Origin of the sequence: Salibacterium lacus (assembly GCF_042684865.1) — a bacterium.
Taxonomy (GTDB): Bacteria; Bacillota; Bacilli; order Bacillales; family Marinococcaceae; genus Salibacterium; species Salibacterium lacus.
Genome location: NZ_JBHUML010000006.1, coordinates 40,496 through 98,166, shown reverse-complemented (window position 1 = coordinate 98,166; position 57,671 = coordinate 40,496). Strand labels below are relative to the sequence as shown.

The following is a 57,671-nucleotide window of genomic DNA, read 5'->3' as shown; positions in this document are numbered from 1 at the left end:
GTGCAGAAAGGCGGCAGTGCAACCGTTGTGGATGTGCTCGAATACGCCGGCCGCGCCACAACGAAAGGGTTGAACCTGCTGCAGGGACCGGGAAATGACCTGGTATCGGTCACCAACCTCGCCGCAGCGGGCGCCCACATTATTCTGTTTACAACCGGGCGGGGCACCCCGTTCGGCGGACCGGTGCCGACGGTGAAAATTTCAACCAACACCGCGCTTGCCGAGAAGAAGAAGCGCTGGATTGACTTTAACGCCGGGGAATTCGTCGAAGGCAAACCGCTGGAGACACTGACTGATGAATTCATGGACGACATGATCGCCTGGGCCTCCGGAACGAAAGAAACCCGCAACGAAATGTACAACTTCAAGGAAATTGCGATTTTCAAAGACGGCGTGATTTTGTAAGAAAGAAGGGAAATATAGTCGTCTGCTGCATTCCATAACAGGTGCGTCTCTTGAAAGGCCCGGCACCAGGAACTTTTCTAAAGGAGGAAGAACATGGAGAGATTATCCTATGACTATTTGAGAAAACACGACCCTCATCAAGTGCAGCATAACACCGGGCTTCCAGTGAAAGTGCTGCAGATCGGCGAAGGAAATTTCATGCGCGGTTTTTTGGATTGGATGATTGAGCACATGAACCGGCAGGGGCTGTTCAACGGCAGTGTGGCGGCTCTCCAGCCGACCCCGCACGGCCGCAAACTGCCGGATCTGCACGCCCAGGATAATGCCTATACCGTGCAGCTCCGGGGGCGTCTTGACGGCCAAACGATTGACCGCGCCGATGTCGTGACGTCGATTTCGGCCTCCATCAATCCGTATGAAGAATGGGACCGGGCCGTGGCGGCCGCATGTGAGCCGGCGCTTGAAATCCTGACGTCCAATACGACGGAAGCGGGGCTTGTGTATCAGGAAGAAGACTGGAACCGGGAGACCTCGCCGCTTTCTTTTCCGGGAAAAACAACCCAGCTGTTGTATGAACGGTATCTTGCGTTTGATGGCGATCCGGACAAAGGCCTGGTGCTGCTGCCGTGTGAACTGGTGGAGCGTAATGGTGATGTGTTGAAAGACATCGTCCTGCGAAAAATCGAGGACTGGTCGCTCGGGGAGGACTTCCGGCGGTGGGTGATGGAGTGTAATGAATTCTGTCAGACGCTCGTCGACCGGATTGTAACCGGCTACCCCGAAAACATCGAAGAATTTGAGCAGAAGGTCGGGTACGAGGACCGGCTGTTCACCGTGGCTGAGCCGTATCATCTGTTTGTCATCGAAGGCGGGGAGCGGGTGCGGCGGGTTCTTCCGCTTCAGGATGCCGGCCTGAACGCCGTATACGGACCCGTTCAGGATTACGCCGAACTCAAAATCCGTCTGTTGAACGCGCCGCACACGATGATGTTCGCGCCCGCCTTTCTCTACGGCGTGGACACGGTTTACGAATCCATGCAGAACCGCCACATCCGGGCATTTGTAGAGGGGGCAGTGAATCACGCCATCAAGCCGGTCCTGCCGTATAACAAGGAACAAAAAGACCCCTTTGCCCAAGGCGTGCTCGAACGTTTTGAAAACCCGTACCAGCGCCACATGCTCACTGATCTCGGCCAGAATGCGGTGCAGAAATTCGGTACCCGCGTGCAGCCGTTATGGGAGAAGTGGGGAAGCAGTGATCCGGAGAACCAGTATTTCGCCCTTGCGCTGGCAGCCTTGCTTGTGTATTACCAGCCTCAGGAAAAAGGGCAGGAGAAAGTACAAGGGCACGCGCTCGGCCGGAACATGCCGCTGCGCGAATCCGAGGATGTTGTGAATCTGATGTACGACTTGTGGGATGGTTATAACAAGGGTGAACATTCCGCAGCCGGATTGGTACAGTCCTTTTTGGGAGACGAGGCTGACCCGGTCCGCCTCTCGCTTGTCAGCGACTACGTGGACGCACTGCTGAAAAACGGTGCCGTGTCTGTGCTGGAACAGTTTCATCAAGACGTGAAGGAGGAGATTCAATGATTCTTACAACAGAAAAAGGAATCCGTAACACAGTCGAAGAGGCCATTGAAAACCAGGAAATCACCGACATTCATACGCACCTTTTTTCCCCGAACTTCGGTGATATTCTGCTTTGGGACATCGACGAGCTGCTCACCTATCACTATCTCGTCGCTGAAGTCATGCGCTGGACCGACATGGATCCGGCCCTCTTCTGGCGGATGGAGAAAAAAGAACAGGCCGAGCTCATCTGGCAGAAGCTGTTCGTCGAGCGTACCCCGGTCAGCGAAGCGGCCCGCGGCGTGCTGACAACGCTGAAAGAAATGGGCATTGACCCGAAGACAAAGAATCTCGATACGTACCGCGCCGAATTTGCCGGACGCACCGCCGCCGCCCAGGTCGGCGCCGTTATGAAGCAGGCGAACGTTTCCAACATTGTCATGACCAACGATCCGTTTGACGAGCAGGAGCGCGCTATCTGGTTTGAAGGAACCAGGCCGCAGGATGACTTTCACGCCGTGCTCCGGATCGACCCGCTGCTGAACGACTTCCAGAACACGAAAGAAAAGCTGCGGGAATGGGGGTATGACATCCAGGATGAGTGGAACGGCCGCACCATCAAGGAAGTGAACCGGTTCCTAGAAGACTGGATCGACATCATGAACCCGCTCTACATGGCAGTCTCACTCCCGCCGAGCTTCGCCTATCCGGAAGAAAGCGACCGCGGCCGCGTTATCCGCGACTGCATCCTGCCGGTTACGAAAAAACATAACATCCCGTTTGCGCTCATGATCGGCGTAAAAAAACGCGTCAATCCGGATTTGATAGACGCCGGCGACTTTGTCGGAAAAGCCGACATCCGCGCACTCGAGAACCTGCTCGCCGAGAATCAGGAGAATAAATTTCTCGTCACGATGCTGTCGCGCGAAAACCAGCATGAACTCGCCGTGCTCGCACGTAAATTCCGGCATCTGATGATATTTGGCTGCTGGTGGTTCATGAACAACCCCGTCATCGTGAACGAAGTCACGCGCATGCGCCTTGAGCTCCTCAACACGAGCTTCATCCCGCAGCACTCCGACGCCCGCGTGCTCGAACAGGTCGTCTACAAATGGCGCCACACAAAAACCGTGCTCAAAGACGTCCTCACCGAAAAATACGAAGACGTGCGCAGCACCGGCTGGCCTGTCACCAAAGAAGATATCGAAAAAGACATCGCCGCCATGTTCCACGAAAACTTCTGGAACTTCCTCGATAAAGATTTCCGGAAATAAGGGGTGCCCCTGCTTCTACTGGAAGCAGGGGTTTTTTTGGGTGCAATAACGCGCGGAAACTGCAGGTTGTGATGCGGAAATGGGGAGAATCAATCGAGAAACTCCGAGAATCGATCGAGAAAATGCCGATACACGCGAGAATCGATCAAGAAACAAGCGAATCGATCGATAAAACCGGAGAATCGATGCAGAAATTTTCTTTCTCATAGTGCTGCGGCATCGACGCAGGCCTGGGCCGGATCGAGACGGAAATCCCGGGGATCAACGCAGAAAAATGGAGAATCAATAGAGAAAAGTTCAAAAATGGCTAAAATCAATCGAGAAAAACAAGAATCGATTCCATTTTGCGCCGAAGCAATCGATAAAACGCCGCAACCGCTACAAAAGTTCTGCCCTAAAGAGAACAATTGTTCCTTTTCATATTATAATGAATGAAGAAAGTCTATTACAACAGAATAGAGGCGAAAAACAATGTTAAAGCGGCTGCGTCCGGACGATCTCATGGATTTGAAGATTGATTATGCATTTAAACAGCTTTTTGGCGTGGACCGGAACAAAGATCTTACTCTCGAATTTCTGAATGCTGTATTGAATCGGGAGGGAAATGAGACTATACATGACATTTCATTCGAAAACACCGAATTTGCCGGAGATCAGGAAGAAGACAAAAAATCGAGACTTGATATCATAGCGCTGACTGAAAAAGGGGAATATATTAATATTGAAATCCAGTTCACAAATGAGTATGATATGGTCAAACGCTCGTTATATTATTGGTCCCGTCTCTATCTTTCCCGCATAAAGCAGGGGGAGCCGTACCGGAAGCTCCAGCCCGTTATCATGATCAATATACTGAATTTCCCGCTCCCGGAAGAAAAAGCACCCGACTTTCACCATTTCTACGCCATACAAAACCGGCACCATTTCCATCAACTGACCAACCACCTCGAAATGCACTTTATTGAAATACCAACCCTAATCACTCATTGGAGACAAGGAAAACTGGACACCACCCATCACCTGCTTGCCAAATGGCTTCTGCTTCTCGGCATGGTGGACCGCCGCAATCAACAGATGTACGAAGACATTTATCATGAATTGGAGGAGATCGCAATGAGCGATAAATCACTGAAAGGCGCATTTGAACAGTGGGAATACCTCAGTGACAAGATCGAGAACAGAATTGCGTATGAAAGACGCTGGAAACAAATCAAAGACGACCTTGTACGGGAAAAAGAAGCAGAGCTTCGTTTGCAGGAGGCTGAAGAAGAAGCTGAAAAGAAAGGTCACCAAAGGGGTCATCAACAAGGCCATGAAAAGGGACATGAAACAGGACGTGCCGAGGGCCGTGCGGAGGGGCATGCAGAAGGTCGTGCGGAGGGCCGTGTCGAGGGACGTGCCGAAGGGCGTACCGAAGGCCATGCCGAGGGCCATGCATCGGGCCGTGAACAGGGTCATCAGGATATAGCAGAGATCATGCTGAAAAAGGGAATGGAAATCGAAGAAGTCTGCATAATGACCGGTTTAGACGAAAAAACCGTTCGATCAATAAAAGACAACTTATTTTCCTGATCAAACGGCGGAATTTCCGGCAGTTTTGAATGACCCTTGGAATCGATAGAGAAAACAGCTGCTGTCCGTGATATTTTCCACTACATTCAAGCAATGCTTGTTACAATGTTTTCAAAAGGTTCCAAACACGACAATAATCGTGAAAGGAGGAGATTGTACTGAGCAGAAAAACATTACAAGAGGTCCACGAAGAATGGGACAAAGCCAGCGATGAAGAAAGAATTGCGTATGTCAGACGATGGATGCAGATCATGGACGACGCAGCCAAAGATAAAGAATACGAACTCCGCGTCCAGGATGCAGAAAAAGAAGGTATGGAAAAGGGAAAGCACGAGAATAAACAGGCTGTCGCTGCATCGATGGTGGAAGAAGATTTCGATATAGAAACAATCGTCAGGCTAACCGGTTTGGATACGGAAACCGTACACCGGATCAAAGAAAACCAAGAATAATGCTGAAGCTGCCGGTGATGCCGGCAGTTTTTTCATATCCATACCAGGAATCCAATCACAGCACAGCGGAATCGAAGCAGAAATCGAAAGAATTAATGCAGAAATGGGGAGAATCAATCGAGAAATCGGGAGAATCGACCGAGAAACTGCTGCCGTTGATGGACCCGCCGCACCGATTGAAGACTTCTCCAACGGACGCATGAAACCGAGCTTCTTTGGGCATACCAATACACAGCACCATTAATCCCCAAAGGAGGCACGAATTATGACATATGACGAGTGTATTCAGGCCTGTCTGGAGTGCATGGAGGCCTGCAACAACTGTTACAGTGCGTGCCTGCAGGAGCAGGACGTGAACATGATGGCCGAGTGCATCCGGCTGGACCGCGAATGTGCGGACATCTGTGGATATGCCGCACAGTCCATGCAGCAGAACAGCCGGTTTGCCAAGGAAATCTGCGGTGTGTGTGCGATTATCTGTCAGGCGTGCGGCGACGAATGTGCCAAGCACGAACACGACCACTGCCAGCACTGTGCGAAAATGTGCCACCACTGCGCCAATGTATGCCAAGACATGGCATCCTAATCGTGCGGAATGGATTCCATCATCAGGAGAATCAATCGAGAAATGCCGAGAATCGACCGAGAAATGGGGAGAATCAATCGAGAAAAACCCAAGTCCCCTGAGAATCGATCAAGAAACGGGCGGATCAATCGAGAAATCGGGAGAATCGACCGAGAAACTGCTGCCGTTGATGGACCCGCCGCACCGATTGAAGACTTCTCCAACGGACGCATGAAACCGAGCTTCTTTGGGCATACCAATAAACAGCACCATTAATCCCCAAAGGAGGCACGAATTATGACATATGACGAGTGTATTCAGGCCTGTCTGGAGTGCATGGAGGCCTGCAACAACTGTTACAGTGCGTGCCTGCAGGAGCAGGACGTGAACATGATGGCCGAGTGCATCCGGCTGGACCGCGAATGTGCGGACATCTGTGGATATGCCGCACAGTCCATGCAGCAGAACAGCCGGTTTGCCAAGGAAATCTGCGGTGTGTGTGCGATTATCTGTCAGGCGTGCGGCGACGAATGTGCCAAGCACGAACACGACCACTGCCAGCACTGTGCGAAAATGTGCCACCACTGCGCCAATGTATGCCAAGACATGGCATCCTAATCGTGCGGAATGGATTCCATCATCAGGAGAATCAATCGAGAAATGCCGAGAAACAACCGAGAAATGGGGAGAATCAATCGAGAAAAACCCAATTCGCTCGAGAATCAATCAAGAAACGGGCGGATCGATCGAGAAATCGAGAGAATCGAAGCAGAAAATCCCGCTCTTCGCACCGACATTGGATGCTGCCGGGTTGATGCAGTCTCCAGCCGAATCAATCGAGAAACCCGCTCTCCTCTCCCTTTCACCGGCGCTGGCCCTTGCACAATCGAAGCAGAAATCGACCCGAATCCATACAAAAACGGCCCGGGACTGCCTGCCGACCGGCAGCGCATCCGGGCCGTTCATTATAGTCTATGATTCTTTCAAATGCTCACCCAGCTTATACAAAATGCTCGCAAACTGCGCCCGCGTGAGGGTGGTTTCCGGGTGGAAGGTGCCGTCGTCGTATCCGGTCACGATATCCCGCTCCGCGAGCCAGGCGATCGCTGCCGCACCGGTCGTCGCGTTATCAACATCACGGAAGGCAGAGGCCGCATCCTCACCCGAGAAATCAAAGGCGCGTCCGAGCATCGCCGCCATCTGCCCGCGGGTCACTCCGTCATTGGGACGGAAGGTGCCGTCGGAAAAGCCGGAAATCACACCGGCGTCCACGGCGTCCGCAATGTACCCGGAAGCGAAATAATCCCGGCTGACATCAGAAAACGAAGAGGAGGCCGGCTCATCACTCCATCCAATCACGCGTCCAAGCATCGTTACCGCCTGGCCGCGCCGTACCGTCTCACCAGGACGAAAATCACTGCCGCTGCCCTGAATCACGCCGCGTGCCTGCAGCTCCCGGACAGCCTCCGCCGCCCAGTACTCATCATGAATATCCTGAAAATCGGCCGGAGCGCTCACTTCCTCAGGCCACGCAAAACGATCATCTTCAATGACGACCTCGACCGTGCTGCTGCGTCCCGACTCTTCTTCTTCCATCGAGACCGCCGTCACCTCATAGCTGTACGTGCCCGGCGCCACATTCTCATCTTTGAAAAGTTTACCGTTGTCGGTCGTCCCGTAGCTCTCGCCGTCACGGTAAATCCGGTGCTGCATCACCGGCGTCTCCGAGCGGTTCCAGAAGACGTACACATCACGGCTGCCATCGTCATTTTTCACGACTTCGGTCTCCACACCGGCCGGCGCTTCCAGCGGTTCCTCCGGTGTTTCAATCGGATCATCTTCTATCGGATTCTCCTCGATGTCTTCTTCCACCGGCTTCTCCCGGTTCCCCTCACCGAAATCCTCTTTCTCCGGAACATCGGCATCAGAAAGATCCGGAATCTGGAGCAGGCCGTAGCCGTAGCGCTCATCCCGTCCTTCTGCACCGAGATCCACCGCTTCATTCTGCAGCATCTCCCGCAGTTCCGACGCTTCTTTTTCCGGATACGCTTCTTTTAAAAGAGCAAAGGCTCCGGAGACGAACGGAGTCGCCATGGACGTTCCGCTGAGCGGACCGTACGAACGATCTTTATACGTGCTCACAATGTCCTCGCCCGGAGCACTCAGTTCCACCGCTTCGCCGGACGCGGAAAAATAGGCACGTTCGTTCTTTTTGTCCACGGCGCCGACAGCAATGACAGAATCATAGCGCGCCGGGTACTCCACGCGGTCCGTATCTTCCCCTTCGCCCTCGCCGCGGTTGCCGGACGCGGCCGTTACAATGATGCCGTCCTCGTACGCTTCATCAAGCATCTCTTTCATCGAACTCGAATCCGTCAGCGTACCGAAGCTCATGTTAATCACATCCACATCCTGCTCAATCGCCCATTCCAGCCCGCTCAGCACCTGAGACAACGTACCGCTGCCATTCTCATCAAGCACTTTCACCGCGGAAAGCTCCACGTCAGGCGCTACTCCCATGAGGCCCATGCCCGGCTGATAGGCACCGATAATGCCGGCCGCATGACTGCCGTGACCATTGTCATCATTATAGGAATCGGTATAGGACACCGCAGAATACCCGTCCGTCACATCAAGCGAAGGGTGAAACTTACTGATTCCCGTATCCACCACAGCCACTTCCACATCCGCGCCGGTAACATTATCATCCCAGGCAGACGGAGCCTCTGTGCTCTCCAGCCCCCAATTCTCAAGGCCATCAACCGCCTGAACCTCGACCTCCTGATCCGGCTCGACATAAGCGACACCATCCTCTGACGAAAGCCGGGCCGCTTCACGATCCGTGAGCAACGCCTCCCCGGCATCAATCCGTTCCCACATCTCACCGGTTTTCCCGCCTGCATCCTCAATAAGAGAAGGAGCCAGGCTTTCCTCAAAACCTACCAAATATGTATGCTCCTCCATCTCCTCAGCAGACACACCAGCCGGCCACGCCGCCAACACCACACAGGCCGCCGCAGCCCTTACCATTCTACGTTTCATGCTATCCCCACTTTCGCTCCCAAAAAATAACGACCACTTTCCTCTATCTTAAAGCAACAAACCATAGATTGGTAGATATATAACGAAAACAAGGAAAAATTGGTTTCACATTCCTTAAGAAAAAAATGAAATAGTATGTTTAACAAGCCACTGTACCGGTAATACTTATAACCAGAAAGACATAATAAAGCCCCCATTTATGGAGTGCCTGCTTTTCCGACTCACAGAAGAGCGCTGGAACAAAACACAAAAAGGAAGACGGCAAAGAAAGCCCCCAATGGCCACCCCCACCATTGTTTCATTCCCCCGTCTTCCATAAAAAAAGACCCGCCATTCCCCATGGCGGATCTAACAGATTGTGTCATTAGTGTGTTATTACTGTTCCAGTGCGCTGTCGAGAAAAACGGAGAAGTGGGCACGTGTTGTTTCGCGGCCCGGTTCAAACTCGCCATCCGCGTTTCCAGTTGTAATGCCGGCTCCGGCAAGCGCCTGGATGTGCTTGTGATAACGGTGATTGTCACCGACATCGACGAAAGAACCGTCATAGCTTGTCCCTTCCAAATCAAAAGCGCGGTAGAATACAACCGCCATCTGCTGGCGTGTCATCGGCTCGTCCGGCATAAATTCATTCTGCTGGTTTCCGTTGATGTATCCTGCTTCGCTGACGGCTTTAATCGCTGCAGCGTGGGTGCTGTCGGAAGAGACGTCGTTAAATCCGCTGTCGTTTCCGCTGCGTTCAAGGTCAAGAGCTTTCATCAAAATGGTGGCAGCCTGCTCTCTTGTGATGCTGTCCGAAGGTTCGAACGTGCTGTTCTGGTAGCCGCTGACGATGCCTTCTTTGCCAAGCTTTGTGATGCTGCCGTGCGCCCAGTAGTCTTCACTCACATCGTGATACTCCCCGTCCGGAAGTTTTTCAAGCGTCTCTGACTTTACAGCGGACGCCGTTGCTTTTTCCTCGGGTTGATCGGACAGAACGCGCTTCGCTCCGACATAACGGTCGCCCCAGTAGTACGGGTCATTGATACTTGAAATCATGATGCCATTTGAGCTGGATGCATGAATGAACTGGTTATTTCCAATGTAGATGCCGTTATGCTGAATGCCGGAACCGTGTGTGAAGAAGACGAGATCGCCTGTCTGCAGATTCCCTTTGGATACCGATTTGCCGGTATTATACTGCGCGGCGGCTGTTCTCGGAAGATCTATACCGTTCTTGCCGAATACATAACCCGTAAAGCCGGAGCAGTCGAAACCGGAAGGCGTTGTACCTCCGTAACGGTAAGGTGTTCCCAGGTGTTCTCTTGCTTCCGCTTCAATATCTTCCGGCGATGCTGCGTCAGCCGCCCCAGGCTGCACAGCAAAAGCTGATAGTAGCAGTACAGCACTCAGTACTGCTGCCATTGTTTTTCTGACCAAAATGGCCACCCCTCTCATTATGTATAAATTTTATAGGTTTTTATGTAGTGTTTCGGTTTGGATGTCGTGGTCTGTCTTGAAAACACAATTCATAGTCTAGCATGTAAAAGGTCGTCTTGAGTTTACAGTTCAATAACAACTAAAAGTCATGATGATACAAAATAACCACAAAACCGCCATTCAAAGCCCCTCTCTTTTTCCTGGACAAAACTAAAAACCAATGAAAACCCCCTTATAACAGGCGATATTGATTAGACATGGTGTTGTAACATTGTTGTAATAGAAATGGTTTTGTCACAACATTTTCACATGATTTTCTGCAACTTTTTAATACCTTAAGGTCCAAAGTCCTACATCAGGAATGGGCTTTGCCTTTTGCACGCACCCGCTGTAAAATGAACAAAGAAGCACATCATTAACGAATAACAGGAGACAGTACATATGAAGAAATGGAAAAAAACCGCCGGCGTGGCAGCAGGCTCCGTTCTCCTTCTATTAAGTGCATGCGGCGAACGGGAACTGCCGGAAGAAGTGTACGGCGATGCGATGGAGACGATGCAGAATCTCGACAGCGTCTATTTCACCGAATCCAACACGCTGAACGCGGAAGAAGAAGGAATCAGCACATTTACAAGAGGGGCGCTTCGTTACGGGGACCCGGTAAAGGGGTATATGGAATCCAACATGAACCTCGTGGAGCTTGAGACACCGGTCGAACTGGACGTCCGGGTCGATGGGGAAAACATTCAGACACGCCAGAACGGCGAATGGGAAGAGTCCGAGACAAACACACCGCAGATTCAGTCCATGCTCCGCCCGAACGAAGACCTCCAATTCTTTCTTGAATTTGAAAACGAGTTTCTAATGAAAGAAGTGACAGATGTCGAGGACACACCGGATTATTATGAAGTGTCCTTTAAAGGAACCGATGAACGGCATAAAGCACTCGCCGAGAAGAAACTAAGCTCCCTTGGTGTGATGCCGGAGGGCGGGTTAAGTGAAGAACAGCTGAACGGCATGACACTCGACGGGATTGAAATGACCGCGTTCATAGATAAGGAAACAAGACGGCTGAACGGCTATGATACGAGCTTTACGTTCACGGTCGAACTCGGCGGTGAACTGCGCTCCTTTAATGAACAAACGAACGTCCGGTATGAAGACCATAATAATGTAGAAGGCAATCTCGAAGAATTCATCCAGCAGAAAGTAAAAGAAATCGAACAGCAGCAGATGGAGGAACAGGAATCCGAAAACGGGTCCGGTTCTTCTTCCGATCCTGCATAACAAAGAACCGGTCCGCGTACACATACGAGGGCCGGTTTTATTACGCTTTTTTTAACAATGCAGAAATGTTTTCGTGATGCGCTTGTAAAAATCATGGTTTATAATGGAAGAAAAACGTCAGCAGATGGTAAGTGGGTCTAAAATAAATGCCCGAAACTCCCAATTCTATTAAAATGAGATTACAAACAATATTACAGGGTAGCCTTTTGGAGGAAATTGTTGTAGAATTCTTGTAGATAGCGTCATAAAATGAAGTAGATTAACAGACGCGGCACATTATACTTCCACGTGCAGGAAATGGTCACCTACGAATTGACAGCCTGCGAATTGGTACGTATAATAAATCTTGCAGTTTTTTAGCAAATTTATGAATCCCTAACGGACGGAGGCGCTTTCATCGATGATTCCGATGACCCGATGATAGATCGTCGAGGAACCAGATGACGTGCGATCGTCTCTGAAAGTTAGAAACAAGTATTCTATCAAAACTGAGATAGAGTACTTCATACAAAAGGAGGAAATATTGCATATGGCTTATCAACCTAAGTCTTACCGCAGATTTCTAGCATCTTCCGTATCTGCAGCAGTCGTAGCGTCTGCAGCAGCAGCGGTACCTGCGGATGTACAGCAAGCGGATGCAGCTGAATCTTTCAGTGATGTATCCAACGATTACTGGGCCTCGGAGTCTATTCAGCGTCTAGCTGACGAAGGTATCATCAACGGGTACCCAGATGGTACATACGGCCCGGGAGAGGAAATCAACCGCGGTCAGGTTGCTTCCCTTCTGGTTAAAGCGTTTGACCTTGAAACAAACGAAAACGCTGAATCCAGCTACGATGACCTGAACGACGACAGTTACTTTACTCCGGTTGCCGAAGCAGTAACTGAAGCAGGGTACATCACAGGCCGCGAAGACGGCACAATGTTTGCTCCGGGCATGGAACTGTCACGCGAACAGATGGCTACCATCCTTGTCCGTGCGTTCAACCTTGAACCGAAAGAAGACAGCGACGCAAACGTTGCTGACCTTGATGAAGCAAACGCAAGCCACCAGGAAAACATTCAGATTCTTGCGGACTACGACATCACGTCCACTGAGAACAACATGTTTAATCCGAAAGAAACGGTTAACCGTGCACAGTTTGCAACTTTCCTTGATCGTGCCCTTGAAGTACAGGAGCCGCTTGAAATTGCAAACGTAAGTACTCTTACCGGTGACGGCCACGTACTTTCTGTTGAATTTACTAGACCGTACCGTGAAGACATCGACGCTTCTGATGTCCGTATCGCTGAAAGCGACAGTGGCGAGCGTAAAGGTGTTGAAAGTGTAAGACTAGCTCCGGATGGCCTTTCCGCAGAAGTTACACTTTATGACGACACAAGCGACAACGCGCCGGATGAAATCCCAGAAGGCGTCCAGCACGACATTCAAGTCGGCGACCTCGAAACAACGTTCACTCGTGATTCGTTCCTTAACGATGACGACAACGCACGCGTTACATCTGTTAACGACGATGATCGTGAATTTACGGTTACCTACAATGAAGATAACGGAGACGGCGACGAAACATCCGTTACGCTTGATGTTCCGGAAGACAGCGACTTCAACTTCCAGCAGGCGCTTGGTCATGAAATCAGTGTTTGGTATGATGGCGACAATAACCTCACCAATTATGAACTGATTCAACATGAAGATACCGTGAACACTGCTATCGAAGTAACTGCCAACGATGAAATCGAAACCGTTGACGGCGGCGACGCTCACGACCTCGCTGACGATGTAACATTCATTGTTAACGACGGTTCCGATGATGAAATCGTTGCTGAAGGCACAGATGAAGTGGAAGAAGAAGGCCTTGTTAATGAAGAGTATGACTACTCCAAAGTCATCTTTAATGACAATGGTGATGTTGAGCGCGTTTATGCGTATAACTTCAATGAAGATCCTATCCTCACGGAATCTGTTGACGGCAGCCTTGTTATTGGTAAAGACAACAATGAACTGGATCTTGAAGACTACAGAGTTGTTAAAGACGGACAGCAGATTGCTGCTGAAGACGTGCAGGAAGGCGATGTTGTTTACTTTAACGAAGACGCCTACGATGGTGACGGCTTTGCAGTAGTCAGCACAAACACCATGACCGGTGAAATTGACAGCATCTTTGATGATTCCTTTGATGTAGATGGCACCAACTACAGTTACGAAAACGATGCAATTGGCAACGTTCAGTATCTTGACGACGAAGGCGAATTCGCTAATCTCGATGAAGATGCAGCTGAAGAACTGCAAGCTGCTGGCGAAGTAACACTTTACACTAACTTCAAAGGTGACCTTGTATACGTTACAGGTGACGTTGAAGATGTTGAACAGAGTTATGACGCTTTCTACCTGCAAGGACAGCCAACTTCATACGTAAGCAGCAGTGGCGACGACATGGTTGAACTCGAAGGTGTTAATGCGGAAGGCAATTCCTACCTTTATGAATTTGCACCTGACTCCTTGGAAGAAATCACTGTTCAAACCAGCGATGGCGAAGTAGTCTATGAAACAGACGAAAACTATCCTGAAACAGAAACAGAAATTGATGAATTTGCACTTGCTACTGGAAGTGCTGATAATCCATCATTGATTGATCAAAATTCAGGTCCAATTAGCGAAGACACGTTCCTTGTCGCTCTTGATGGCGATGGAAATATCATTAATGATGAAGCCATCACACCGCTTTCCGCCTACGTAAGTGATATCGGTAGCTCCGACTACACCAATAATCTTATTAATGTTGGCGAAGATGAAAACGGCAATGTACAGAATCTAGAATTCTTCGACAATGTAGAAACACTTGAAGAAGAAATTGATGAAGATTCCGACTACGCAAACGGCAATCTCCTTGAAGATGACACATTGGTTTACGACGTATCGGATGCAGATGAAGAATATACTGATCCGGACGAAGATGATGTAAGCATCACAACATGGGGTGACCTTAAAGAAAACGGCGTTGATGTTAGTGCCGATTCAGCTGCTGTTTACTCCGATGAAGACGACCGTGCGACACATCTCGTAACGTATGAAGATGTTATCAGTGATGGTGAAGAGTACACAGCTGTCATCAAGGACATCCAAACTTCCGATGGTGATGTTGTACGTGCCGACGTTTTGGTTAATGGCGAAGAAGTTAGCTACGACGTAAACGACGTTGACTCCAACGTAAGTGAAGGCGACGTTGTTGAAATCGAAGTGAACGATGCCAATGACCTTATCACTGGCTTCAATGATCTTGGTGCTCGTATCGAAACAGGCACTGTTCAAGAAGGTGGCGTAAGCGTTAGTGATAACGAAGTTACTCTCGACAGTGGAGAGACATTTGAACTTGCTAATGACGGCGCAGTATATGACGCATCCGATAACGATGCAGACGACTACTCCGTAGAAAACCTTCGGGATATTGAAGATGGTGACTCCATCACAGTTGCTAAACCATCCGACAACAGCTCCTTCGCTGATGCATTCGTTATCACTGGTGAAGATGACACTGAAACAGGTGGCGGAGACGTTGAAACTGACGGTGAAGTAACTTATATTAACCCTGGTAGCTGGAGCGATTCTTCTGATGTAGTTGTTGAAGTAGAAGATGATGAAGGCAACTTTGTAGAATACTCAAGAGCAGATGGAGATATGAGTTCTTCAGTGGCTAGTTTCCTTTATAATAATCAAGGAGTCATTGATGGTTCTGACATTCAATTCTCATTCAATGATAATGACGACATTAGTGGAGTTTCCGCACTATCACTTAATGAAGACAATGCTTCTGCAAACCTCACAATTCCAGCAAGCGCAGCGTTTGATGGACTGGTAGTCGAAGGTAACGAAAATGAAGTACAAAACGTTACTGTTGAAGCTGACAACGTAACAATCCGTCACACTGTCATGAACGATCTTACAGTTAATGGCGATGACTTCACTTCTGAAGAAAACACTATTAATGGAAATCTAACAGTTAAAGGTAGCGATTCTGAATTCAATACCACAATCAATGGTAATGTTACTGTGGATGGTTCAGCATCTTTCTCCAATGTTGAATTTGCTTCAAGCACAACAATTGATGGCTCTGGTAGCGTGACATTGGATGGTACAGTTGGAGATCTTGATGCTACAAACGTGAACGTTGAAGATAACGATGTTGATTTTGCTGGTGTTGAGGATGAAGACTTCAGTAATGAGTACCAAGGAGAAGTTAATCAAGACACTGTAGATGCTGCATTTAATCAGCTTGACGGCATGGGTACGCAAGAAGTAACAGAAGACACTAATGTTATCACTTTTGCTGAATCAGTTCTTGAAGAAAACAATATTAGTGATGTATCCGTAGCAGTTGATTCTGGAGCAGCAAATTCAGATGGCGAGCTTAATGGTTCTACAGGTGACACTGGTCAGAGCGTAACTTATCAGCTTTCCGCAGGTGATGTTACTCAAACAGCAACTGTTAACTTCGATATTGTTGCAGGTGGAGTAAGTCAAGCATCAAGTGTTACTCTAAATAGCAACGAAGTTGTTACACCGTCAGCCAATGATGTTACAGTTGATATCAGTGGTCTTGCTGATGAAAATAATAACAACATTGATGGTGATTTTGCTGTAGCAATTGAAGAACAAAGTGGAACAATTCCAACACCATCTAGCCAAAGCCCTGTGACTTTCTCAGGTGGAGATGCTACAGGTATTACATTCTCAAATGTAAATTTTGAAAATGTTGAAGATGGCACTTACACATTTGATGTGACTGTTGATGATGTGAAAGTCGGAGAAGTTGATGTTGAAGTAGATGGAACAAATCCTGAAATAACAACTGTGGATCAAAGTACATCGGGTGATCAAGCTATTGCATTTGAATCTTCCGAAGCTATTGATAATGTAAATAACTTTACCTCCGACTCAGGTAATGCAAGCTTAGCATCTTCATTTAGTTCAGGTAATGAAAATGCCACTGTTGAAATTGATACTGCTGTTAGTGACAACGATGAAGTAAACTTCACTGTTATTGATATGGCAGGCAACGAGACAGACTTTGTAGCAACTTGGGATGCTACGGCTAGTGAATGGACTGTTGATGAATCTGCTAACTAATCAAAACGAAACGTTCCTTTATAAGCTAGCAATCTAGTGAAAAAAGGAAAGAAACCTCCCCGAGTGATAAGTGCTCCGCACTCCTCGGGGTTTTTCTTTAACTTTTCTGTTGATATAAAAGGTGAAAGTCCTTTTCCTCCGAAACAGCCTACAATCGCAGGTGCCTGATCCTCCTGCATCCGATGATGCCCTGCCGTGGCAGAAAGGGTGAAGTCAGGTGAAGACGTACTCTCGCAAAGAGAGGCGGGGCTCCTTCAAAGATGGCTATGGCTAATGACGTGAACCCATGATGATCCAAGGAGAGGTAGTGCATACCAGGATAGAATGCTAGCAGGTTGGTATTCATCCCTGTATCTGTAAGGATACGGCGGCGATTGGAACAATTAAGGCTGTTACACCAGTCTTTCTCTTTCTTGAAAAGTGGGGGCCTACGGTCATCAAACAAAGGGATAGACAGAACGGAACGTTTGAAGCTTTATAGGAAGAGATGAGGCAGCATCCATGATGCCTATGAAGTGGCAGCGGGCTTGTAGTAGTGATGATGGCTGGCCGTTTGCATTGCCTTGGTAACAAGGCAAGAGGAGAAAACCAGCCGAAGCGAAGGAACCCAGTCAGTGATTTTTCTTACGATTTATTTCCCTGTAATTGAATACCGGCCATTTTAGAAATGGCCGGTTCTTTTTACACAAACTTGTATGAACAAGATAATATATTATTCATTAATTTGTTCACATGTAGGGATGTCATAAAATGTTTTATTATTTTTCTGATTTTTTCAAATGATGAAAATCGTAAGCGCTATCATTGATGGATCGCTGTGTGCGGTGAAAGCCGCCTGCATGGTGAAGGCTCGATCGAAATCCTTTGTATTAAAGGTATAAGGCGAGAATAGCGTTTCAGCAACCAAGCTTGATATGACAGGAGATATTGGGAATTATGAAACAGATAACCAAGGAAATGTCCTCGAGGATGACCCCACGCATGACCCGGCACTTATTGAACATGAGGGAACGTACTACGCTTTTTCTACTGGAATTGCTCGTAGTGCGGAAAGCCCCGGTGGTATTTATGTTCGAAAGTCCGAGGATACGTTAGCTGGTGATTGGGAGTCTATGGATGAAATTGCTGTACCGGATTGGGTGATGAATTATGACTGGGACGAAGATTCGGCGCCTGGTCACCTTTGGGCCCCGGCCGTGACGAAAAAAAATGGCACGCTCTACCTGTACTACGCGGCTTCTCAATTCGGAACCAACAAATCTGCGATCGGAGTTACAAGTACGGACACCCCGGAGAATGTAGACAGCTGGGAGGATCATGGTATCGTCGTAGAGACAACTCCGGATGAGGATGACTTTAATGCGATTGATGGTTCCCCTGTTCAGGATGCCGATGGACAGTGGTGGTTAACATTTGGTTCCCACTGGGACGGAATCAAGCTGCAGAAACTAAATGATGACATGAAGACTCTTGAAGGAGATAGATACTCGATACAGGATCGCAATACGGATACAAACGCTGTGGAAGCACCAAATATTATTGAACGAAATGGTTACTACTATCTCTTTACGTCCTGGGATACATGCTGCTCCGGAACAGACAGCACCTACAAGATTGCCGTAGGGCGTTCGGAATCGATAACAGGTCCGTATGAAGATAAGGAAGGTGTTCCTCTGAAAGGAGAAGGAGATGTTCAAAACGGCGGCACAGTCATCCTAGACACGGAAGGTAACCAAATTGGACCCGGGGGACAGGATGTGTACTATGACGAAGAGAACGATACGTATTATTTGATTCACCACTACTATGATGGAGATGATAATGGCACAGCCCGCATGCAGATACGTGAACTGGCGTGGACGGAAGACGACTGGCCTGTTGCAAGAGAAAACTAAATAACTTGTAACACATTTGAAGATGGGAGGGGCTGTATCAAAAGGTACAGCTCCTTTTTAATTTCTGTACTACCAGGGCTGGGTTAAAAAGTTACAGGTAATTCAACTGTTTTACTTCATTTTAACCTTTGTTTGTTATTTTTACTGGAAGGGAGATAAAAAAAGAGATTATCATTGACGGATCGCTGTGTGCGGTGAAAGCCGCCTGCATGGTGAAGGCTCGTTATAAAACCAAGAAAAAGATAAGGTATAAGACGAGAATAGCAAAAAAGCACCTGACGTTATGATTGATCCATCCGTGAAAGACGTTTTGACGTTTGAAGAAGATCAAACGTGGCGGACATCTGTGGAAAACATAACATTGTACCAAATAGGTGAAGATGAGGGAATTCAGTATGAAAAAGGAAATATTTCGTATGATCAAGCCACCCCGGGACAGCTGGATTTAGAAGCTCAAGGCAATCCTGAAGCGTCTTCCTGGGAAGAGGTGCATCCGTATCTTGAAGCAGATCAGGAGGAAGACCTGGATCTTCCTGTTCTGTTTATTGTGATAGAGGCATCTGGATACGAAGACGCGGTGGTTTGGATCGAAGGAGAATCCCTTCCGGACTCCGACCCAATGGATCCGGCTTATATTACGGTATCTTCCGAGGACAATCGAATATACTTCGAGAATGAGAACGATCGGATTGGAGTTCTTTCGATATACAAAGAAGAAAATCAATCCGATCGGGACGGTTATATTACTTTTGATGAAAACTCAGAAACGGCCAGTTGGGTCACCAAAGATGAGATTCAGGAAGGCGATGAATTCTGGATAAGTATTACAGAAACAGACAAAGCGGAAAGTGATAAAATAATAGTAACAGCAGAATAGATGCTTCCTTCTATGGTTTTTCTCAAAAAAGTTCATTCTCACAATGACTTACAGCGGTCTCTCTTAGTGGAGGCAATATTTTTTATGTTCTGCCGTGCCTGCTTGTAATTGAAATATTTAATCTAAATAAGATAGGACCATCTATCATAATACACCTCAGTTCCATATCTGGAGCTGGGGTTATTCTTATGTATCGGGGAGGAAGAGAATGACACCTTATGAAAGAGCAAAGCAACACAAGGCAGAATAGCAGCTGGATACTCTGCCGGGGAGCCTGCTGTTTGAGACGATGCTGTATTGGATTCATCCCACGGATAGCAAGAAATCCTTTCAGGTCACCTTTTTTCTTTATCATATAAAATATTCCACCTACACATGATTTTCACATTCTTTTAACAGGGCCTTAATGTTGAAAACGTAGGCTTAGGGATGTAGGTAAATCAAGGGAGGAATTTCATGAAAGCGGGGAAGCAAAGTCGAAAAGTCTTATCATTGATGCTCATTTTGTCCATGCTGCTGATGAACATGTCTTCTGCCTTTCCGGTGAAGAAGGCAGAGGCAGCTGAAGACGAAGCACCAAAGGAAACAGAAGAAACCGGCAATGATGCGACAGAAGAACAAGTTCCAGAAGAAGACGTAAACCCTGATAAGAAGGAGTCTCCATCCGGCAGTGAAAAAGAAAGCAGCGAGGACAGCACGGAACAAGATGCTACAGATACTGAATCCGGTACAAATGAATCGGAAGAAGACAAACCTAAGGAGGATGAACCAAAAGAAAAAGAGGCAGTAGAAGAAGAGAGCGATGATGGTAAAGAGTCATTGCAGCTTCAACAGGAAACAACAGATGTCCCTGTGGACGAGCTGCCGGAATTATTAGTTACAGAAATAATGCCAAATAATGAGGGGGCCGACGACTACGAGTATTTTGAAGTGTACAATAATTCTGATAAAACAGTGAACCTGGATTACTATTCGTTGATCTATCGTTATACGGACGACCCCAGTGCTGATAAAACGATAGCGCTTTCTGCTGCCGAGATCGATCCGGGGGAAACGAAGGTGTTTTGGCCGAATAACTCAGGTGAAACCTTAGACAATTTCAACAGTCAATACGATGTCGATTTGTCTGAAGAAGAGGTGGTGGAATACAGTGGTTCCAACTTTTATAACGGTGGGGAACGGGCGGTTGTCATTGAAACTACTGCTGGGGAAGAGACCATTCAGGCAAGCTATGTAGAAAATGATATCGCCTCCGGACAGAGTGTGATGTTTTCGTATCCTGAATCGGGAACAGCAATGTCATTACATAAACAACAAGCAGAAGCCTCTCCCGGTCAAGTAGAGGAAGCACAAATCCCCGGGGAAAGGGTCTCTCTTTCTTCCAACCAAGAACCATCTGTCAGCCATGAGCCGTTAACAAACATTACTGCCGGCGAAGACTTGAGAGTGGAAGCTGTTGTCGAAGACGAGGATTCTGACCACGTGAAGACAAGTCTATTTTATCGAACGGACGCCGGAAAGGATTATGAATCTGTCCCAATGAATGAAACAGAGAGTACTCATTATGAAGCAGTCATTCCAGGAACAGATTTGCGCTCCGGCACACTGGATTACTATATAACAACTGCTGATCGATATAACCGCGTGCAGACAGACGCAGTCCAAGTGATAATAGAACAAGAAGAAAACAACAGCCAGGACAATCCGCACGTTCTTATTACGGAACTGGCCCCCAACACGGCAGGCGCGGAAGAATATGAATTTTTCGAACTTTACAACAACACGCAGCAGCCGCTTGACTTACAGCAATATGCGTTTAAATACGTTTATACTGATTCCGGCGAAGAGCGTGTGTTCCAGGTTCCACGTACCACCATGGAACCTCAGGAAACGCTTGTCTTTTGGTACAACAATGCCGGCAAAGAATTGCAGGACTTTAACGAAAAATTTAATACCGATCTCACTTCCGATCAATTGGTAGAAGTAACAGACACCGAAGGTCTTCCCGGTTTTGCCAACGGTGGGGACCGCGCTCTTAAGTTAACGGATAAGGATAACGTGGAAGTCGTGTATGCTGATTATCTGGGGGAAGACAACAATAACGATGGAAAAGATATTCAATATGAGTATCCGGTAGATGGAACGAAAATGATCAAACAGGAAACGTTAGCCGATCCAACACCGGGAAAGGTGGATAACACACAGGTTCCTGACACAGCAGTTGATGTCTCAGACTTACCGGAGGATACAGAGGCACCGGTCATCGACCATACACCGGTAGAGTCTGCGGATCCGTTTTCTTCTGTGGAAATTCAAGCCACCGTTGAAGATAATATGAAAATGCCTTCCGTCACGCTTTATTACAAAAATGAGGATACGGAGGAATATGAAGAAGTAACGATGCGTCCGGATGCAGGTGACCTATCAACCTTTTCGGCGGAAATACCAGGAACCGCTGTGGATTCGAACCTTACGTATTACGTGGAAGCCACCGACGGAACAAATACAGCCAGTTTGGATGAATCTATCATGGAGGTGGCTGCAGGGGAAGACCCTGAGAACGTTCCACCGATTCTTGTAACGGAAGTAGTCCCGGACACTACAAATGTTGGTGGCTCGGATGGCTATGAATTTATCGAGATTTACAACAACACCAATCAACCTATTGATTTTTCAGATTATCAAATTCAGTATCGTTACAACAATCTTCCCGACAGAGACACGCATTGGCCGTCTGAGCCTGACGATATGGAGATCAGGCCACAGGAAACCATGGTATTCTGGATGATAAACGGTGCCAACAATGATAAAACGATTGCTGATTTCAACGAAAACTATGGTTCTGAGGTGCCGGAAGACAGCATGGCCAAAATCTATACTCCCGGGATGTCCAATGGCGGGATAAGAAGTCTTCTCGTCGCTACCAATACCGATCATGAACTGGCCATCGCCCACTATAATGAAGAGTCCGGAGATGCTGATGACACCCTTCCGGATAAAGGGATTGTGTACAAGTTTCCAACCGATGGATCCAATGTGATGGATAAGGTGAGTGCCGGGGAGGAGGATGCAACCCCAGGTGCTGTTGAAGATTTCCAAGTTCCTGAAAACCCTGTCGAAGTACCAGACGACACGGAAGCGCCCGTCATTGATAACCGCACCAAAGTCACGGAGGTTCATCCATCCGAAAATATTGACCTGGCAGCAGGTATCAACGACAATACCAAGGTCCGTACGGCGGAATTATTCTACCGCACCAATGACGAGGAAGACTACCAATCGATGCCTCTGCAGGTAGATCCGGACGACGGCCTTTATCACGGGACCATCTATGCTCCGGAATTAATCTCAAATGATACACTGGAGTATTATTTCAAAGCATCTGACGGCACGAATCAAACGGAAAGCGACCCGCACACCATTACCATCCATAACGAACGGGATGAGTCCGCCTTGCGTTTCAATGTAAACGACAATGCTATCCTTTCAGGCACAAAGGTCTTAAAAGGAACGTCTGAAGGAAGCGGCCCGGACGACCTGAGCTTTTTCATAGATGATCAGGAATGGAACGGGGAGACGTTTCGGACCGTTGAGGATACAGCGTATCTGGCGTTTGAGGTGAGCGGCATTAACACCTACTTCCAGAACGCTGTCACCATGGACGGGGAAGTTATTCATATCTTCGATGACTGGATGGCGCAGTGGACGACCATCACGGTTCCGGTGGATCCTGAACTTCTGAGTACGGGGGATAACACCTTTACGCTCCGGGCAGGAAATAAGGCGACGCCTTTTGAAGGAAACCCCGGCGAAAACAGAGATGACTTCGACATGAGAGATGTACGTCTTATCATGGCAGACGGGACCATATTGAAAGATTCTACGTATCATAATCCAGATGAAATTCTCGATATGGGCGACGATGGCACAGATCGTATTGCAGAAGACTTCACGTTCACCATCAGCGGTGCACAGACCCATTCCAAAGGGTTCAACTGGGATACCACGCAGGTCACAGATGGAGCACATTCTGTGAAGGTCCAGGACGGTACCAATGAATTGGAAACAAGCATACGTGTAGACAACACAGCCCCGGCCATTTCAACAAATATAGAAAGAGGGAAAGAATACAAGGGTGGCTTCACGATTGATCCATCGATAACCGACAGTATTGCCGGCGTAGAAACCTCTACTGTTATGCTGGATGAAGAAATTATTTCCCTGCCCTACGAGACATCTTCCGGTGAACTGGCTGCTGGAGAACATGAGCTGACGATCACAGCTGAAGATGCAGCAGGAAACAAGACAACAGAAAACATTCCTTTTTCTACAGCGGACGAACACCCGACCGAGCCTGAAAATGTAGCCCCGCAAATGGATGAGACGTTAGACGGTGACCCGATTTTAAAAGTAAACGTATCAGATCCGATGGGTGATGAATTAAACGTTGGGTTTTACCAAGGATTTCATTACAATCCCGGGGATGCAGCTCATGTGAAATCCTTTCACCATGCCTCTGAAACAGAACCGCCGCAAGAAGCCGCACCAAAGAACGAAGAATCGTTCTCCGATGAAAATATTGCTCAAACGATGGAGAAAGATAACAAGTATATGGTTACGGACTCCACTACCGAATTCCCGTACCACCGCTTTGAAGTCACCGTCGACGAATCTATCGATACAAACGATACGGTGGAAGTAGTGTGGAACGGGAACTCCCTTGAAGGCCGGAAAGTCACAATGTATGCCTGGAACCACACGTCCTCGGATTGGGAAGAAATCGATGAGAACATTGCAGGAGCAGAGGATTTTCAGCTGAAAGGAACGGTTTCGGTGGCTGATTTTGTGAAGGATCAAAAGGTGAACGTCATCGTGCAGGATGAAATTCCAAGCTCCGGCGATTATGATTATACGTTCGCCTGGACATCCGATACGCAGTATTTAGCTGAAAGCTATCCGCACATATTCGACCAACAGACCCAGTGGATTGCTGACAACAAGGAAAACATGAACATTGCGTATACGTTCCATACAGGGGATTTGGTCAATCAAGCGAACAAACCGCAGCAGTGGGACCGGGCTGATGAGTACATGCAGACGCTGGATGATGCGGACATGCCGTACGGAGTGCTTGCGGGAAATCATGATGTGTCCCAAAAAACCAATGATTACACGGAATACTACAAGTATTTCGGCGAAGACCGTTTTGAAGATAAACCCTACTACGGCGGCTCGTACAAAAATAACCGCGGCCACTATGACTTGATGTCCGTGGATGGAAATGATTACATCATGGTTTATCTCGGATGGGGCATTGAAGATGAAGGAATTGAGTGGGTCAATGAGGTGCTCGAGGAACACCCGAACAGAAAAGCGATTCTCAGTTTCCATGAATACCTGCTTGCGACCGGAAGCCGCCATCCGGAAGGAGAAGAATTGTATGAGAAACTTGTCGTTCCCAATGAAAATGTCTTTGCCGTGCTCTCCGGCCACTACCACGAAAGCCAGACATTGATAGATGAACTGGATGACGATGGAGACGGGGAGACAGACCGCAAAGTGTATCAAATGCTTGCTGACTATCAAGCAGGTCCGGAAGGCGGCCAGGGTTACATTCGTTTGCTTCATTTTGATACGGAAAATAACAAGATGATTGTAAACACGTACTCCCCTTATCTTGATGATTACAATTATTATGATCCAGAGGAGTACCCGGAAAAAGATGAAGTCACCGTCGACCTTGATCTTACAGCCGAAGAAAAACGCATTGCCACCGATCACTTTGAGATCAACGTCTACAGCGACAACGAAATTGGGGTTGTTGAAAATGCAGCAAGCGGGAGCACAGCTGAAATGACCTGGGAAGGGTTAGAAGAAGGAGAAACGTACTCCTGGTATGCCAAAGCCACTGATCAATATTCCGGCGAACGCTTTTCAAACATCTGGACGTTTGAGAAAGGAAACGAAGAAGATATGGAAGAACCGCCGTCTAATGAAGATGACAATGACAGTGGCAGCAGTAATGGCGGAAGCGGTGGAAACGATAGCAGCGGAAATGGCAGTGGTGGAAGTTCCCCGTCCAACGAAGATAGTGGTGACAGCGAAGAGGATAAACCAGAAACCGGCGATCTTTATGAGGAAGAGCGCACCACTGATGAAGATGGCGTAGAACAGATCTCCCGCCGCGTGAACGCAGATGAATTAGCCAACCTTTTACAGGAACAGGAAACCACAGATACTATTACGTTCGATATGGAAACGGCTGAAAATGTAAGAGGCGAGGTTTTACTTTCTAATGACGTTCTCGATACAGTACGTGACTACAATCAAGATTCTGTCCTGGAGATAAAGTCCACGGAAGGAACCATCCGGGTGCCTGTTTCGGAATTAGATAGTTCCCAGCTTGAACTCACAGAAGAGGAAATGGAAAGTGTAGAAATCAGTGTATCCGTTAATACATCCGAAGCGGACGAAACCATAAAAACGAACAACTTACCGGCTGTGACATCCGTTGTAGATTACCAAATCACCGCGAGAGTAAATAACAACGAAACAGAAATCGCACATTTTGACCAGTATATGGAACGTGAGATTAACAGCGAAACAGATTTAGATGAAAAACATGCGGTCGTTGTGAAACTGAATGAAGATAATAACAGCTTTACTTCCGTTCCAACTGTCATTGAAGGAAATACGGCAACGTTCCAAAGTCAGTCTCTCAGCAAATACACGGTGCTTGAAAATGAAGTATCCTTCACAGACATTCCAGATGACTACTGGGCCGGCGATTCGTTTGAGAAGCTCGGTTCCCGCTACATTTTCCAGGGTAGGGAAGACGGCACTGTCGCACCAGGCGAAAACATGCGGAGATCCCAGCTTGCCGTATTGATTACTCGTGCCCTCGGGCTCGCTTCTTCAAACGAATACGAAGGAACGTTCACAGATGTAGACAAGGGTGACTGGTTTGCTGGAGAGCTGCAGCCAGCTATTGAACACGGCATTATCCAGGGACGGGCAGATGGTACATTTGCACCAAACGAAACCGTCACCCGTCAGCAGGCGGCATCCATGCTGTCACGAGCCATGGAAGTCACCGGATTTGAGGAAGAAAAGTTAAACACACAGAAAACGATCGATTCTTTCAACGACAAGGAGAGTATCGGCACATGGGCGCAGGATGATGTGAACCGTCTCCTTCAAGCCGGCGTCATCACCGGCCGCGAAGAAGGCTCCATCTTTGACCCCAAATCAGGAGCGACACGGGCTCAAATGGCTGAAATGCTGGATGAATACCTGACGTTTATAGAGTTCAGTAACTAATATAGAGAAAGTGCTCCCCAAGAGGTAGACAGATGAAACACAAAATCTGTTTCCACTCGAAGGGGAGCATGTTTATAACACAAGGGGAATGTAGAAAACAGCCAAGGATGACTACGAGAAAATAGGAAGGTATTAAAAATTACACATATTTCAGCTGTTTTACTTTATTTTAACCTCTTTCTGTTATTGTAACTGCAAGGGAAATAAAGAGAGAAAATTGCTGACGGATCGCCGTGTGCGGTGAAAGCCGCCTGCATGGTGAAGGCTCGTTATAAAGCCGATATACAGAGATGGCATAAGACGAGAACAGCATGGTACCGGCCGTAGATGTGACGATAGCGGAAGATGATCAAACGATGGCAGCGGGAGACACTGTAGCCCTGCATGCCTCGGTAAAACCAGAAAATGCTTTCAAACCAAAAATTGAATGGACTTCCGATAATGAGGATGTTGCCACGGTAAGTGAAGATGGAGAAGTCCGTGCTGTATTTCATGGAACAACCCACATTCATGCTGCAACCGAAGACGGCAAATTACAGGATTCTATAGAAATAACAGTCTTTTCTGTATCGTGGTCCAGTACCGGCAACTCTATATCACTATTTTTCTCAGGAAGTGTATATGGAAATGAAGAGGGGACAGAACCGGTAAGCAAAGATGCCTTTCTATTAGAGGACAGCGGGTTAACCGATATCGAGAAAATTGGAAGTGTGGAGCATACAGCTGGGGAAAAACATATCAGCATCAATTTCGATGAGAGCCCTGATCCTTACAATATGGTCGTTGCCATTAAGGCAGACAGCATTTTTGATGAAAGTGGAAATGCTATTGAAGGGAAAATTGAGTAGCAGGGTATGCAAGGAGGAGACGTATTGGTCGACTCCCAAATGCGAAAAATCCAGTATTGTTTAACCTCATTTTAACCTCTCCCTGTTACGGTGCAGGTAGGGAAATAAAGAGAGAAAATCGCTGGCGGATCGCCGTGTGCGGTGAAAGCCGCCTGCATGGTGAAGGCCTGTCCGAAACCCTGGGAAAAATAGAAAGGGATAAGTCAGGAATAGTATAGAAATAACCGGAGATTTGGTCTCTATTGATCAGGGAAGCCCTGGAACACCGTCTTCTATGTCGACTTATGGGGAAAATGGAGCAAATACCATAACCATTACTGATCCGTCCGGCAAAAGCAATGGACTAACGGTTCATTTAAATCAGGCAGGTGCTGATGGTCTGCGGATTGATTCAGAGAATGCAGCCCATTTAAATATTCGTCTTGCTAATACAGCCGTTCACAAAAATACATCCGATAGGATACAGAACGCTGTGAATGAATTGGGAAGTATGCATGATGGTGCGGCAAATTTTTCTGATTGGACCGTTGAAACATCAACTAGTTGGGACTCAAGTGAGAATGGTGCCGGCGTGGACCGTGAGGCTGTGATGTCAGGAGGTACTCCGTCCGAAACAGAAACGGCTGTGTTTAAAATAGAGAGTGGAACCTCGGTAACAGACAATATCACGGTTTCGGTCAATGGAGTCGATTACACTGTTGGAGTAGTAAGTGGAGATACAGCTGAAGATGTTGCTGCGAAAATTGCTGATAAACTTTCGGCACAAGGGGTGGCAGACTATACCGTTACGAATCCTTCGCCGGAAATAGTAAGATTCACTTCAACTATTCGACATACAAATGTTACTGATATAAACGTCAGTATAAAGTAATGTATGAGTTTGTGCTGAAGTAAATATCAATCGGTGTTCGTTGTAAAGACCGGGGGCTGGTGTGCTCCCGGTCTTTACCAAATAATATAGATAAACGGTATTGATTCGTCGTTTCTCTAAAGTTGCATAATCATTAATAGGAATGTCCAATATAATGAATATTTTACTTCAGGTGCCTGTCCCCCGGTGCGTTTATACGTGAAAGAAGATGGCATCTTTTGTTTGCTGTTCTTTGAAACAAGGGAGCTGTCCAATGGTGAAACGGCTCCGGATGTAACCGTCAAGTTATTTTGAACACTTTTTGTCAAGGAAGAAGCGGGAGATAGTATGTCAAGCTTTGGCAAAGTTTCTCTATTTGGAAGGATTTTTGAGAAAAATGTCAAAGTAGTACTATGTCGTTGTATATCAGAATATTTCGAATAAGTGAATCTAGGAAACATTAAATGTGAGGAGGTTGGTTGTAATCAGACGATATGTTTTGTGTGTAATTAGTATTGTCATAATATTATTTTCTGCGTCCATAGCGGAGGAGGCCTATAGTCATTCAGGAAGAACGGATAGTAGTGGCGGTCATAACTGTTCTCAACAATCTATTGAGAAAGGGCTTTGTTCAGGATATCACTACCATAATGGTGGAGATTCCTCCTCGAGTGATTCTTCTTCAGGCAGTTCTGAGCAGGAACCCGCGGGTTCGAATCATACAAATGCCGGGAAAGTTGATGATTTAGAAGAGGAGATAGCCACGCTGGAAGAGAGATTATCTTCCTCTCAAGAGAAAATAGAGGCAAGAGATGAAAAAATAGAAGCGCTCGAAGCTGAAGTAGAGAAGCTTCAAGGAGAAATAAACACTGTAGAAGAAGAGAAAGACGCATTAGAATCCGAACGAGAAGAGCAGGAGGAGCTGACTGGAGAAATAGAAGAGAAGGAAAAAGAGCTGGAAGAAAAATCGGAAATGCTGGATGAACGGGAAGAGGAAATAGAGACTCGAGAGAATGAGTTACAATCCGAAGAAGAAAAGTCGGCCTCCACTTCTTCAGATGATCAAAATAACGGGGGTGGAGCAGCCGCAGGCACGACGCTATTGGTAGCTGGCATTGTGGGAGGATCGCTTTGGTATCGAAGAATAAAAAATAATCTTCCAAGTCTTTAATGGAATTCAGGTGCCTGCCCCCCCAACACGATGGAATCATCACTTTTCTTCTCCAATAATGTATCCTCCATACCACAAGCATCATAATGCTTATGGGGGATCAATAGATTCGGCAGTTCATGGGAACAGTAGAGCATTCCTGCAAGCGAAGGCGTCGCAGACGAAATCTTGGAGAACTTCCATCCGCCTGCTTCCATATGTGGTTACAGCTGCCGATAATACGAAGGGTCCCACGGCATACAGGACAAGGTAACACTTTCATACTTTTTACTAAAAAGAGTTGAATGATCTGTCGGCAGTAGATGATACTGTCATATAATAATCATATGTTGTGATAAAGAGACTTCGGTGCTCGTGGGGACGAGAGGGGCCGGAGTCTCTTTTTTTCCTTTCTATAGCTTCTTATGGACAGTATACCCATCTAGGAATGGACAGAAAACGCCGTCAGCAATCGGTCATTTGAAAACAGCATTAACAGTCTCTTTTTGTACATATTTTAATGGATATTTATATCAAATCAACATGCGTGAAACCAATATCTGGGTCATCGGAGATAATATTCAGGAAGGCGGCCAATTCTGGATAATTCGGGTGCCTGACCCCCGGCACGGTGAAGGGTTAAAGAAGAAGGATTCAGAAATGCAGCCTGCTCATTGAATATCTGCTCCGCTGCCGGGTGAACGTCGTTTGGGAGGAGACTCTCCTTACCTGTGGTTTTCGTTCCCGGCAGCAGAGCATATAAATAAAATTCTCGCAGGCGGGAGGGTTTATGATAAACTATAACTTGTACAACAGAGGGCTTGTAAGGGCGGTCGGCTAGTCTCCCGGAGGGGAGGTGATGCCTATGGATATGTATCAGACATTATCTTTAATGATGATGTTTGGCACGTTAATCGTGTTAATCATGTCGCAAAAGAAATAGACCGCCCCTCGGCTAAGGTGTGCGGTCTATTTCCGTAGCTAAAACCGGGTAAGCCTCCGCTCTTAAAGCGGCTGTTGTACAAGGCCGCAGGTGTACCAGCACCTGCGGTTCTTTTTCATTCTATGCTGCTTCCCCAAAAGTATGCGTATTTAATCAAATTATACCACAGGAATCACATACGTAAACCATTATTCAATGAGGAGCATTAACAACATGTTATGAAAGAGGTGCCTGACACCCGGCGCAGGGAAAAATTTGTGATGTTACACACTGTGTGACACGCTTGTTCTTCCAAAAGGTGTCCTATAAAAAAGCTGTTCACAAAGGTCACGCAGTGCGACGTTTGGAACAGCTTTTTTTATGGTTAGGCACTGCCAATACCGAATACGAAGAGCCAAAAAAGAATTTTCAAACCTATCGTAACAATACCTAATACTAAAGATGCTTTTGCCATCCCTTGTTTTACTGGTTGATTTAAACCAACTATACCAAAAATAATGGCCATAATACCGAGAACATAGGGCAGAAACGGAATAATGTTCAATACAACTCCTATAATCCCTAAAACTAATCCTGCTACAGCAAGTCCATTACCTTGAGGTTTTTCGATAACAACTCTGTTCTCTGACACAGCTTCATCTCCTTCTGTTTTTCTTATGTATAATCAGACCCAAGCATTTTATCGTAATATCTTACAAAAAGTTTAGCAATTTATTGGCACTTTATTCTCATTAATCACGATTTGTATCTAAGTAGTCGATTTTATATATTTCCGGCTGAGAATGTTCATTTAGGGAAATATGGTACCTTTTTTGACGATCATAACTTGTGGTGTCTCCCTGGTCATTTGTGAAATAAAATTGTTCGCGCGTATCGACTTGATATTCTGAGGAGTCAACCTGTTCTACACCTGTCACTTCATCAGATGTAAAATGGAAATCATAGTCTTCTGATGCCACATCCGCAATATAGTCCGTCAATCCCTTATATGCTTCACTATCTTCTTTTACGTATGGGGCCGTTCGAAGAAATCTTCCTGTTTGAACCGCACCTTGATAAGCCTCACGAAAATCCAACACCATTTGTTTGACGTCTTTGAGCGGCAGTCCCTCTCTGTCTTTATCCTGGAGAGAAAGCCCTTGCACTTGGCTGAAGTTAAGCTCTATCTTATCCTGTCCTGAATACGTTACCTTCTCCGTTCGATTGACATAGTCTTCTCCTTCTTCTGTTTCTGCGTGCAGCGTTACGGATTCACCTTCAAGAAAGGGTCCTGCTTTTTCAATGTCACCCATTTGTAATCCTGTTGGTTCATCATCGATGAATAATTCAGCGTTATCCATATTAGAAGAAAGAGAAATCATTTCTAAAGGTAATTCTACGTTTTTATGCAATAATTGATCATCTATTAGTTCCGGGGTAAAAGCCATTTCTTTTTCTCCTATTTCTACCATGTCGTTGTCATAGGAGAAGGACATGGTTTGTTCTCCGGGTAATACAGACCCTAATTCGACAGCGTTGTCTGAATCCTTTACTTGATATTTTTCCCCATTAAAATGAAATACAACTCCTGCTATATCTGATGTCACTTCGAGCTGCATTGGTACAGGCTCAATGCTGTATGTAGGATAAATACCAAATCTCTTATTTTGAACTTGAAGATCAAATACAGGTTGTCCGTTACCATTTGTAACGGTGCCGGCTTGTTGGTTCTCGGCTTGTTGTAATAGTGATGATTTTACACTTTCCCAGCCATGATTCTTTAAAAAAGCAGCATATGAAGAAAAAGTGGTATGCTGCCATGCTTCTTCCTTTAATTCAACAGCATCAGAAAAGGTTTCTTTTTGATTGGATTCAATGGATTCGACGACTTTTTCAGCAATAGAAGCAGCGTTGGACTGATTCTTCATAAAGATGTGAAAGCCTCCTCCCAGCAGTAATACACCTATGAGGCTTCCAATCCAAATGATTTTTGTAAACTTATTTATACTTCCAGACGATTCTTGTGGAAGATGATGTCCGCAGGCCTTACAAAACTTCTGATCATTTTGATAGCTTTCCCCGCAATTGTCACAAGTTCTCATCTTACATCACCTTCCTTTCGTTTATACTATTTAATTAATTGATTTCTTCTGAATGGACTTCCTCTGTATTCGTCAACTCGTTAATGTAATATCTTCCATTCTCTTCTTTAACGGCAAATGTTGATTCAAATTCCTGGTAGCTGACTGTGCCGTCTTCTTTATAGATCGTATAAGCATCTTCCACATCGACAGTATACATATCGCCGTTTTTTTCGTAGCCTACAACTTCACCATATTCTAATTCTTCTTGAATACCTTCTGAATAAATGTAATCCACATAATCTTTAGATTCCTGGTAGCTCACCCCATCAGGGTCATGAAAATCTTCGACAATAGAAAAATCTCCTTCATTCATGGACTTAACAGATATTTCTAAATAAGATTCCACAAAGTCCTCCAATGATTGGTTAGAATCCACTTCTTGGGAGGATGCAGCTTGTTCCAGCTCATTTAATTGTTCCTCATCCGCTTCAAGCCATGCTTCTCCAGTATTTTGAAGCGTCACTTCATTTGAATCAACCGAACCATATTCTGTATCGAACTTACTTGAAACTGTTACTGAACCATCTGTAAGAACAGGACCTTCTCCTACCGCTTCCTGTAAGGACATGCCTGTATTTTCCCCGTCAACATATAATGGGGCATCCATGTCCGCAGCTTCTACATTCAAATAATCTGCTTCCCACTCAAGGTCTTTCACTATTTCATTCGCGTGTCCTTGTGAAAAATCCGGGACGAACTCCATGCTCCCTTTACTAAACTCTGATTCAAACGTCGCGGTTCCTTCATATACGGAAGGGTATACACGCGCCAGTTTGTAATCTTGATTCCTTTCACTCATCTCCATTTCTTTATCTTCGAGGGAGACAGAGATGTTACGAATATTACTGTTCACATATATGTCGTAAGGAATCGCTTGTATTTCGTACGACGGGTAAATACCAGCAAACCGGCCGTCTCGATGCACTTGCAGTACATCATGCCCATTGGTAGTAAATGTAACAGGGAAATCTCCATGAGCCGCCTGCTTCACTTCATTTAAATAACGGTCTATTTGACTTTCATTCACTTCATTTAGTAAAAATTCTTTATATCCTTTGGCAATCTCAGTATTCCAAGTCACGGAGGATTCAGCAGGAGTTATCACATTCTCTATACTTTCATCCTGTTCATATAATGCTTCATTCAGCTCAGCAACGGCGTTTTCTGGAGCATACATCCGGGACAATGTAATATGGGCGGCAAACAGTATGATTACCGCCGCTAATGAACTGAGAAAAATAATGCCCTTTTTTTTAGCACTCCACGACTGTTTTTGTTCTTTTGTTACAGTATCATCTTGTTCCATGCCGCAACGGGAACAAAAACGTGCGTTATTTTTAATTGGCTGATCGCAATGGTTACAATTCATGCCTTTTCACCTCTTTACGAGCTTTTATGAAAAACCGTTCGAATCCAAGTGCCGGCATATGTTACTACAGAGGAGAAGATGAAGCTCAAGATGAACAACCGGAAAAACGGCACGTTTATTTTGATTGTGTTCTCAAACACTTCGCTCCGGCCTTCAAAGTTGTGAAACATAAATTCAAAAGAGTTGGTACCTAAAACAGCAATAATAGCTATAAAAACGCTATATATAAGTGAAAATAGTAAAACAGGCTGTATGGTTGTGCCGCTTCTTTTACTTAAACGGTATCCCGCATATAAGAAAACAAGAATAGGAAGAAAAATAAACATTTGCAGATAAAACTCTATATTGGTGTAAAAGTTAAAGTTCATCAGAGCCTGGTGCAAATATTCATCTTTAATCGTACCTCCAAATAGACTGTAGGAGTCTGCTGTCTGTGTCTGTGTATTAACGACTTTCATACTTCCAAAATGGAGAAGTGAAAGAATAGTAAACCCTAATTGGCAGGCCAAAACAAAGAAAAGAATAATAGTCATCAGCCATGTAAAATCGTTATGGATTCCCCATTTTTCAAATATGTCTCCGAATAACATTATAAAGAACGCGACGACACTTAAACTGATGATCAGCCCTGTGCCGGTTGTTACAGCCTTATAGAAATAATGACTATACCCGATACTTTTCCTGTCACGGACAGCTTGTGTTAAAAGTCCAAACATCAAAGGAATCATTCCCAGCAAAAAGGCGAATATTAAAGTCGAAAAAAATGAGTAATGAAGTGTTATACTTCCATACATCGCTGTTGCTGTCGCTTCTGTGCCAATAGAATACTGAAAACCTGCAAACAGGGATATGAAAGCCGGTACAATCGCGTAAAGGAGGGAGGAAAGGCCGGCATATTGCAATCTATCCATGTTATTCAGATTGGCGGTTCGGCGTCCAAGATACATTCCTCCGATAAATAAAGCAGTGAAAGGGATCCAAAGAAAAGCTAAAATTCCATGATTAAAGGATACCTGGCCTTCCACAGGACTTCCTTCACCCATAATGTAGCCCGTACCATCCACTACTAATTCTGGACTGGACATATGAGACAGCACAAAATAGCCAAAGAATCCTATGATATCCTGAGGGTTCGGTATAGTTACGTCAAATTCCGTTTCCAGGCTATGAGTAAACTGATTCGTTGCCATTGATATTGCGGACTCTTCACCCTCTGGTAGTGAGATACTATCATTCACAGCAGAATTTATAAGTAGAAATGACAATAGAGACAGAGCTAAAGCAATTCCAACACTAATTAATGCCGTCCATGCGCTCGTTCTCCAATTCATTTTTTTGAAATCGAACGTATTTTTTTCTGTCGCTTTAACAGTGGGAAGAGGGTTTTTTGTATCTCTAACTGATCCGACCGTTTCCACTTTCATTTGCGACAATCCACAGTTCGCACAATAATTGGACGCAGAAGAAACAGATTCACCACACCCCGAACAAAAGCCGGCCGCTTTTCTCACGGATCCCGTTATGAGATTTTGGTGAAGAGAGGTCCCATCATTATGACAATAGTTAGAGTTTGACGTGTTTTCCGCTCCGCAAGACGTGCAATACATTGTTATCACCTCCATTACAATTGTTTTGTACCACAGCAGGTACAAAAGGCAGCAGTCGCAGCAATGTCCTGCTCACAAGAATGACATTCTTTTGTTTGTTCATCTGCTGGAGCAGGGAGAGGAATTTCTGTTCCGCAGGACCCGCAAAACTTATCAGCTTCCGAAACGCTTGCATGGCACTCCGGACACAAACGCCCCTCAACTTCTTGCTGCTGAAATTCTTCAATCTTCTGCTGCGCTTGATACATAATAACGTCCAGTTCTTTAATCTTTGCTGTGCTGTTATTTAACTCAGGGTCTGTTCCTTCTTCTAATCTGTTCCGCTTATAAACGATCTCACCGATTTTATGTATTTCCATACTTCGTTTCTCTGACGCTTCTTGAACAATTCTCTGGTGCTGACTCACTTCCTGGGCATTTTGAAGTTTCTGTTTTCCACTTTTAATGGAATCTTGAAGTTTATTCACGCCTCCGCCTATTTTCGATTGAATATCACTCATATAATCCCTCCTAATTATGGTTTATAGCAAAGCACAGCGAAATATGTGCGAAAATACCTAGAACAAATATTTATTCTAACATTTATATGAAAGTTTTTGAATTTATCAATAGAAAAATAATGGTATGAATTTCATATAATCCTTCAGATAACTTTTTTTAACTAAAGTGCTGATGTTATTATTATATGTTTCCACATTTAATTACTTCGGTATTTCCCAAAAGCTTTTTAACATTTATTCAGTTTTAAGACAAAAATCGACAATAATAGAGGACGCTTTGTTTTAGAAAGACTTCGCCCAAAGCCTCCAGTATTAGAATGATTCAGCACCTTCGTAATCGAATCCAGGCGCGCGCTGCAGCATTAGCAGAAAAGCCGCGGCCTGAATTCACTGAGCTCTTACAATCGAAAAAGTTCACGTGGTTGGAATATACCGAAGAGTGGTATAACGCTGATATAAAAGCGATGAATAACTTTTGTAAGAGAATGCACTGCTCATCAAATACATCGAAACTGGAACACCAGCTTTGGTGAAAGAGGGTCTGCACTTGGAACTTAACAGTCATGTGTTCAAAAAAGTTAAAAAATAGACTTATGCTTACAGAGACTTGCTATGTGCTAAGAATAGAGAATGAAGGACTTCTGTTGTAAAGGAAAACACCTTATTTCACGCATTTTTTGTCGAATGATGAAAAAGTATGATGAAAGAGTGTTACTATATACAAAGTCGTAGTAGAATATAATCGTTAATTGGAAGCATAGAGTCCACGGTTTTATTTGTTTCTGATTATTTAATCAATATTAATTAGACTGTACAAACTTTAATAAAGGAGAGAAATAATGTGTCTGAACCAATCGAATTAAGGAACCACAAAGAAATTTTCGATGAAATTTTTTCTGAAACGGTGATTGCTGTCCAAACTAAACATGAATCTGTTACTTATTATGTAACTGTGTATTGCGAGGTGAAACTTATTGAAAAAGAAATTCGGGCGGAAGCTGTAAGAATGTATGGAGAAATCGATCGAACTCTTAATAGCAGTTTCTTTGGGGGCATCATTGATCCGCAGACAGTGGATTATCCCCTTAGTATCAAATTATTAAAATTGGATGCGATCGAATTATTTGAAGATGAAGATTGGCCAAGGGCCTTTCGTTCTATGCTGGAAGAAGCTGTCCAAACTAATATTACACAGGCAACTTATAAAACAAGCACAGGAAAAGAAAAATCATATGACATAAACGCAAAATCAGTAATTATGCTCGATTAAAGTGAATTATGAACTATCAGAGTCTGTGAAAATTACCACATATGTATAAAAAAGTTCGCGATCGAACGATTAATAGTACAACGGAGACCTATAACCTCAGTTGTTTTGACAGCACTTCAGCCAGCATTTAATAGAAAGAAGGAATAAAATGAAAAAAAAGATTATAGGATCATTAGCTTTATTTTTAAGTATTACAACGTGGACGGCAGAAGCATCGGCAAGTGATAAAAACAAGGAGGAACGCCCCGAATTAGTAGAGCTTGCGAAGGAAGAAACATCAGATTACATGAAGTTTCTTGCTATATTTCTTCGCGAAGACTTTTATCACAATTATACAGCAGGTGAGTACGATGACTCTGCTTTACTGCACTTGTATGAATACTCGGAACCCGCAAATAATACCGAACCGGTTGATGTAATTGAAGGAGAGAAAACGTTGGATGACGGAAGAACTGCTACCTGGGGATTTGATAAAAGAGAAACGGAAGAAGTGGATGCGTACATAGAAAGTATTTTAGGCATAGTACCTTCTAAAAATAAAAAAGATTATGATGATAATCGGTACTATGAAGATGGTTATTACTATCTCGGCGGATACCCTAGAGGATACCGGGTTATTTCACCTCAAATTGATGAAGTCTATCAACTTAATGAAAACTATCAGTATATTGAGTTTACAAATTACAGGGCAATAGATATGGCAGCTGGACCGGACGAGCCTTTCACACGAAGAGAAACATGGACCGATGATGATAAAGATGAAATGTATCAAGAGAAAACTGGTTATGTGATTGTGGAACAGACAGAAAAGGAGCCGGGTTTAAACCTTTTACTTTATAGAACAGAGGAGAATTCGTTAACTTCAGAAGGAATAGCTGAACTGACTGAAGAAACCATACCTGCATTAGAGGCGGAAAAATATGAAGATTTCCGGCAGGAGCAGTACTGGTCCGAAGATATGATGTGGGCGATTCAACATGATTATCTAAATGGATATCGTGAAGCCGGCAAACAGTATTTGAAGCCGAACGACACGTTAACCGAAGCGCAATTTTTGACGGTTCTTTTCCGGTACATGGGAGACTTGGAAGAAAGCGAATCAAAAGATGGTTGGTGGGCAAAAGACGTCTACCAGTTAGCTGAGCAGTATAACATTAACACAAAAGGTTCTTTGGATAACAAATCGGCTGCACAAGACAGCATATCCCGCGGCCAAGTGGCAGTTTTTCTTGCATCTATTTATGAAGAGCAGCTTCTTTCGGAAAGAGAAGCCGTACAATGGATGTATGACAACGGGTTATCCACCGGTTACGAAAATAGTGATGGAACAAACCCCAAAACATATAAGTCATATAGAGCAAAGGACACGTTAAGGAGAGCTCACGTTGTTAAGTTTATGAAGGCATTTGACGAATTGAACAATAAATAATAACGAAAACAAAATCATCCAAAACCGAAGAATGGGAAGCACGGGCTCGCTCTCTTGAAGCCCAAAACGCGGAACTGGAAGCGAAAGCAGCCTGGTACGAAGAACAATTCCGGATCAGCCAGCAGCAGCGTTTTGGCTCTTCGAGCGAAAAGTCCGCCCCGGATCAGATGGAACTGCCTTTGTTTAACGAAGCAGAGACGACGCAGGATTCGTCATAAAAGATCTGCTTCTGCAGAAAGATATCCTGCATGCAGATGAAACCACGGTCCAGGTCTTGAAGGAGTCCGAACGGGCGCCGACATCTTCGTCGCACATGTGGCTGTACCGAAACGGCTAAAGAAAATCAATTGAATCCTTTCGAGTATCTTAGCTATTTATTCGAAGCCCATCCTCAACAGCAGAAAGATGCTTCTTTGGATGATTTTCTTCCATGTAAAAATTCAGTGGTAAAATTTTCATAAAATAATAATAAAGTTTTGGCACTAAAGAATTGGTAAGTAACAGTTCGCGATTATGTGACATTGTTGATTTAGATGTTGTTTAAGCACAAAATGTTTCAATCAAATATTAAATTTTCGAGGTGATTATTTTGAATACAAAAGCTGATAAAAGTGAGCAGACAAGTGATTTTGAAGATATAATTTTTAAATACAGTACACGAATAAAAGGTGAGATTGGGACAGTCTATTTTAAAAATGAAATTCCGGAGAAAAAGTTGGATAACGCCATAAAGAATTATGGTGATGATATTGACGCTGCCAATGTTATTACTTTAAATGATTCAACTTTATTTGGTAATGGTAAAGAAGGGTTTATAATAACAAAGGCTGGATTTTATTATAAAGCCTCGTTTGAGAAACCAGTGAAAATAAATTTCAGCAAGCTTTTAGATGTAGACATTGAGGAAAATAGAGTTCCTGGGAAAAGTAAGTCAGATAAGATTGAAACAGAACTTTATATCAATCAAACTGATCAAACGTTCACTATAAAAATAAACAGTAGTCACATAAATGAACAGGAACTATATGAATTTTTATGTATAGTAATTGATTTAAATGCAGAAGGAAAAGTGGATGAAACCGATAAGATTGTCATTTTGGAGGACATGCCACAAGATGTAAAACTAAATTATTTAAAAGCCATTATCCATTGTATACTCAGTGATAATAATGAGATTGATGCCAGCTCTTTATCAGAAATACAAACACTAATGACTCAGCTTAATTTTGATGCAGAGTTGAGGCAAGAAGTCCGCTCTTTTATTGCAGAAATGAAAGAAACAGCAGTTTATATTGAAGAGTTGTTGGAAAACATGGAACAGGGTGTGCCTAAAGGATCCGGAGAGGATGCGCTTAAGGTTTCATTGGTTAAAGATGTTATCCGTGTAAATAGGGTCAGATTTGGTTCTTATTCAGCATATGAATTCAGAAATATATTAGAGTTAACGAATCGATATAACATTGATGATGAACAACTGGGAGTAATAGAACAAGGGATCATCAATGATGAGAAAATAATGCGAGGGGAAGTAGAAGACGATCAAATCATCAACAATGCAAAGGAACTTTCATCTAAGGCATCGGCAGTGGGAATTCCAATTGCAGCTATATATATGAGTGGCAGTGTTGCAGGGCTAAGTGCAGCTGGTTTGACATCGGGATTAGCGGCCTTAGGATTAGGTGGTATATTAGGACTTTCATCTATGGTCACAGGTATCGGTGTCGTTGTCATTGCTGGTGTAGGTGTTTATAAAGGAGTTAAATGGGTTACTAGTGGATCTGAACGTTCAAAAACACAAAAACGGGAATTTTTCATTCAAGAAATTATTAAAAATAACCAGAAAACTATAAATAACTTAGCGGAAGATGTTAATTATTTTGCAGAACAGGTGGTTGATGTAACTGAACAAGCAGAGCTTAATAAACAAAAACTTCATAAGCTCGGACGTGAATTGACTGTCTTTTCGCAAGCAATAAAAACATTACAAGCAAAAGGTGTTGATTTAGAAGAGGTACTACAAAGAGATGGGTGATTAATCTTGAAAAAAAACTTTGAGGAAGAAAAAGCTTTATTAGCTCAGAGGCATCAACTCAAAAATAGTAGTGAGCGTTTAGATGAGTTAAAAGATAAAACAATGGAATTAAAATCAAACATGGAGAATCAGTTGACAGATATCGAGGATGCCGATGCTCAAATAGATGACTTATTTAAGCAACTGGACATAGATCGTGAAGATGTTACGTCTGATTTTGATTCAACAGTGATAGATCTTTCAGACGAAGAAATGATGGATGCTAAAAAAGAACTCCAGGAATACATAGATATTCCTAAAATCCCTGAAATGGATGAATGGCATGATTACCAGGAACATGTGAATGAGTATTTATTAGAAAACAACTTGAACTATACTCCTGAACATCAGGAAGCTTTATTTATTGAGTGCAGAGATGCTGTTATTGATGCAGTAATTAACTCGTTTGGTCTTTCTAAACAATTGTTCGAGGACAAAGACGGTGGAAATGTAACCACAACGAAGAATGCAAAGTCAGGGATATATGCCCGGGAAAATCAGAAATACAGTGAAGAAATGAGAAAGAAATATGCCTATAAAAATTCGGCAGACAATTATAAGAGTCAACGAGAAGAACCTAATAATATCTTCACAGATGAATATACAGGCAAAAAAATACCTAGTTTTAAAGCAGAGGTAGATCATATCTTTCCTTTGGAGAAATTTCATCGGAACGGCGGTTTTATGCTGAATGATGAGAGAAAAAGTAGGTTTGCGAGTGATCAAAGAAATTTTTCAATTACCGATAAAAGCTTGAATGCATCTAAAAAAGCTTTGGATTTTGACAAGTTTTTAATTTCTCAATCAAATGGGAGGTCTGAAGATAATAAACAGTTTTATAATATTGATAAGCGAAGAACTAATTCCAGACAAAAAAAAGCGAAGAAGGTAGCAAAAGAATACCTCCCATCTAATAAGCAGAAGTTTGAGTATTATTCTAAAGAAATTACTGCAACAGGATTCAAAGAAGCAAAGAATATGGGAAAACAGCAAGCAATTGGATTGATTTATCGAGAAATTGTAATTACTTTTTTTGATGAAATAAAAGATATTTATCAAAATGGCTTAAAAAAAGGTAACGTAGAGAGTTCATTTTTTGAGGTAATGACAGATAGACTGACAAAGGCAGCAAAACGAGTATTGGCTAGATGGAGAAATGTTATAAATAGTTTTAAGGATGGTGCAGTCAGCGGCTTTTTGTCGAATATGGTAACCACAATTATTAACATCTTTTTAAAAACCGGGAAACGTGTAGTTAGAATGATAAGAGAAGGAGCATTTTCTCTATTCAAAGCAATAAAAATGTTGATTAACCCCCCACAGGATATGACATTAAAACAGGCGGCACATGAATCATCAAAGCTGCTTGCCTCAAGTTTAACGATTTCTGTAGGAATTATGATTGAAGAAGCAGTTGAAAACTTCATTAATAAATGGATTGGTCCCTTTCCTTTCCTTAATAATTTCACAGATTCGTTCACCTCGATTATTGTGGGAACGGTAACAGGATTAACAACAGTACTACTTGTTAATCTCCTGGATAAGCTAGATTTGTTTAACGTGCATTCTCAAGATGAATATGAATATATTTTAAACCAGCTAGAATCCCTATAGTGTTTAAAAGAGCAGAGTTACGGCGAGGCATATAAAAGGTATGTGTAAAATAGTTCTGGTAGCGACGAAAGCTGGTGATTGGCAAAAAAAAAGAGAAGGTCCTCTATCATCCATGTATGCCTTGCGAGCAAGTACAAAGCGAAAAGAGACCTTCTCATGACAACCATTATTCCGGTGCCTGACCCCCAACGCGGTGAAGGGTTAAAGAAGAAGGATTCAAGAATGTAATTACTCATTGAACACTCGCTCCGCCGCGCGGTAAATGTCGTTTGGGAAGAGACTGATATCACCCGCGGCCATCACGCGATGCTGTTGGACGGGGACAACGTGTGTCACGGACTCTGAACAAAGACCTGAGCTTCAAAGAATCCGACCGTGCCGACGAGATTTCTAACTTCACCGGAATCTCGAGCCCCTGCGAAGCACCCGGGGACCCGAACATCGACACAAGCCAGTAATACCTCGACGCAGCCACCGATTACATCGTGGACCAGATACTCGGAGTTTTGGACACAGAGGAAGAATAGACCCAACCGGGCCGGAGTCGATGGAAGAGAAGCATCAGCTCCGGCCCGGTTTTTACACATCGGGATTCGTAATATTCAGATCTTAAAAAGCTGTATGTTCCATTTTACCAAGCAAAAAGTGTTAACTCTGGACTAGCAGTTGCGTATGTGACTTCATTTTAGTGAATAAGCATTTTTATGTGTTTCAAAGTGTGTATCAAACTGTGTTGTTATCATCACATTAATTTTGTATAATAAGTATAAAGAGAAAGAACGCTGACATATAATAAGGAAAGGACTGAAGAAAGTGGGTGTAAATTTAATGCCTGGGCAAAAATATCCAACGGTGAACACGAATATCTTAGACTTTTTACGTAAAAATGTTTATAGTGTTACCGAAATAACCCGCCAGAAAAAGCTCTCTGAGATATTGGATTTATACTCGGGTAAAGTAACAGATGAAGTTTTTGTTATTCAAAATGAAAAGAAAAAAAATGCACAGGCAGTCATCGCTGACCTTGAATATTTTGAAGAGCTGCTGACTATAAAAGAAGAAGTAGAGCAGGCATTTGATCAAATTGCATTAGAAGAAGCAGGTGAACGTGTGAGCGATAAGGCTGATTTAGCATTATCAGATGTGTTTGACGAAGAAGATGTTGATGTTGATTCCTTGTTAAGCGAATTAAAAGAAGAGTAAGCAATGAAAACATTAAAAGATCTGCAGGAAATTATACTTGAAACGTATGGTGTTGAACTAAAATTTTCTGAGGAAGTAAAAAAGGATTTAAAATCCGTTCATCAAGGGAAAAGACAATCCATCTTATTAGAAATTTTACGTCGAGCGAAAAACGGCCCTCTTTTTAAGCCTGATGGATTAGCTGAATCTCTTCATGGGAATTTAAAAGGTTTCACAATAATTAAATCTAAATCATTGAATATTAGAATTGTGTACCGTCCAGTTGATGAAACGCCGATTCGTATGGAGATTATTGCAATAGGACCACGTGATAAAAAGAAGGCATATAAATTAGCGATGGAGCGTTTAGACCGCTTTTATGAGGAAATGGACGAATGAACTCAGCCCGGGTAGACCCCCTAACGCGGTGAAGCGTTAAAGAAGAAAGTTTCAGGAATATAACCTGCTCATCGGCCGTGTCATGAAATTTAACCGGCATCTTCAGTTCTGTGAGGCCCCCCAAAATCCAGGATGTTCGGGTTTTTGGATGGAGAAGAAGAATAGACACCACCGGAGCGGGACCGATTGTCGGCAGCATCGGCCCGGTTTTTGTATGAGTAGGTCGTTCGAGCAGTAGAAGGCGGATAACAGCAGACTATTTTCTCTCGAGGAAGTGTTTTTTTGCATTATTCGGGTAATTTTCGTGTATCAAGTTTCTCTGATATGTATGATGAAGGGTGTGTTATCATGCAGAGCAAGCACTATAAAGGGGTGAGTCCCATGCCAACAACGGCGCAAAACTGGGGAAACAGCATCGGTGTACGTATACCCAAGAAGATAGCAGATAAATTCGAAATTAAAAACGGAACGGAACTGGAAGTCAGTGAAGATGGTAAAAGCATTATATTAAAACCAGTAAGCAATGACCCGACATTAGAAGAATTAATGGAAGGTATAACGAAAGAAAATCAACATGAAGAAACAGACTGGGGAAAGCCGGAGGGGAATGAAGTGTGGTAATGCAAGTTCCAGAAAGAGGCGATTTAGTTTATTTGAATCTCAGCCCGCAATCGGGGCATGAGCCATCAGGAAACAGACCTGGTATTGTATTATCCCCTGAATTATTCAATCAGGGAAAATTCTTAGCGATTTGTCCGATTATGAGTGAAATAATGGATTATCCATTTGAAGTTAGATTACCAGAGGACGCTGCTATAAAAGGGGCCATTCTCACAGATCAAGTAAGAACCGTGGATTGGAGATCAAGGGATTTAAATATAAAAGGACATGCGCCGGATGAAATAACAACCACCTGTTTAAAAAGAATATATACGTTCTTGTAAGAGTGCCTGTCACGCCCTGGTTTTTGTCGAATGGCTTGGAAGTCTTGTGAAGAGTGCTCTCTGCAGGACTTTTTCTTTTTAATCAGCTCTTTTTACCTCGTCCGACCTGCCGGAGGTGATTGCCACCGATGAGTATAAAGGATGTCTTTCGAAACATCCCATTTTTTCATACTGATTATGATGAATCCTTTCTTTCAGAATTATGGTCATCTAGAAGCGGTGAAATCCTCCCTGGATATAACCAAAGACAAGAAATTATTTTCTATCGTTTCCTTCACCAGACGTTGTACGTTCAAGGTGGATCCCGAGCAGATATGCAGCTTTAGGCGACGCTCAGCGGGAAGCGGAGTCCAACGAAACGTTTTCTCTATTTGGATAATCAACAGTCGTGGTTGGAATATAGTATCGATTTATTTATCAATGCTTGTCACGTAACCATCTATCCAGTAATCGGGTAACCAAGGCGTCTTGTTTTCTCATATAGTCTATATCCAAATGGTCTTGGTGAATAAGAAACAACCGTCTTGCCCATTCATAATCTTCACTGTATTCCGGATTTTCCGGGAAAGAAGCTAATGCTGATTCCAAACGGTGAACGATAATATCTTCAGCACCGATGACATACACATGTTTATTGTTTTCGAGTTTGAATTTTATTACTTTCTCCGGACTGCCTTCCAAATGATTGCTCGGTATTTCCACAGCGATTTCCAATTCCCGGTGATACCAATTCTTCCCTGTTTTTTCGAATCCCAGTTTTTCGAGAAGGTCCCCCACGATGTCATAACCAGGCGTAACAAAATCAATATCACTGGTGGAATATTCACCGCGGGAATATAATTCAACGGATAATCCTCCTACGACAACAGGACGTAACCCTTCTTCTTCTAAATATTCTGTGATTAAAGAAGCGAATACTGTCATCTTTTCAAGTTTTGGTTTAGGAACCAATTCTTTTAGTTCATCTTGTAACGCCTCAATCGAACGCATAATAAAGCTCCTTTTTTCCCGTTCTTTTTATCTTCCCCTCCCGTTCCGCTCTTTTCCATTTTTCTATACAAATCCGGTTAAGGGCTTCTATTTCATCGTCAGAACGTTTTCTGTATTTAAGACGTCGTTTTTTTATACCGGATAGTTCTTTATTGACTTGATAATTCGCCTCTTTTTTGTTGGATTGAATATATTGATTTAAGTCGCTTATATCCATTTCTTTCATCGTTTGTTTCCCTTCTTTCCCCTTCTTCTTTGGGTTAAGGATATCATGGGATAATGATTTTTTATTCATTTTTGGCGGGAACCCCTCCCCCTCTCAGCGTAGGCAGGCGTTGTTTCATTTATTATATCATTTTTGTGAGTTCGGTGCCTGACCCCCGGTGCTCAGGCCCCAGCCGGAGTTGCGTCAGCTGCCACGATACAGCTGAGGCGGCACCCCCGGAAAGCGGCCAGGCAGCCCCGAAGCCATCCTCCCGAAAAGGAAAAGCAGAACCCCTGCCCCTGGAGTCCTGCATACATACGGATAGGCTTTTTTATGTTCCGATCATGGTGTCTATCTGTTCGAGGAGCCTGGCACGTTTGTCACGGTCCAAAGCATCCGGATGCGGGTCGCCGAAATCGCCGCGGTCATTATCAAAATATGTCCCGGACGCGTCGGCAAAGGTATCCGAGAGCGCAGCGCGGTACAGGATGTCCGCGCCGATTGTAATATCGCCGCCTTCTACCCCGAACGCCTTTTTCACCATTTTGCTTCCTAAAAGGGATTTCGGGTTCACCGCCACAATCACCGGGTCGATACGATGTGACAGCTCCATCGTCCACATCGTGAGCGCCAGCTTGCTTTGCGCATACGCTTCTCCGTCCTGCAGTTCTGCCTCTCCCGAAAGAGCCTTTGCATCCACCGGCTTTTGGGCCGCTGAGGATAAGTTCACAATGCGGCTCGACTCATCCATGATCGGCAGCAGCGCGCTGGTTAAGATATACGGCGCGATCGTATTCACCGCAAACCGGATGTCCAGCCCGTCTTCGGTCTTCTCACTAGGGGCATTGTACACGCCCGCGTTATTAATGAGAACGTCCAGATGCCCGTGCTTCTCCTTGACCGCTTCGGCGAATCTTCTCACGTCCGCCATTTGGGACAAATCGACCACATACTTCCCGGCGTTTTCGTTTCCAATCTCCCTGCCCGCATTCGCAAGCTTTTCTTCGCTTCGCCCGTGCAGCAGCACCTCGTGGCCCTCTTCGGTCAGCATCCTCGCCGTTTCCATGCCGATACCGTCCGTTGCTCCTGTCACTAAAATCTTCATCTTTATCCCTCCCATACTACCCGGCGGGCAGCTCTTTGTTTCGTATGTCCCTAACCATTAACTATCCTTAGACGTCATTCCCATTCCCAGACAGTTATATTCGAAACATCATTCATTTCGGTGCCTGACCCCCGACACGGTGAAGCGCTAAAGAAAAAGGATGCAGGAATGGAACCTACTCATCGACCGTGTCACGAATATGACATCGGCAGACGGCGTGATAGGACCGGAGAATCCGGACATCGACACGAGCCGGTATTCTCTGGAAGAAGCCACGGATTATGTGGTGGAGCAGATCGCAGGGTTATTGGACAAGGAAGAAGAATAATATGAAACGGGCCGGAGCCGATGGAAAAGAAGTATCGGCCCGGCCTTGTCTTTGTGTAGGTGATTTGTGGAAGCACCAGAGAGGGAAACAGCATATTCTTTTCACAAATAAAGTCAGAATATTATAATTTCAATGTATTTAATTTGACCAAGCCAAACGTAATAATTCTAATCCATTCGTTACAGAGGGGCACAAACTGTCTTCTTTCAGGCCTTTTGAGAAAACTTGACCGCAGCTTGCTGAAGGATATTTTTTTCAATCTACTCTTCCTGTGGTAGTATGAATATACTCGCTTCGGCAACAGAAGGGTGAATAGGAAGAGGTGGATGTGTATGATGGACTTCAGTAAGGTTAACCAGTTAAAACAGGAGTTAGATCAGTTACGTCCGCTGCCACCTGAAGCGACAAGAAACCTAAAAGAACATTTCAGGGTAGAGTGGACCTATCATTCCAATGCAATAGAAGGAAACACGTTATCCTTAATGGAAACCAAATTAGTGCTGGAAGAAGGATTAACGGTAGGCGGAAAAAAATTACGTGAACACTTTGAGGTCATTAATCATGCTGAAGCTATAGATTTTATTGAAGAACAGATCGACCAAGGTTCAACAATGAATCATTCGTTGATCAAAAATGTTCATTATCTTGTCCTTAAAAATATTGATGACCATAATGCAGGACGTTATCGTCAAATAAACGTTCGCATTTCTGGTAGTCAACACCACCCTCCTCACTTTTTACAAGTTCAAGATGAAGTGGAACAATTGATCAAATGGTATGAAGAAAATAAAGACCAACTGCATCCTGTAGAATTGGCAGCGTTATTCCATTTTAAATTTGTATATATCCATCCTTTCTCTGATGGAAATGGACGAACGGCGCGTTTATTGATGAATCTTATTCTTATGCAGAACGGATACCCGCCAGCAGTTGTAAAAGCCGAAGATGAAAAAAGGTATAAATATTATGAAGTATTAGAGCTGGCCAGCATGAATCGTACATTCCAGCCTTTTATAGAGCTAATAACAGAATGTGTAGAAGAAAGCCTGGAAGTTTTTATAGGTGCTGTAAAATAGCCGTTAGATAAAAGTAATATCTCTGGTATGGCTTTTTTCTGTTGGTCTTATATGCCGCCCTCATCCGGGTAAGCGGCCTGACAGACATGGAGCCCCTACCGGTGATGGAAGAAGAGTATCTGGAAGTCGGGGAGGAAGTGATGGCTGTCGGCAGCCCGCAAGGCCTTGAAAATACAGTCACCACCGGCATTGTGAGCGGCGTGAATCGGGACTTTGAAATTGACCCATACACCTATGACAATGTCTATCAGATTTCCGCGCCCATTGCCGGGGGAAGCAGCGGAGGACCGCTCGTAGAGAGAAGCAGCGGCAAAGTGGCCGGCATTAATTCCGCCGGAATGACCGAGGGGGATATCGGCTTTTCCATACCTATCAACGATGTCCTGCCCATGCTTAAGGAATGGTCCGCTTCCCCGATGCAGCAGCAGGGGACCGATGCCGAACCAGCATCTTCTTCCGAAGAAAGCATCAATCAAGAAGAGGCGGTCTACGTGGTAGGGCACTATTTTGACAGTTTGAACGTTGGTGATTACCAAACGGCTTACAGCCTCCTGAGTGAAAGCTGGAAACAGGGAGAAAGCCTGCAGGAATTCCGGGAGCGTAATGCTGATTTGGGATTTGTCGAGATTCAGGACGTCAAAACAACCCTCGTCGATGGTAACGTAAAGGTCATGTTTGCCCTTGCCGAAGAAGATACAGAAGAAACCTTGTGGTATCAGGCAACCTACACGGTATCGGCAGAGAACAGCGGGTATACGATAACGGCTAAGCAGTGGGAGTTGGTGGAATAATCTTCCCTCTTTCACCTTTTTCGTGTCTTACCTTCCGTCATCTTTCAGCTGGACGGTCATAAAGTAATAGTAAATCCATTGCAGTGAGGGAAAGGAGTAAGCGATGAAGAAAATTTATTTCTCCCATTATGTGGACGAGAAGAATATCCACATGAATCCGGAAGTCTTTGAGGAGAGAGACGAGCAGGGATTTCTGCATCGATTTTCTTTAACGATTCCATTTCATCATAAAAACAATGACAGGCAAGCTGTTGTTATCATGAAAAATCCGAGCAATGCAGGGATACTGGATGATGAAGGATTCAAAACATCCGATGATACCCTGTACAGGATACTGGATTACTTATACAAACAACCGGACTGTGACATTGGGAAAGTTACGATAGTCAATCTGTATACGATGGTAAACGGGACCGCTTCCTACTTGAAAGAATATATCGGCACCCCGGAGGAATTAGAGTACCGGAAGCAGAATGACGAAGTGATTTCACAGATTCTGGCTGACTGCGACAGCAGCAGGGACCTCCTCCTTGCGGGATGGGGAAATTATCAGCCGCTGCTGGAAAGCGCCTATAAAAGAAGAATACGGGACGTTCTGCATCTCATCGGAGACAAGCCGCTCTACCGCGTCGGTCCGATGGTCAACAATCAAAAATACCCGGGACACGGGAAGTACTGGTATGACTATGAACCGCTTCTTCCGTACCCCTCCACGGGCGTTCGATGACGAATGGCATTACGATGAAGCATCCCCTCAAAGATGGAACGTGAATCGTGCTGCTTATGCCGCAAAAGAAATAGACCGCCCCCCAGGTAAGGTGTGCGGTCTATTTCCGTAACGGAAACCGGGCAGAGCCCTCCGCTCTTAAAGCGGCTGTTGTACGGGACCATAGGTGCACCATCCCCTATGGTCCCTTTTCGTTTTATGCTGCTTCCAAAGAAGTATGCAGGTTTACTTGCATCATAACATAGGGGACACGAACGTAACATGTAAACGTTATAATATTATTTTGGGTCCCTTTATCATAACGGAATAACGATGGCTTTCACCATGCCTTTAACTGTTGCATTTGATTTAACAATCAAGCATGAGGGCCCGAATTGTAGTTTGATGTTATTTGATTATTAGTTACTTGAATTCTCCGTTTGAACGAATTACTTCTTGATACCAATAGAATGACTTTTTGCGAATACGCTGTCCGCTTCCCCCGCCTTGATTGTCACGGTCTACATAAATAAAGCCATACCTTTTTTTCATTTCCCCGGTGCCGGCACTTACAATATCAATACATCCCCAAGAAGTATAACCGATAACCGGAATTCCATCGTTTATTGCTTTTTCGATTTGCACAAGGTGATCCCGCATATACGAGATACGTTCATTGTCCTCGATAGTACCATTTTCGTTTATGCTATCTTTAGCACCCAGGCCATTTTCTACAATGAACAAAGGTTTTTCATAACGATCATATAAACTGTTCATTGTTATACGAAGACCTGTTGGATCTATTTGCCATCCCCATTCCGATGCATTTAAATGCGGATTTTTTAGTGTGCTGAAGGCATTTCCATGAGTTTCATTCTGTAAGATTTCAGGGTCTGCGCTTGTTAATCTTGAGGAATAATAGGAAAAAGAAATAAAATCAACAGTGTTTTCCTGGAGTATCTGCTCATCTCCTTTTTCCATAGATAGTTGTACGTTTTTGTCTTGAAATAAGCGTTCTGTAAACCAGGGATAGACCCCTTTTGCTTGAACATCAATAAACATATACTGTTCATAGTTTTCTTGTTGTGCTTTTAGAACGTCACTGGGATGAGGCCGGTATGGATAAATCTCTCCCGCAGCCAACATGCAGCCAAATTCGAAATCCGGGTTTATGGTTCTGCCGCTCTGAATAGCCAAACTACTGGCTACCAACTGGTGGTGTGCTGCTTGATATTTAACCTGATTGTGATCTTCATCTTCCTCTAAAATCAGCCCGCCGCCGAAAAAAGGGAGATGCAGCATCATGTTAATTTCATTAAACGTCAGCCAGTACTTCACTTTATGCTTATAACGTTCTAAAATAGTTTCTGCATAATGAAGATAAAAATCTATGAGCTTACGATTACGCCAGCCGCCGTAATGTTCTACCAAGTACAACGGAGTGTCAAAGTGATTGATCGTTATCAACAACTCCATATTGTATTTAAGGCACTCATCGAACAATTGGTCATAAAAACGAAGACCTTCTTCGTTTGGCGTGGTCTCATCACCTTTTGGAAAAATTCTGGCCCAGGATATAGAAGTACGAAATACTTTGAAACCCATTTCAGCCAGCAGCTTTATATCTTCAGGATAGTGGTGGTAAAAATCGATTGCTTCGTGGCTGGGATAATAGTCATACGTTGTATTAAGGGCTTTTCTTGGATGATGCAATGCTTCAATACGGTGTTGGCCGCTTGGAAGAATATCAACCAAAGAAAGACCTTTATTATCAGATTGATAAGCTCCTTCACTTTGATTGGCAGCAATAGCTCCGCCCCATAGAAAATCAGATGGAAAACTCATGTCGATACTCCTTTCTATTTGTTTCATTTATGATTCAGATTGTTGTTCTTCTTTCAATGCCTGATTATCTAAATACCGAAAGAATGGATAGTATATCAATGTTCCTACAAAGATAATTATAATCTGTAAAATAACTAATATAATTCCTCCTTGTAAGAAGGCACTGGCGATAACCGGTGTACCTAATGGAAGGTGTGTACCGGCAACATAGGGCACTAATCCACTTGCCATAGAAAAGTAGGCGGCACATGCTCCAAATAATGGAGCAGCTATAAATGGGATCGCTAAATAAGGATTTAGAACGATTGGCAGCCCGAAGATTAAAGGCTCATTGATACCGAAAAATGAACCAGGAAGAGCCAGCCTGCCTAATGTTTTATATCTGGAACTTTTGGCGATGAAACTCATCAGGATACAAAGCCCCAATGTTACACCTGAGCCTCCAACAATAACAAAGGCTGTAAAAAATCCAGTATTAACAATATTAGGGAGTTGTTCCCCTGCTTGCAAGGCCTCGAGATTTTCAACCCCCAGGGGGAGCCAAACGCTATAATATATTGGGAGAATCACCAACATGCCGTGAATACCTAATAACCAAAGAACTTGAACTAATAAAGTCATGATTATCAGCGACCAGAATCCTCCTCCAAGGTCCTGCAAAGGTGACTGAATAAATGAATATACAAAGTTGTGGGCGCTTTCAAAATTAGTGTTAGAAAAAGCAGTACTGATTAATGTGAATAGAGAAACAATAAGAATTGCCGGCACTAAACTAAAGAAAGTCTTACCTACGGTAGGAGGGACACCTTCGGGCATTTTTATCCCAATATTTTTATTGGTGATAAGTATATACAGCCTTGCACTAACAAGTCCTACAATAATAGCTACAAAAAGTCCTTGTGCTCCCAGAAATTCAAATGGTAAAAACCGTGTTTCATCCATCATAGTCGAGGGAGTTAAGAGTAAAAAGGAAATTAAAGCTATTAGTCCTGCCGGCAGACCATCTACATCAAATGACTCGGTAAGGCGATACGCAATGAAGAAAACGGCGTACAGTGAAATAATATTAATAGTGTAAATGGAGGGCAGTTCGAGAACCGTGCCTAATCCAGTAGCTGAGATGAAATTTTGATAAGGTTCAAAAGCCAAACTGGATAAAAGTGTAGAAAATGCCCCGATGATTAAAGCTGGCAATGTACTTAAAAGCCCGTTTGAGATAGCTTTTAAATATAAATTACCACTTATTTTTCCCGCTGTTTGCTGTAAACGGGATTGTATATTTTGAAAAGCCATATATTTTTCTCCTTTTCATTCATGACTCAGATTGTTGTTCTTCTTTTAAAGCTTTTTTATCGATCATTTTAAAGAAGGGGTAGTAGATAAAGGTTGTTACGATAAATATAATCACCTGCAGAATAATCAGCATAATGCCACCCTGTAAAAATGCATTAAACACAACCGGTGTCCCTAATGGCAAACCAATACTGTTCAATTTAGGGAAAATGTCAAAAGCCATTAAGACATATGGTACAATGGCTGCTGTAAGTGGTGACAGAATAAACGGAACCGCCAAATAGGGGTTCAAGATAATCGGTGTACCGAAAATAATAGGCTCGTTTTATTACTTATAACGCCAGCAGCCGATTGCAATTTTGATTGAACAGCCTCTGTGCGTGTGCTCATTCGTTCAGCCTCCTTTGTAAAATCTGTCGTAATCCCTGTTTATTGCTCATCCACATCCTTCCGACTTCACCTGGGGAAGATCACAAGATCCTTTTTCTGACGTATACCTTTTGAAAAAGCTGGTGCATTACTCCAGAAAACTTATTTATTCACTAGTTAGTTCCAGCGCTTGTTGAAGAACTTTTTCTCCATTCATAGTTCCATAATCGGTGTTACTGATTACTTCAATAGGAATATTCATATCGGCATACCGCGATTTATAATCTTTTTGAAGATAGGAAACCTGCGGGCCCAGTAATAGGACGTCAGCGCTTTCAATATATTTGTTCAACTCTCCTCCTGAAGTTGCCTGAATCTGAATATCTTCTTCTTTGTTTTCAGCTGCGGCCTTCATCTTATTTACCAATAAGCTTGTAGACATTCCGGCAGCACATACGAGTAGAATATTTTTCATTTAAATCTCCTCCATAGTTTTAAGCTTTTTGTACATCTCGACAAATTCATCTGCAAGGTCGATAGTAGTGACAGCGTTCATCAAATGGTCCTGGGCATGAACCATCAGTAAAGTTGTTTCTGCTTTTTCGCCTCTGACCTCTGCTTGTATAAGATCTGTTTGAGTTCGATGAGCCTTCGAGATGTCTTCTCTAGCAGTTTCCAGTAATTCTTCAGCTTGATCAAAGTTTCTTTCTCTCGCTTCACGAATGGCTCCCATCGCATTACTCTTCCCGTTTCCTCCATTCGTGATAATGCTCATGACGACGGTTTCATAATTCATTTTTTCACTCCTTTCTATGCGTTAAGACAACCGTAATACAATTTTTATACGGACAGTAGTTTGTCATTTTCCTTTAAAAGTGGAAAAAAGGGAAGCACACACATCATGATAGCGCTTTTATAATGTATGATAGGAGGAGGTGATGAAATGAATAGGCGGCAACTCAAAATCATAAAGATACTTCTTAATCATGACTCTTCTATTACAAGTGAATATTTAAGCAGCATTATTCAAGTGAGTTCCAAAACGATAAGAAATGACATCAGAAAAATGAATAGGGAATATGACAATATTGGACTGAGTGTTAAGTCACAGGTAGGAAAAGGGTATTATATAGAAGTCAGTAATGAAGATACGCTTGCGGATGTTCAACAATTAATGGACTGTAACAGCGAATATTCGGCTGGTGAAATGGAAAGCCGGGTAGAATATTTGTTATATCAATTTTTCTTTCAGAAAAAATATATAAAGTCGCAGGACTTAATGAATGATTTGTTTATCAGCAGATCCACACTTCAAAAACATATGAATCAGGTTAGGAACATTCTATCGAAGTATCAGCTCTCGTTAAAAACAGTGCCGAATTACGGATTGACATTAAACGGAGAGGAATCAAATATACGATCTGCCATGGCTTCAGAAATGATACAGACTGGGGATAATGCCATAGCTGTCATGAATAGCAGCATTATAGGTGATACACAAGTACAGCAACTAAAATCCTTAATTCTTGACGTTTTAAAAGAATTTCAATTAACTCTGTCTGATATTGCATTAAATAACATTACTATTCAAATTATTATTGTCTATAAAAGAGTGAGCAACGGCCATTGGATTAATCGCAGTATTATGGATTACGCTATCGAACCCAGTCAGGAATTTCAAATAGCCAATAATGTATTAAAAAAGGTAGAAGAATGTTCGGATATAAGTTTTCCTCATCAAGAAGCCTATTATATAGCAATGCAGTTGAGAGGAACGAGGTTGTCTATCAATGAAGAAACAATAGAAACGTCCCTAAAAGAGAAGGATGTCTTTCATATTACAAAAGATATACTGGAAGCAGTAGAGAAACGGATGGGGTATGAATTCATACATGATGAAGAATTATTTCATGGATTAATGCAGCATCTCAATCCGGTTATGTATAGATATTTTAACAACATAGAGTTTAAAAACCCTGTCCTGCCTTCTATAAAAAATCAATATCCCGTGGCATTTGAAGCCGGAATTGTAGCAAAAGAAATTCTGGCTGACTCCTTTAACATATACCTTGGAGAAAATGAAACAGGATATTTGGCTTTGCACTTTGGAGCAGCATTAGAAAGGAAAAAGAGTATCGTCCATCCCAAACGCTGTTTATTGGTATGCACATCAGGGATAGGAAGCTCGAAACTTCTTTACTATAAACTAAAAGCGAACTTCGGGAACCAATTATTTATTGAGGGGACGACGGAGTTGTTTAATTTAAGTCAATACAATACAAGAGAGATAGACCTTGTGATTAGTACAGTGCCGCTGCCTGAAGATATATCCATTCCACATATAGTAGTGAATACCATCTTGGGAAATAAAGATTTATCGTTGGTCCGCAGCGAAATTGAAAATACCAGAAATCATATCGTAAAAGACTATTTGGAAGAAGAAGCTATTTATATAAACATGGATTTTCAGACACCTGAAGAAACTATACGGTTTTTAGGTGGGAAATTGTCAGCCATGGGCCTTGTTGAACCTGATTTTACGAATTCAGTATTGGAGCGGGAGGCTGCGGCTTCAACCAGTTATGGTAATTTGGTTGCTATCCCTCATCCATATGGTTCACGTTCAAAGGAGACATTTTGGTCGGTTTGTACATTGAAACGCCCTATTACGTGGGGAGGTAACATAGTACAGGTTGTTTTTTTATTGCACGTGGCTGACAATAATGCCAAATCACTTGAACCAATGTACCAGTACTTGATTCAATTCATTGACAATGAACAAAAAGTTCATCAGTTGATAAATAGTGAATCCAAATCTCAAGTGATACGTTTATTGAATAATTCATAGTCATGTGTTCCAGCTGCCAAACGACTGCCGGCTTTTTCACTAATCATTCAGTATGCGATGCAGCTGGGTAAAAGAAAGGAACAGAACGAGTTCACACAAAAACTCATTCTGTTCCTTTTTTATATCTGTTTTTAAAGCATATGTATCAGGCTCTTTATCAAAACTGCGGCTGTGGGTGGATAACACCAGATCATCTCCACTGCTTTGGCAGGAAAGCTGATTTCACTTCTACGACACTTGCTTTTCTTCTGACGGGTTGTTATAATGTAATTACGTTATAATAAATATACGTAAGTACTATCACAATGAACACATAATGAGGAAAGTTAGATAAGAAATGAGTGTGATTCTATGAGCGCGAAGGAAAGTCGTAAAGTGACGCAGACGGGAAACAGTCTGAGTGTCGGTCTGCCCAAATCCATCACCGACTCTTTAAAGATTAATCGGGGCGATGACATCGAATTCGAGGTGCAGGATAACAAAATCGTATTGAATAAAAAGCGGAAATGGGAAGAGGATGTGGACCCGGAGATGATTGATATGCTTGCTGAAACGTTCGAAGATCACCATGACGTATTTGAAAAGCTGAAGGATAGATAAATGACGGTACATTACTTGAGAACAAAAGATGTCGCTTTGATTCATTTTATGATGATGAAAAAATTCAATGACGAAGAGCAGGCAGGTATTAAAGAACAAGGACTCCTGGAATCAGCTGTCCACCGCCCGCAGCAATCGGCTTTTGGAGAAGACGCATACCCAGCGTTATTTGAAAAAGCTTCGGCATTATTCGAGTCCTTAGCAAGAAATCATTGCTTTCATAACGGCAATAAACGGACCGCCTTTGCAGCTGTTGATATATTTTTAAAGAAGAACGGTTACAACATCAAAAAAAATGATACAGTGAATGAGAACTTCACAGTGGATGTTGCTCAAGGAAAAGTGATGTTAGCCGATATTGCCGTTTGGTTGAGCGATAATACCGAAAAATATCCTTGTTAATCCACTGTACAT

At 43.9% G+C, this 57,671-nt stretch carries 52 protein-coding genes and 3 pseudogenes (1 of these 55 cut by a window edge); 38 read left to right on the top strand and 17 right to left on the bottom strand.

The features are described from left to right. The 11 genes from ACFSUB_RS16320 to ACFSUB_RS16270 all read left to right on the top strand — a co-directional run. Window positions 1-405: the 3' end of a UxaA family hydrolase gene (locus tag ACFSUB_RS16320; protein WP_380714345.1), read on the top strand. The gene continues 1,095 nt to the left of window position 1, outside the view; only the last 405 of its 1,500 coding nucleotides appear in the window; the start codon falls outside the window, past its left edge; it ends in the stop codon at window positions 403-405. Between the two features lie 93 nt (window positions 406-498). Further along, window positions 499-1,998, top strand: a complete 1,500-nt coding sequence (locus tag ACFSUB_RS16315; protein WP_380714344.1) for a tagaturonate reductase — start codon at window positions 499-501, stop codon at window positions 1,996-1,998. Next, window positions 1,995-3,251 (top strand): glucuronate isomerase, encoded by a 1,257-nt coding sequence (locus ACFSUB_RS16310; RefSeq protein WP_380714343.1) that lies wholly within the window; start codon window positions 1,995-1,997, stop codon window positions 3,249-3,251. The genes ACFSUB_RS16315 and ACFSUB_RS16310 overlap by 4 nt, the downstream gene beginning before the upstream one ends. A 71-nt stretch (window positions 3,252-3,322) precedes the next feature. Further along, a complete protein-coding gene (locus ACFSUB_RS16305) occupies window positions 3,323-3,460 on the top strand; it encodes a hypothetical protein (RefSeq protein ID WP_380714342.1) in 138 nt (45 codons plus the stop codon). 262 nt (window positions 3,461-3,722) lie between these two features. After that, entirely contained in the window at window positions 3,723-4,823 is a 1,101-nt protein-coding gene (locus ACFSUB_RS16300) for an Rpn family recombination-promoting nuclease/putative transposase (RefSeq protein ID WP_380714341.1), read from the top strand. A 251-nt stretch (window positions 4,824-5,074) separates the two neighbouring features. Then, the gene (locus ACFSUB_RS16295) at window positions 5,075-5,275 is read left to right on the top strand and encodes a hypothetical protein (RefSeq protein ID WP_380714340.1); all 201 of its coding nucleotides are present in this window, start codon (window positions 5,075-5,077) and stop codon (window positions 5,273-5,275) included. After that, on the top strand, window positions 5,275-5,478 hold the full coding sequence (locus tag ACFSUB_RS16290) for a hypothetical protein (protein ID WP_380714339.1): 204 nt from the start codon (window positions 5,275-5,277) through the stop codon (window positions 5,476-5,478). The genes ACFSUB_RS16295 and ACFSUB_RS16290 overlap by 1 nt, the downstream gene beginning before the upstream one ends. Before the next feature lie 62 nt (window positions 5,479-5,540). Continuing rightward, complete coding sequence (locus ACFSUB_RS16285) at window positions 5,541-5,861, top strand: four-helix bundle copper-binding protein (protein ID WP_380714337.1); 321 nt, start codon at window positions 5,541-5,543, stop codon at window positions 5,859-5,861. Between the two features lie 42 nt (window positions 5,862-5,903). Beyond that, window positions 5,904-6,116: a hypothetical protein gene (locus tag ACFSUB_RS16280; protein WP_380714338.1), complete on the top strand. Its 213-nt coding sequence runs from the start codon at window positions 5,904-5,906 to the stop codon at window positions 6,114-6,116. Between the two features lie 21 nt (window positions 6,117-6,137). Continuing rightward, complete coding sequence (locus tag ACFSUB_RS16275; protein ID WP_380714337.1) at window positions 6,138-6,458, top strand: four-helix bundle copper-binding protein; 321 nt, start codon at window positions 6,138-6,140, stop codon at window positions 6,456-6,458. A 42-nt stretch (window positions 6,459-6,500) separates the two neighbouring features. After that, window positions 6,501-6,818: a hypothetical protein gene (locus tag ACFSUB_RS16270; RefSeq protein WP_380714336.1), complete on the top strand. Its 318-nt coding sequence runs from the start codon at window positions 6,501-6,503 to the stop codon at window positions 6,816-6,818. Here the strand turns inward: ACFSUB_RS16270 and ACFSUB_RS16265 are convergent. Both ACFSUB_RS16265 and ACFSUB_RS16260 read right to left on the bottom strand, forming a co-directional pair. Then, the gene (locus ACFSUB_RS16265) at window positions 6,813-8,882 is read right to left on the bottom strand and encodes a S8 family serine peptidase (protein ID WP_380714335.1); all 2,070 of its coding nucleotides are present in this window, start codon (window positions 8,880-8,882) and stop codon (window positions 6,813-6,815) included. The two genes, ACFSUB_RS16270 and ACFSUB_RS16265, sit on opposite strands and share 6 nt — an antisense overlap. 375 nt (window positions 8,883-9,257) lie before the next feature. Further along, window positions 9,258-10,298: a C40 family peptidase gene (locus ACFSUB_RS16260; RefSeq protein WP_380714333.1), complete on the bottom strand. Its 1,041-nt coding sequence runs from the start codon at window positions 10,296-10,298 to the stop codon at window positions 9,258-9,260. 441 nt (window positions 10,299-10,739) lie between these two features. Here ACFSUB_RS16260 and ACFSUB_RS16255 point away from each other — a divergent pair, with 441 nt between their 5' ends. The 8 genes from ACFSUB_RS16255 to ACFSUB_RS16220 all read left to right on the top strand — a co-directional run bounded on the left by ACFSUB_RS16255 (window position 10,740) and on the right by ACFSUB_RS16220 (window position 29,671). Next, the gene (locus tag ACFSUB_RS16255) at window positions 10,740-11,585 is read left to right on the top strand and encodes a DUF6612 family protein (protein WP_380714331.1); all 846 of its coding nucleotides are present in this window, start codon (window positions 10,740-10,742) and stop codon (window positions 11,583-11,585) included. Between the two features lie 529 nt (window positions 11,586-12,114). Further along, window positions 12,115-16,710, top strand: coding sequence for an S-layer homology domain-containing protein (locus ACFSUB_RS16250; protein WP_380714329.1), 4,596 nt, complete (start codon window positions 12,115-12,117; stop codon window positions 16,708-16,710). Between the two features lie 914 nt (window positions 16,711-17,624). Then, window positions 17,625-18,605, top strand: a complete 981-nt coding sequence (locus ACFSUB_RS16245; RefSeq protein WP_380714328.1) for an arabinan endo-1,5-alpha-L-arabinosidase — start codon at window positions 17,625-17,627, stop codon at window positions 18,603-18,605. 283 nt (window positions 18,606-18,888) lie between these two features. Then, the gene (locus tag ACFSUB_RS16240; protein ID WP_380714327.1) at window positions 18,889-19,482 is read left to right on the top strand and encodes a hypothetical protein; all 594 of its coding nucleotides are present in this window, start codon (window positions 18,889-18,891) and stop codon (window positions 19,480-19,482) included. Between the two features lie 456 nt (window positions 19,483-19,938). Then, a complete protein-coding gene (locus tag ACFSUB_RS16235; protein WP_380714325.1) occupies window positions 19,939-26,802 on the top strand; it encodes a lamin tail domain-containing protein in 6,864 nt (2,287 codons plus the stop codon). Window positions 26,803-27,113: 311 nt separating this feature from the next. Next, entirely contained in the window at window positions 27,114-27,650 is a 537-nt protein-coding gene (locus ACFSUB_RS16230) for an Ig-like domain-containing protein (RefSeq protein ID WP_380714324.1), read from the top strand. A gap of 274 nt (window positions 27,651-27,924) precedes the next feature. Beyond that, a complete protein-coding gene (locus ACFSUB_RS16225) occupies window positions 27,925-28,521 on the top strand; it encodes a hypothetical protein (protein ID WP_380714323.1) in 597 nt (198 codons plus the stop codon). Window positions 28,522-28,975: 454 nt separating this feature from the next. Next, window positions 28,976-29,671, top strand: a complete 696-nt coding sequence (locus ACFSUB_RS16220; protein ID WP_380714322.1) for a YHYH domain-containing protein — start codon at window positions 28,976-28,978, stop codon at window positions 29,669-29,671. 100 nt (window positions 29,672-29,771) lie between these two features. On the opposite strand, the gene ACFSUB_RS16215 is transcribed toward ACFSUB_RS16220, so the two are convergent. Further along, window positions 29,772-29,933, bottom strand: coding sequence for a DUF6431 domain-containing protein (locus tag ACFSUB_RS16215; RefSeq protein WP_380714321.1), 162 nt, complete (start codon window positions 29,931-29,933; stop codon window positions 29,772-29,774). A 576-nt stretch (window positions 29,934-30,509) separates the two neighbouring features. Between ACFSUB_RS16215 and ACFSUB_RS16210 the strand changes: the two genes are divergently transcribed. Continuing rightward, window positions 30,510-30,593 (top strand): putative holin-like toxin, encoded by an 84-nt coding sequence (locus ACFSUB_RS16210; RefSeq protein ID WP_380714578.1) that lies wholly within the window; start codon window positions 30,510-30,512, stop codon window positions 30,591-30,593. Between the two features lie 364 nt (window positions 30,594-30,957). On the opposite strand, the gene ACFSUB_RS16205 is transcribed toward ACFSUB_RS16210, so the two are convergent. The 6 genes and pseudogenes from ACFSUB_RS16205 to ACFSUB_RS16180 all read right to left on the bottom strand — a co-directional run bounded on the left by ACFSUB_RS16205 (window position 30,958) and on the right by ACFSUB_RS16180 (window position 36,192). Further along, complete coding sequence (locus ACFSUB_RS16205; RefSeq protein ID WP_380714320.1) at window positions 30,958-31,224, bottom strand: DUF4190 domain-containing protein; 267 nt, start codon at window positions 31,222-31,224, stop codon at window positions 30,958-30,960. A 100-nt stretch (window positions 31,225-31,324) separates the two neighbouring features. After that, the gene (locus tag ACFSUB_RS16200) at window positions 31,325-32,674 is read right to left on the bottom strand and encodes a TcaA NTF2-like domain-containing protein (RefSeq protein ID WP_380714319.1); all 1,350 of its coding nucleotides are present in this window, start codon (window positions 32,672-32,674) and stop codon (window positions 31,325-31,327) included. Window positions 32,675-32,708: 34 nt separating this feature from the next. Then, window positions 32,709-34,085, bottom strand: a complete 1,377-nt coding sequence (locus ACFSUB_RS16195) for a TcaA NTF2-like domain-containing protein (protein WP_380714318.1) — start codon at window positions 34,083-34,085, stop codon at window positions 32,709-32,711. 14 nt (window positions 34,086-34,099) lie between these two features. Further along, window positions 34,100-35,509, bottom strand: a complete 1,410-nt coding sequence (locus ACFSUB_RS16190; protein WP_380714589.1) for a hypothetical protein — start codon at window positions 35,507-35,509, stop codon at window positions 34,100-34,102. A 21-nt stretch (window positions 35,510-35,530) separates the two neighbouring features. Then, window positions 35,531-35,692 (bottom strand): annotated as a pseudogene (locus ACFSUB_RS16185) (double zinc ribbon domain-containing protein); the annotation flags it as partial. 14 nt (window positions 35,693-35,706) lie between these two features. Further along, a complete protein-coding gene (locus ACFSUB_RS16180) occupies window positions 35,707-36,192 on the bottom strand; it encodes a zinc ribbon domain-containing protein (RefSeq protein ID WP_380714317.1) in 486 nt (161 codons plus the stop codon). Between the two features lie 841 nt (window positions 36,193-37,033). Between ACFSUB_RS16180 and ACFSUB_RS16175 the strand changes: the two genes are divergently transcribed. The 11 genes and pseudogenes from ACFSUB_RS16175 to ACFSUB_RS16125 all read left to right on the top strand — a co-directional run bounded on the left by ACFSUB_RS16175 (window position 37,034) and on the right by ACFSUB_RS16125 (window position 45,101). After that, window positions 37,034-37,462 carry a hypothetical protein gene (locus ACFSUB_RS16175; RefSeq protein ID WP_380714316.1) on the top strand — a complete coding sequence of 143 codons (429 nt, stop codon included), beginning with the start codon at window positions 37,034-37,036 and terminating at the stop codon, window positions 37,460-37,462. Window positions 37,463-37,610: 148 nt separating this feature from the next. After that, the gene (locus ACFSUB_RS16170) at window positions 37,611-38,891 is read left to right on the top strand and encodes a hypothetical protein (RefSeq protein ID WP_380714315.1); all 1,281 of its coding nucleotides are present in this window, start codon (window positions 37,611-37,613) and stop codon (window positions 38,889-38,891) included. Next, window positions 38,891-39,088, top strand: a pseudogene (locus ACFSUB_RS16165) (transposase domain-containing protein); the annotation flags it as partial. The gene ACFSUB_RS16170 and the pseudogene ACFSUB_RS16165, both read left to right, overlap by 1 nt. A gap of 29 nt (window positions 39,089-39,117) precedes the next feature. Continuing rightward, window positions 39,118-39,225: pseudogene (locus ACFSUB_RS16160) on the top strand (IS66 family transposase); the annotation flags it as partial. A gap of 13 nt (window positions 39,226-39,238) precedes the next feature. Beyond that, entirely contained in the window at window positions 39,239-39,352 is a 114-nt protein-coding gene (locus ACFSUB_RS16155) for a hypothetical protein (RefSeq protein WP_380714314.1), read from the top strand. A gap of 128 nt (window positions 39,353-39,480) precedes the next feature. Next, window positions 39,481-40,923: a hypothetical protein gene (locus tag ACFSUB_RS16150; RefSeq protein ID WP_380714313.1), complete on the top strand. Its 1,443-nt coding sequence runs from the start codon at window positions 39,481-39,483 to the stop codon at window positions 40,921-40,923. Between the two features lie 6 nt (window positions 40,924-40,929). Continuing rightward, complete coding sequence (locus ACFSUB_RS16145; RefSeq protein WP_380714312.1) at window positions 40,930-42,576, top strand: hypothetical protein; 1,647 nt, start codon at window positions 40,930-40,932, stop codon at window positions 42,574-42,576. Between the two features lie 813 nt (window positions 42,577-43,389). Further along, window positions 43,390-43,779: a hypothetical protein gene (locus ACFSUB_RS16140; protein WP_380714311.1), complete on the top strand. Its 390-nt coding sequence runs from the start codon at window positions 43,390-43,392 to the stop codon at window positions 43,777-43,779. Window positions 43,780-43,782: 3 nt separating this feature from the next. Next, window positions 43,783-44,157 carry a type II toxin-antitoxin system RelE family toxin gene (locus ACFSUB_RS16135; RefSeq protein WP_380714310.1) on the top strand — a complete coding sequence of 125 codons (375 nt, stop codon included), beginning with the start codon at window positions 43,783-43,785 and terminating at the stop codon, window positions 44,155-44,157. Between the two features lie 348 nt (window positions 44,158-44,505). Then, on the top strand, window positions 44,506-44,778 hold the full coding sequence (locus ACFSUB_RS16130; RefSeq protein ID WP_380714308.1) for an AbrB/MazE/SpoVT family DNA-binding domain-containing protein: 273 nt from the start codon (window positions 44,506-44,508) through the stop codon (window positions 44,776-44,778). Continuing rightward, window positions 44,778-45,101: a type II toxin-antitoxin system PemK/MazF family toxin gene (locus tag ACFSUB_RS16125; RefSeq protein WP_380714577.1), complete on the top strand. Its 324-nt coding sequence runs from the start codon at window positions 44,778-44,780 to the stop codon at window positions 45,099-45,101. The genes ACFSUB_RS16130 and ACFSUB_RS16125 overlap by 1 nt, the downstream gene beginning before the upstream one ends. Before the next feature lie 417 nt (window positions 45,102-45,518). Here the strand turns inward: ACFSUB_RS16125 and ACFSUB_RS16120 are convergent, their stop codons facing one another. The 3 genes from ACFSUB_RS16120 to ACFSUB_RS16110 all read right to left on the bottom strand — a co-directional run bounded on the left by ACFSUB_RS16120 (window position 45,519) and on the right by ACFSUB_RS16110 (window position 47,401). Continuing rightward, the gene (locus tag ACFSUB_RS16120) at window positions 45,519-46,091 is read right to left on the bottom strand and encodes a nucleotidyltransferase (RefSeq protein ID WP_380714307.1); all 573 of its coding nucleotides are present in this window, start codon (window positions 46,089-46,091) and stop codon (window positions 45,519-45,521) included. Then, window positions 46,078-46,386, bottom strand: a complete 309-nt coding sequence (locus ACFSUB_RS16115; protein WP_380714306.1) for a hypothetical protein — start codon at window positions 46,384-46,386, stop codon at window positions 46,078-46,080. The genes ACFSUB_RS16120 and ACFSUB_RS16115 overlap by 14 nt, the downstream gene beginning before the upstream one ends. A gap of 241 nt (window positions 46,387-46,627) precedes the next feature. Continuing rightward, a complete protein-coding gene (locus ACFSUB_RS16110; RefSeq protein WP_380714305.1) occupies window positions 46,628-47,401 on the bottom strand; it encodes an SDR family NAD(P)-dependent oxidoreductase in 774 nt (257 codons plus the stop codon). 160 nt (window positions 47,402-47,561) lie between these two features. Here ACFSUB_RS16110 and ACFSUB_RS16105 point away from each other — a divergent pair, with 160 nt between their 5' ends. From ACFSUB_RS16105 to ACFSUB_RS16090, 4 genes are all read left to right on the top strand, one after another. Then, complete coding sequence (locus ACFSUB_RS16105) at window positions 47,562-47,729, top strand: hypothetical protein (protein ID WP_177195549.1); 168 nt, start codon at window positions 47,562-47,564, stop codon at window positions 47,727-47,729. A 332-nt stretch (window positions 47,730-48,061) separates the two neighbouring features. Next, complete coding sequence (locus tag ACFSUB_RS16100; protein WP_380714304.1) at window positions 48,062-48,805, top strand: Fic family protein; 744 nt, start codon at window positions 48,062-48,064, stop codon at window positions 48,803-48,805. Window positions 48,806-48,846: 41 nt separating this feature from the next. Further along, a complete protein-coding gene (locus ACFSUB_RS16095; RefSeq protein WP_380714303.1) occupies window positions 48,847-49,596 on the top strand; it encodes a S1C family serine protease in 750 nt (249 codons plus the stop codon). 103 nt (window positions 49,597-49,699) lie between these two features. After that, complete coding sequence (locus ACFSUB_RS16090; protein WP_380714302.1) at window positions 49,700-50,323, top strand: DUF1643 domain-containing protein; 624 nt, start codon at window positions 49,700-49,702, stop codon at window positions 50,321-50,323. A gap of 402 nt (window positions 50,324-50,725) precedes the next feature. Here ACFSUB_RS16090 and ascB read toward each other — a convergent pair whose 3' ends face one another. From ascB to ACFSUB_RS16065, 5 genes are all read right to left on the bottom strand, one after another. Beyond that, window positions 50,726-52,147, bottom strand: coding sequence for a 6-phospho-beta-glucosidase (gene ascB, locus ACFSUB_RS16085; RefSeq protein WP_380714301.1), 1,422 nt, complete (start codon window positions 52,145-52,147; stop codon window positions 50,726-50,728). 27 nt (window positions 52,148-52,174) lie between these two features. After that, the gene (locus ACFSUB_RS16080; RefSeq protein WP_380714300.1) at window positions 52,175-53,440 is read right to left on the bottom strand and encodes a PTS sugar transporter subunit IIC; all 1,266 of its coding nucleotides are present in this window, start codon (window positions 53,438-53,440) and stop codon (window positions 52,175-52,177) included. A 19-nt stretch (window positions 53,441-53,459) separates the two neighbouring features. Beyond that, a complete protein-coding gene (locus ACFSUB_RS16075; RefSeq protein ID WP_380714299.1) occupies window positions 53,460-53,732 on the bottom strand; it encodes a hypothetical protein in 273 nt (90 codons plus the stop codon). Window positions 53,733-53,975: 243 nt separating this feature from the next. Beyond that, window positions 53,976-54,284: a PTS sugar transporter subunit IIB gene (locus ACFSUB_RS16070; RefSeq protein WP_380714298.1), complete on the bottom strand. Its 309-nt coding sequence runs from the start codon at window positions 54,282-54,284 to the stop codon at window positions 53,976-53,978. After that, window positions 54,285-54,605 carry a PTS lactose/cellobiose transporter subunit IIA gene (locus ACFSUB_RS16065; RefSeq protein WP_380714297.1) on the bottom strand — a complete coding sequence of 107 codons (321 nt, stop codon included), beginning with the start codon at window positions 54,603-54,605 and terminating at the stop codon, window positions 54,285-54,287. It lies immediately after the preceding gene. A gap of 147 nt (window positions 54,606-54,752) precedes the next feature. Here ACFSUB_RS16065 and ACFSUB_RS16060 point away from each other — a divergent pair, with 147 nt between their 5' ends. The 3 genes from ACFSUB_RS16060 to ACFSUB_RS16050 all read left to right on the top strand — a co-directional run bounded on the left by ACFSUB_RS16060 (window position 54,753) and on the right by ACFSUB_RS16050 (window position 57,659). Further along, window positions 54,753-56,657 (top strand): BglG family transcription antiterminator, encoded by a 1,905-nt coding sequence (locus tag ACFSUB_RS16060; protein WP_380714296.1) that lies wholly within the window; start codon window positions 54,753-54,755, stop codon window positions 56,655-56,657. Window positions 56,658-57,008: 351 nt separating this feature from the next. Next, window positions 57,009-57,257 carry an AbrB/MazE/SpoVT family DNA-binding domain-containing protein gene (locus ACFSUB_RS16055; protein ID WP_090927420.1) on the top strand — a complete coding sequence of 83 codons (249 nt, stop codon included), beginning with the start codon at window positions 57,009-57,011 and terminating at the stop codon, window positions 57,255-57,257. Beyond that, window positions 57,258-57,659: a type II toxin-antitoxin system death-on-curing family toxin gene (locus ACFSUB_RS16050; protein WP_380714295.1), complete on the top strand. Its 402-nt coding sequence runs from the start codon at window positions 57,258-57,260 to the stop codon at window positions 57,657-57,659. It begins immediately after the preceding gene. Window positions 57,660-57,671: the final 12 nt, after the last annotated feature.

What these genes read in the sequence shown, in the direction of transcription:
- ACFSUB_RS16315 (WP_380714344.1), top strand. Translation starts at nt 499, where the DNA reads ATGGAGAGATTATCCTATGACTATTTGAGAAAACACGACCCTCATCAA.
- ACFSUB_RS16310 (WP_380714343.1), top strand. Translation starts at nt 1,995, where the DNA reads ATGATTCTTACAACAGAAAAAGGAATCCGTAACACAGTCGAAGAGGCC.
- ACFSUB_RS16305 (WP_380714342.1), top strand. Translation starts at nt 3,323, where the DNA reads ATGCGGAAATGGGGAGAATCAATCGAGAAACTCCGAGAATCGATCGAG.
- ACFSUB_RS16300 (WP_380714341.1), top strand. Translation starts at nt 3,723, where the DNA reads ATGTTAAAGCGGCTGCGTCCGGACGATCTCATGGATTTGAAGATTGAT.
- ACFSUB_RS16295 (WP_380714340.1), top strand. Translation starts at nt 5,075, where the DNA reads ATGGACGACGCAGCCAAAGATAAAGAATACGAACTCCGCGTCCAGGAT.
- ACFSUB_RS16290 (WP_380714339.1), top strand. Translation starts at nt 5,275, where the DNA reads ATGCTGAAGCTGCCGGTGATGCCGGCAGTTTTTTCATATCCATACCAG.
- ACFSUB_RS16285 (WP_380714337.1), top strand. Translation starts at nt 5,541, where the DNA reads ATGACATATGACGAGTGTATTCAGGCCTGTCTGGAGTGCATGGAGGCC.
- ACFSUB_RS16280 (WP_380714338.1), top strand. Translation starts at nt 5,904, where the DNA reads ATGCCGAGAATCGACCGAGAAATGGGGAGAATCAATCGAGAAAAACCC.
- ACFSUB_RS16275 (WP_380714337.1), top strand. Translation starts at nt 6,138, where the DNA reads ATGACATATGACGAGTGTATTCAGGCCTGTCTGGAGTGCATGGAGGCC.
- ACFSUB_RS16270 (WP_380714336.1), top strand. Translation starts at nt 6,501, where the DNA reads ATGCCGAGAAACAACCGAGAAATGGGGAGAATCAATCGAGAAAAACCC.
- ACFSUB_RS16265 (WP_380714335.1), bottom strand. Translation starts at nt 8,882, where the DNA reads ATGAAACGTAGAATGGTAAGGGCTGCGGCGGCCTGTGTGGTGTTGGCG.
- ACFSUB_RS16255 (WP_380714331.1), top strand. Translation starts at nt 10,740, where the DNA reads ATGAAGAAATGGAAAAAAACCGCCGGCGTGGCAGCAGGCTCCGTTCTC.
- ACFSUB_RS16250 (WP_380714329.1), top strand. Translation starts at nt 12,115, where the DNA reads ATGGCTTATCAACCTAAGTCTTACCGCAGATTTCTAGCATCTTCCGTA.
- ACFSUB_RS16245 (WP_380714328.1), top strand. Translation starts at nt 17,625, where the DNA reads ATGACAGGAGATATTGGGAATTATGAAACAGATAACCAAGGAAATGTC.
- ACFSUB_RS16240 (WP_380714327.1), top strand. Translation starts at nt 18,889, where the DNA reads ATGATTGATCCATCCGTGAAAGACGTTTTGACGTTTGAAGAAGATCAA.
- ACFSUB_RS16235 (WP_380714325.1), top strand. Translation starts at nt 19,939, where the DNA reads ATGAAAGCGGGGAAGCAAAGTCGAAAAGTCTTATCATTGATGCTCATT.
- ACFSUB_RS16230 (WP_380714324.1), top strand. Translation starts at nt 27,114, where the DNA reads ATGGTACCGGCCGTAGATGTGACGATAGCGGAAGATGATCAAACGATG.
- ACFSUB_RS16225 (WP_380714323.1), top strand. Translation starts at nt 27,925, where the DNA reads ATGTCGACTTATGGGGAAAATGGAGCAAATACCATAACCATTACTGAT.
- ACFSUB_RS16215 (WP_380714321.1), bottom strand. Translation starts at nt 29,933, where the DNA reads ATGAAAGTGTTACCTTGTCCTGTATGCCGTGGGACCCTTCGTATTATC.
- ACFSUB_RS16210 (WP_380714578.1), top strand. Translation starts at nt 30,510, where the DNA reads ATGCCTATGGATATGTATCAGACATTATCTTTAATGATGATGTTTGGC.
- ACFSUB_RS16200 (WP_380714319.1), bottom strand. Translation starts at nt 32,674, where the DNA reads ATGAGAACTTGTGACAATTGCGGGGAAAGCTATCAAAATGATCAGAAG.
- ACFSUB_RS16195 (WP_380714318.1), bottom strand. Translation starts at nt 34,085, where the DNA reads ATGAATTGTAACCATTGCGATCAGCCAATTAAAAATAACGCACGTTTT.
- ACFSUB_RS16190 (WP_380714589.1), bottom strand. Translation starts at nt 35,509, where the DNA reads ATGAAAGTGGAAACGGTCGGATCAGTTAGAGATACAAAAAACCCTCTT.
- ACFSUB_RS16180 (WP_380714317.1), bottom strand. Translation starts at nt 36,192, where the DNA reads ATGAGTGATATTCAATCGAAAATAGGCGGAGGCGTGAATAAACTTCAA.
- ACFSUB_RS16170 (WP_380714315.1), top strand. Translation starts at nt 37,611, where the DNA reads ATGAAAAAAAAGATTATAGGATCATTAGCTTTATTTTTAAGTATTACA.
- ACFSUB_RS16135 (WP_380714310.1), top strand. Translation starts at nt 43,783, where the DNA reads ATGAAAACATTAAAAGATCTGCAGGAAATTATACTTGAAACGTATGGT.
- ACFSUB_RS16130 (WP_380714308.1), top strand. Translation starts at nt 44,506, where the DNA reads ATGCAGAGCAAGCACTATAAAGGGGTGAGTCCCATGCCAACAACGGCG.
- ACFSUB_RS16125 (WP_380714577.1), top strand. Translation starts at nt 44,778, where the DNA reads ATGCAAGTTCCAGAAAGAGGCGATTTAGTTTATTTGAATCTCAGCCCG.
- ACFSUB_RS16120 (WP_380714307.1), bottom strand. Translation starts at nt 46,091, where the DNA reads ATGCGTTCGATTGAGGCGTTACAAGATGAACTAAAAGAATTGGTTCCT.
- ACFSUB_RS16115 (WP_380714306.1), bottom strand. Translation starts at nt 46,386, where the DNA reads ATGAATAAAAAATCATTATCCCATGATATCCTTAACCCAAAGAAGAAG.
- ACFSUB_RS16110 (WP_380714305.1), bottom strand. Translation starts at nt 47,401, where the DNA reads ATGAAGATTTTAGTGACAGGAGCAACGGACGGTATCGGCATGGAAACG.
- ACFSUB_RS16105 (WP_177195549.1), top strand. Translation starts at nt 47,562, where the DNA reads ATGCAGGAATGGAACCTACTCATCGACCGTGTCACGAATATGACATCG.
- ACFSUB_RS16100 (WP_380714304.1), top strand. Translation starts at nt 48,062, where the DNA reads ATGATGGACTTCAGTAAGGTTAACCAGTTAAAACAGGAGTTAGATCAG.
- ACFSUB_RS16090 (WP_380714302.1), top strand. Translation starts at nt 49,700, where the DNA reads ATGAAGAAAATTTATTTCTCCCATTATGTGGACGAGAAGAATATCCAC.
- ascB (WP_380714301.1), bottom strand. Translation starts at nt 52,147, where the DNA reads ATGAGTTTTCCATCTGATTTTCTATGGGGCGGAGCTATTGCTGCCAAT.
- ACFSUB_RS16080 (WP_380714300.1), bottom strand. Translation starts at nt 53,440, where the DNA reads ATGGCTTTTCAAAATATACAATCCCGTTTACAGCAAACAGCGGGAAAA.
- ACFSUB_RS16070 (WP_380714298.1), bottom strand. Translation starts at nt 54,284, where the DNA reads ATGAAAAATATTCTACTCGTATGTGCTGCCGGAATGTCTACAAGCTTA.
- ACFSUB_RS16065 (WP_380714297.1), bottom strand. Translation starts at nt 54,605, where the DNA reads ATGAATTATGAAACCGTCGTCATGAGCATTATCACGAATGGAGGAAAC.
- ACFSUB_RS16060 (WP_380714296.1), top strand. Translation starts at nt 54,753, where the DNA reads ATGAATAGGCGGCAACTCAAAATCATAAAGATACTTCTTAATCATGAC.
- ACFSUB_RS16055 (WP_090927420.1), top strand. Translation starts at nt 57,009, where the DNA reads ATGAGCGCGAAGGAAAGTCGTAAAGTGACGCAGACGGGAAACAGTCTG.
- ACFSUB_RS16050 (WP_380714295.1), top strand. Translation starts at nt 57,258, where the DNA reads ATGACGGTACATTACTTGAGAACAAAAGATGTCGCTTTGATTCATTTT.